General features: G+C 38.8%; 49 protein-coding genes and 1 tRNA gene (1 of these 50 running past the window's edge). 20 read left to right on the top strand and 30 right to left on the bottom strand.

Annotation, left to right across the window (positions count from 1 at the left end; genetic code table 11):
• Nucleotides 1–979, bottom strand: partial view of a CocE/NonD family hydrolase gene (locus PP182_RS18620; RefSeq protein WP_272652779.1) — the 5' portion only. 965 nt of this gene lie to the left of the window's left edge; 979 of the gene's 1944 nt are visible here — the first part of the coding sequence; it begins with the start codon at nucleotides 977–979; its stop codon lies beyond the left edge, outside the window.
• 104 nt (nucleotides 980–1083) lie between these two features.
• Nucleotides 1084–2340 (bottom strand): methionine adenosyltransferase, encoded by a 1257-nt coding sequence (gene metK / locus PP182_RS18615; RefSeq protein WP_272652778.1) that lies wholly within the window; start codon nucleotides 2338–2340, stop codon nucleotides 1084–1086.
• Nucleotides 2341–2674: 334 nt separating this feature from the next.
• Here metK and PP182_RS18610 point away from each other — a divergent pair, with 334 nt between their 5' ends.
• Nucleotides 2675–3289 carry a deoxynucleoside kinase gene (locus tag PP182_RS18610; RefSeq protein WP_272652864.1) on the top strand — a complete coding sequence of 205 codons (615 nt, stop codon included), beginning with the start codon at nucleotides 2675–2677 and terminating at the stop codon, nucleotides 3287–3289.
• 7 nt (nucleotides 3290–3296) lie between these two features.
• Here the strand turns inward: PP182_RS18610 and PP182_RS18605 are convergent, their stop codons facing one another.
• Entirely contained in the window at nucleotides 3297–4304 is a 1008-nt protein-coding gene (locus tag PP182_RS18605; RefSeq protein WP_272652777.1) for an App1 family protein, read from the bottom strand.
• A 1-nt stretch (nucleotide 4305) separates the two neighbouring features.
• Nucleotides 4306–5571, bottom strand: coding sequence for an MgtC/SapB family protein (locus PP182_RS18600; RefSeq protein ID WP_272652776.1), 1266 nt, complete (start codon nucleotides 5569–5571; stop codon nucleotides 4306–4308).
• 243 nt (nucleotides 5572–5814) lie between these two features.
• Between PP182_RS18600 and PP182_RS18595 the strand changes: the two genes are divergently transcribed.
• Nucleotides 5815–6516, top strand: a complete 702-nt coding sequence (locus PP182_RS18595; protein WP_272652775.1) for an energy transducer TonB — start codon at nucleotides 5815–5817, stop codon at nucleotides 6514–6516.
• A 54-nt stretch (nucleotides 6517–6570) separates the two neighbouring features.
• Here PP182_RS18595 and PP182_RS18590 read toward each other — a convergent pair whose 3' ends face one another.
• From PP182_RS18590 to PP182_RS18575, 4 genes are all read right to left on the bottom strand, one after another.
• Entirely contained in the window at nucleotides 6571–8997 is a 2427-nt protein-coding gene (locus tag PP182_RS18590; protein WP_272652774.1) for a sodium-translocating pyrophosphatase, read from the bottom strand.
• A 116-nt stretch (nucleotides 8998–9113) separates the two neighbouring features.
• Nucleotides 9114–9641 carry an inorganic diphosphatase gene (locus PP182_RS18585; protein ID WP_272652773.1) on the bottom strand — a complete coding sequence of 176 codons (528 nt, stop codon included), beginning with the start codon at nucleotides 9639–9641 and terminating at the stop codon, nucleotides 9114–9116.
• 72 nt (nucleotides 9642–9713) lie between these two features.
• The gene (locus PP182_RS18580) at nucleotides 9714–12215 is read right to left on the bottom strand and encodes a DUF5686 family protein (protein WP_272652772.1); all 2502 of its coding nucleotides are present in this window, start codon (nucleotides 12213–12215) and stop codon (nucleotides 9714–9716) included.
• A 105-nt stretch (nucleotides 12216–12320) separates the two neighbouring features.
• Nucleotides 12321–13298, bottom strand: coding sequence for a pyruvate dehydrogenase complex E1 component subunit beta (locus PP182_RS18575; protein ID WP_272652771.1), 978 nt, complete (start codon nucleotides 13296–13298; stop codon nucleotides 12321–12323).
• Nucleotides 13299–13476: 178 nt separating this feature from the next.
• On the opposite strand from PP182_RS18575, the gene PP182_RS18570 reads away from it, so the two are divergent.
• The 8 genes from PP182_RS18570 (at nucleotide 13477) to egtD (ending at nucleotide 23713) form a co-directional block, all read left to right on the top strand.
• Nucleotides 13477–14217 (top strand): electron transfer flavoprotein subunit beta/FixA family protein, encoded by a 741-nt coding sequence (locus PP182_RS18570; RefSeq protein ID WP_272652770.1) that lies wholly within the window; start codon nucleotides 13477–13479, stop codon nucleotides 14215–14217.
• A 34-nt stretch (nucleotides 14218–14251) separates the two neighbouring features.
• Nucleotides 14252–15217, top strand: a complete 966-nt coding sequence (locus tag PP182_RS18565; RefSeq protein ID WP_272652769.1) for an electron transfer flavoprotein subunit alpha/FixB family protein — start codon at nucleotides 14252–14254, stop codon at nucleotides 15215–15217.
• 85 nt (nucleotides 15218–15302) lie between these two features.
• On the top strand, nucleotides 15303–15932 hold the full coding sequence (locus tag PP182_RS18560) for a bifunctional nuclease family protein (protein ID WP_272652768.1): 630 nt from the start codon (nucleotides 15303–15305) through the stop codon (nucleotides 15930–15932).
• Between the two features lie 18 nt (nucleotides 15933–15950).
• Nucleotides 15951–17414 carry a NupC/NupG family nucleoside CNT transporter gene (locus PP182_RS18555; RefSeq protein WP_272652767.1) on the top strand — a complete coding sequence of 488 codons (1464 nt, stop codon included), beginning with the start codon at nucleotides 15951–15953 and terminating at the stop codon, nucleotides 17412–17414.
• 158 nt (nucleotides 17415–17572) lie between these two features.
• Complete coding sequence (locus PP182_RS18550; RefSeq protein ID WP_272652766.1) at nucleotides 17573–20545, top strand: alkaline phosphatase PhoX; 2973 nt, start codon at nucleotides 17573–17575, stop codon at nucleotides 20543–20545.
• A gap of 132 nt (nucleotides 20546–20677) precedes the next feature.
• The gene (locus PP182_RS18545) at nucleotides 20678–21502 is read left to right on the top strand and encodes a thymidylate synthase (protein WP_272652765.1); all 825 of its coding nucleotides are present in this window, start codon (nucleotides 20678–20680) and stop codon (nucleotides 21500–21502) included.
• A gap of 69 nt (nucleotides 21503–21571) precedes the next feature.
• A complete protein-coding gene (egtB, locus tag PP182_RS18540; protein ID WP_272652764.1) occupies nucleotides 21572–22732 on the top strand; it encodes an ergothioneine biosynthesis protein EgtB in 1161 nt (386 codons plus the stop codon).
• 15 nt (nucleotides 22733–22747) lie between these two features.
• A complete protein-coding gene (gene egtD, locus PP182_RS18535; RefSeq protein ID WP_272652763.1) occupies nucleotides 22748–23713 on the top strand; it encodes an L-histidine N(alpha)-methyltransferase in 966 nt (321 codons plus the stop codon).
• 50 nt (nucleotides 23714–23763) lie between these two features.
• On the opposite strand, the gene PP182_RS18530 is transcribed toward egtD, so the two are convergent.
• Complete coding sequence (locus PP182_RS18530) at nucleotides 23764–24060, bottom strand: isoamylase early set domain-containing protein (RefSeq protein WP_272652762.1); 297 nt, start codon at nucleotides 24058–24060, stop codon at nucleotides 23764–23766.
• A 150-nt stretch (nucleotides 24061–24210) separates the two neighbouring features.
• Nucleotides 24211–25296: an aminotransferase class V-fold PLP-dependent enzyme gene (locus PP182_RS18525; RefSeq protein ID WP_272652761.1), complete on the bottom strand. Its 1086-nt coding sequence runs from the start codon at nucleotides 25294–25296 to the stop codon at nucleotides 24211–24213.
• Between the two features lie 135 nt (nucleotides 25297–25431).
• Here PP182_RS18525 and PP182_RS18520 point away from each other — a divergent pair, with 135 nt between their 5' ends.
• Nucleotides 25432–25926 (top strand): dihydrofolate reductase, encoded by a 495-nt coding sequence (locus PP182_RS18520; RefSeq protein WP_272652760.1) that lies wholly within the window; start codon nucleotides 25432–25434, stop codon nucleotides 25924–25926.
• Nucleotides 25927–25949: 23 nt separating this feature from the next.
• On the opposite strand, the gene murI is transcribed toward PP182_RS18520, so the two are convergent.
• A complete protein-coding gene (murI, locus tag PP182_RS18515) occupies nucleotides 25950–26738 on the bottom strand; it encodes a glutamate racemase (protein WP_272652759.1) in 789 nt (262 codons plus the stop codon).
• A gap of 8 nt (nucleotides 26739–26746) precedes the next feature.
• Entirely contained in the window at nucleotides 26747–28417 is a 1671-nt protein-coding gene (pafA, locus tag PP182_RS18510; protein ID WP_272652758.1) for an alkaline phosphatase PafA, read from the bottom strand.
• Nucleotides 28418–28528: 111 nt separating this feature from the next.
• Between pafA and PP182_RS18505 the strand changes: the two genes are divergently transcribed.
• Together PP182_RS18505 and PP182_RS18500 are read left to right on the top strand one after the other, a co-directional pair.
• Nucleotides 28529–29266 carry an MlaE family ABC transporter permease gene (locus PP182_RS18505; protein ID WP_272652757.1) on the top strand — a complete coding sequence of 246 codons (738 nt, stop codon included), beginning with the start codon at nucleotides 28529–28531 and terminating at the stop codon, nucleotides 29264–29266.
• The gene (locus PP182_RS18500) at nucleotides 29266–30033 is read left to right on the top strand and encodes an ABC transporter ATP-binding protein (RefSeq protein ID WP_272652756.1); all 768 of its coding nucleotides are present in this window, start codon (nucleotides 29266–29268) and stop codon (nucleotides 30031–30033) included. The genes PP182_RS18505 and PP182_RS18500 overlap by 1 nt, the downstream gene beginning before the upstream one ends.
• On the opposite strand, the gene PP182_RS18495 is transcribed toward PP182_RS18500, so the two are convergent.
• The 9 genes from PP182_RS18495 to porV form a co-directional block, all read right to left on the bottom strand.
• The gene (locus tag PP182_RS18495; RefSeq protein ID WP_272652755.1) at nucleotides 30030–31499 is read right to left on the bottom strand and encodes a DUF389 domain-containing protein; all 1470 of its coding nucleotides are present in this window, start codon (nucleotides 31497–31499) and stop codon (nucleotides 30030–30032) included. The genes PP182_RS18500 and PP182_RS18495 overlap by 4 nt on opposite strands.
• Nucleotides 31500–31501: 2 nt before the next feature.
• Nucleotides 31502–32581, bottom strand: coding sequence for a mannose-1-phosphate guanylyltransferase (locus PP182_RS18490; RefSeq protein WP_272652754.1), 1080 nt, complete (start codon nucleotides 32579–32581; stop codon nucleotides 31502–31504).
• 1 nt (nucleotide 32582) lies between these two features.
• The gene (locus tag PP182_RS18485; protein ID WP_272652753.1) at nucleotides 32583–33185 is read right to left on the bottom strand and encodes a SprT-like domain-containing protein; all 603 of its coding nucleotides are present in this window, start codon (nucleotides 33183–33185) and stop codon (nucleotides 32583–32585) included.
• A gap of 130 nt (nucleotides 33186–33315) precedes the next feature.
• The gene (locus PP182_RS18480; protein WP_272652752.1) at nucleotides 33316–33996 is read right to left on the bottom strand and encodes an SDR family NAD(P)-dependent oxidoreductase; all 681 of its coding nucleotides are present in this window, start codon (nucleotides 33994–33996) and stop codon (nucleotides 33316–33318) included.
• Nucleotides 33996–35045, bottom strand: a complete 1050-nt coding sequence (locus PP182_RS18475) for a M28 family metallopeptidase (protein WP_272652751.1) — start codon at nucleotides 35043–35045, stop codon at nucleotides 33996–33998. Before PP182_RS18475 ends, PP182_RS18480 begins: the two co-directional genes overlap by 1 nt.
• Before the next feature lie 82 nt (nucleotides 35046–35127).
• Entirely contained in the window at nucleotides 35128–36771 is a 1644-nt protein-coding gene (locus PP182_RS18470; RefSeq protein ID WP_272652750.1) for a pyruvate dehydrogenase complex dihydrolipoamide acetyltransferase, read from the bottom strand.
• Nucleotides 36772–36775: 4 nt separating this feature from the next.
• Complete coding sequence (pdhA, locus tag PP182_RS18465; protein ID WP_272652749.1) at nucleotides 36776–37774, bottom strand: pyruvate dehydrogenase (acetyl-transferring) E1 component subunit alpha; 999 nt, start codon at nucleotides 37772–37774, stop codon at nucleotides 36776–36778.
• A 183-nt stretch (nucleotides 37775–37957) separates the two neighbouring features.
• Complete coding sequence (cdd, locus tag PP182_RS18460) at nucleotides 37958–38446, bottom strand: cytidine deaminase (RefSeq protein ID WP_272652748.1); 489 nt, start codon at nucleotides 38444–38446, stop codon at nucleotides 37958–37960.
• Between the two features lie 78 nt (nucleotides 38447–38524).
• Entirely contained in the window at nucleotides 38525–39673 is a 1149-nt protein-coding gene (gene porV / locus PP182_RS18455; protein WP_272652747.1) for a type IX secretion system outer membrane channel protein PorV, read from the bottom strand.
• 372 nt (nucleotides 39674–40045) lie between these two features.
• On the opposite strand from porV, the gene gldJ reads away from it, so the two are divergent.
• Nucleotides 40046–41710 carry a gliding motility lipoprotein GldJ gene (gene gldJ, locus PP182_RS18450; protein ID WP_272652746.1) on the top strand — a complete coding sequence of 555 codons (1665 nt, stop codon included), beginning with the start codon at nucleotides 40046–40048 and terminating at the stop codon, nucleotides 41708–41710.
• Between the two features lie 64 nt (nucleotides 41711–41774).
• A complete protein-coding gene (locus tag PP182_RS18445; RefSeq protein ID WP_272652745.1) occupies nucleotides 41775–43049 on the top strand; it encodes a UDP-N-acetylmuramoyl-tripeptide--D-alanyl-D-alanine ligase in 1275 nt (424 codons plus the stop codon).
• A 37-nt stretch (nucleotides 43050–43086) separates the two neighbouring features.
• Here the strand turns inward: PP182_RS18445 and PP182_RS18440 are convergent.
• Nucleotides 43087–43161 (bottom strand) — tRNA-Val (locus PP182_RS18440).
• 186 nt (nucleotides 43162–43347) lie between these two features.
• Between PP182_RS18440 and PP182_RS18435 the strand changes: the two genes are divergently transcribed.
• The 5 genes from PP182_RS18435 to PP182_RS18415 all read left to right on the top strand — a co-directional run bounded on the left by PP182_RS18435 (nucleotide 43348) and on the right by PP182_RS18415 (nucleotide 52050).
• A complete protein-coding gene (locus PP182_RS18435) occupies nucleotides 43348–46566 on the top strand; it encodes a DUF1553 domain-containing protein (protein WP_272652744.1) in 3219 nt (1072 codons plus the stop codon).
• Nucleotides 46567–46569: 3 nt separating this feature from the next.
• The gene (locus PP182_RS18430) at nucleotides 46570–48030 is read left to right on the top strand and encodes a DUF1501 domain-containing protein (RefSeq protein WP_272652743.1); all 1461 of its coding nucleotides are present in this window, start codon (nucleotides 46570–46572) and stop codon (nucleotides 48028–48030) included.
• A gap of 12 nt (nucleotides 48031–48042) precedes the next feature.
• Nucleotides 48043–49095, top strand: a complete 1053-nt coding sequence (locus PP182_RS18425) for a 6-bladed beta-propeller (protein ID WP_272652742.1) — start codon at nucleotides 48043–48045, stop codon at nucleotides 49093–49095.
• A gap of 14 nt (nucleotides 49096–49109) precedes the next feature.
• Complete coding sequence (locus tag PP182_RS18420; RefSeq protein WP_272652741.1) at nucleotides 49110–50483, top strand: c-type cytochrome domain-containing protein; 1374 nt, start codon at nucleotides 49110–49112, stop codon at nucleotides 50481–50483.
• A 355-nt stretch (nucleotides 50484–50838) separates the two neighbouring features.
• On the top strand, nucleotides 50839–52050 hold the full coding sequence (locus PP182_RS18415; RefSeq protein WP_272652740.1) for a site-specific integrase: 1212 nt from the start codon (nucleotides 50839–50841) through the stop codon (nucleotides 52048–52050).
• Between the two features lie 610 nt (nucleotides 52051–52660).
• On the opposite strand, the gene PP182_RS18410 is transcribed toward PP182_RS18415, so the two are convergent.
• The 8 genes from PP182_RS18410 to PP182_RS18375 form a co-directional block, all read right to left on the bottom strand.
• Complete coding sequence (locus PP182_RS18410; protein ID WP_272652739.1) at nucleotides 52661–53794, bottom strand: type II secretion system F family protein; 1134 nt, start codon at nucleotides 53792–53794, stop codon at nucleotides 52661–52663.
• A complete protein-coding gene (locus PP182_RS18405; RefSeq protein WP_272652738.1) occupies nucleotides 53791–54267 on the bottom strand; it encodes a PulJ/GspJ family protein in 477 nt (158 codons plus the stop codon). The genes PP182_RS18410 and PP182_RS18405 overlap by 4 nt, the downstream gene beginning before the upstream one ends.
• Complete coding sequence (locus PP182_RS18400; RefSeq protein WP_272652737.1) at nucleotides 54257–54592, bottom strand: hypothetical protein; 336 nt, start codon at nucleotides 54590–54592, stop codon at nucleotides 54257–54259. The genes PP182_RS18405 and PP182_RS18400 overlap by 11 nt, the downstream gene beginning before the upstream one ends.
• The gene (locus tag PP182_RS18395; protein ID WP_272652736.1) at nucleotides 54580–55860 is read right to left on the bottom strand and encodes a hypothetical protein; all 1281 of its coding nucleotides are present in this window, start codon (nucleotides 55858–55860) and stop codon (nucleotides 54580–54582) included. Before PP182_RS18395 ends, PP182_RS18400 begins: the two co-directional genes overlap by 13 nt.
• Nucleotides 55857–56324, bottom strand: coding sequence for a hypothetical protein (locus PP182_RS18390; RefSeq protein ID WP_272652735.1), 468 nt, complete (start codon nucleotides 56322–56324; stop codon nucleotides 55857–55859). Before PP182_RS18390 ends, PP182_RS18395 begins: the two co-directional genes overlap by 4 nt.
• Nucleotides 56325–56330: 6 nt before the next feature.
• Nucleotides 56331–56723, bottom strand: coding sequence for a hypothetical protein (locus tag PP182_RS18385; RefSeq protein ID WP_272652734.1), 393 nt, complete (start codon nucleotides 56721–56723; stop codon nucleotides 56331–56333).
• Between the two features lies 1 nt (nucleotide 56724).
• Entirely contained in the window at nucleotides 56725–57441 is a 717-nt protein-coding gene (locus PP182_RS18380) for a hypothetical protein (protein WP_272652733.1), read from the bottom strand.
• 78 nt (nucleotides 57442–57519) lie between these two features.
• Entirely contained in the window at nucleotides 57520–57660 is a 141-nt protein-coding gene (locus tag PP182_RS18375; protein ID WP_272652863.1) for a T9SS type B sorting domain-containing protein, read from the bottom strand.
• Nucleotides 57661–57671: the final 11 nt, after the last annotated feature.

Raw genomic sequence — 57671 nt, 5'->3', positions numbered from 1 at the left:
GGTCTTCAGCATCAAATTCTCCTGCAACGACCATAGTTGCCACATGGCTTTTTACATTCTTTAAGTGCTGAATTAAGCCTCTACTTTGCCAAAGCTCATCATAATTTGGATGTTCTTTTAATTCATTCCAGAAATAATCATCCGTTTTTCCATCCATGGCCATTCTTGGGGAATCGCCTGTTTCATACTCAAAGTAGGAATCTAAATTCTTTAATGGCCCGGCATCCAAAAAGAACTGGTATTGATCCTCCGTTCCTAAATCCGGTAAGTTATACCAGGCTGTATCAATAGGTTGATCTCCATCGGGTCTAGGAGTACCAAACAAGCTGGTTGCCCTAAAATAACTCAACAGATAGGCCCCATTGTGGTGAAAGTCGTCAAAAAAGAAATCACCGATACTTGCCTGTGGAGAAGCAGCCTTTAACGCCGGATGGGCATCTACAGTAGCATAGGTTGAATAGAAACCGGGATACGAAATACCCCAAATACCTACCCTACCATTATTGTTCTCGACATTATTGACTAACCACTCTATGGTATCGTACGTATCCGAACTTTCGTCAACATCCTGATCTGAACTTTTAAAAGGTATGTAGGCCCTCATGTTTTCATAATTTCCTTCACTCAACCATCTTCCCCGCACATCTTGATACACAACAATATACCCCTCTTTCATCATATGTACATTGGGTGCAATTTTCTCCTTAAATTCACCTTCACCATATGGCCGTGAACTGTAGGGCGTACGCTGCATAATAATGGGATATTGCACTGAAGTATCCTTGGGGGAATAAATCGTGGTGTGTAACGTTTTACCGTCGCGCATTGCTATATCCACTTCCTGTTTGGTATAGTTATCTTCCACATAGGTATCAGATGCGATTTCCGCTTCTCCCGTTTGGGTCGTTCTTTTACAAGAATAACTAAGGGATACAAGAATAAAAAGGGCAAAAAGGGTTTTAAAAATGGATTTTGGCATCATGGTGAATTTTAATGATAAAGCTAACAAAGAATGATTACTCTTTAAAATAAAAAAAGGGAACCACATCAGGTTCCCTTTTTTTATTCTTTATAATTCGAAGATTAAATTCCAAACGCCACTTTTACATCATTGACCATGTCCAATTTTTCCCAAGTGAACAACTCTACCTCTTTCTCTATCCTACCATTGTAGGGCGATTCAAATACCTTGACTACCATTTTCGGTTCCTTGCCCATATGTCCATATGCCGCGGTTTCCAGATAAATTGGATTTCTAAGTTTTAAACGTTCTTCTACGGCAAAAGGTCTTAAGTCAAACAACTGGCGTACCTTTCTAGCAATATCCCCATCACTCAATTGAACATTTGAAGTTCCATACGTTTCCACAAAAATAGAGGTAGGTTCAACTACACCTATGGCATAACTTACCTGTACCAAAATTTCATCTGCCACGCCTGCAGCAACCAGGTTTTTTGCAATATGCCTCGCGGCGTATGCAGCACTACGGTCTACCTTGCTGGGATCCTTCCCACTAAAGGCTCCGCCACCATGTGCTCCTTTTCCACCGTAAGTGTCCACAATAATCTTTCTACCAGTAAGCCCGGTATCTCCATGAGGTCCACCGATAACAAATTTACCTGTAGGGTTAATATGATACGTAATCTGATCATCGAACAATTTCTGGATATCTTCCGGTAACTGAGCCTTTACTTTAGGCATAAGGATGGATATAATGTCAGATTTTATTTTATCCAACATGACCTCATCGTTCCTATCAAAGGCGTCGTGCTGTGTAGAAACCACAATCGTATCTATTCGCTGAGGCACATTCTCATCGGAATATTCAATGGTGACCTGTGCCTTGGCATCCGGTCTTAGGTAATTAATTTCTTTACCATCTTTTCGTAATACCGATAGCGTATGCAAAATCTTATGGGATATGTCCAAGGCCAAGGGCATGTAGTTCTCGGTTTCCTTCGTCGCATAGCCAAACATCATTCCTTGGTCACCCGCTCCCTGTTCTTCTTTGGAACCTCTATCGACTCCTTGGTTTATGTCCTGCGATTGTTCGTGGATAAGCGATATAACTCCACAGGAATCACCACTAAATTGATATTCCCCTTTGGTATAACCTATGTTATTTATGACTTCTCGAGCAATGTTTTGCACGTCCAAATAGGTGTGGCTCTTAACCTCACCGGCTAAAACTACTTGACCGGTAGTGACCAAGGTCTCACAGGCTACTTTGCTTTCTGGATCGAAGGCCAAAAAATGATCTAATAAAGCATCACTAATTTGGTCCGCCACTTTGTCCGGATGCCCTTCACTAACAGATTCTGATGTAAATAAATACGCCATTTTTTATTCTTTTTTTGAAGGATTTACAAGTAAGTACTAAAGGTAGCGTTGCTTTCTCTTGAAGAGTTATCGAATCGAATTCGATACAAAACTGCTTTAGCATTTTTAACGAGGTTGCAATCAGTCAAATCCTTCCTCTTAATTTACTCGGCAAAAGTATGAAAATAGTTTCTTTTTAAAATGATTTAACGGCTTTTTATAAATCTAGGACTACTCCTGAAACCTTCAAAAGTTATTAAGGGTATTTCAACTACTATTTTTTCTAAAACTTAATATACTTCGTATATTGTACGCTACAACTTTTTCGAATAACCTAACCGTAAATACGACCAAAATGCACATTGCCGTTGCTGGAAACATTGGAGCTGGTAAAACCACTTTAACACGATTATTGGCCAAACATTATAAGTGGGAAGCGCACTTTGAAGACGTTGTAGACAATCCATATTTGGATGATTTTTACACCCAAATGGAACGTTGGAGTTTTAATCTGCAAATCTACTTTTTGAACAGTCGTTACCGGCAAATAGTTCAGATTCGAGAAACAGGAAAAGATGTTATCCAGGACCGAACCATTTACGAGGATGCCCATATTTTTGCCCCCAATCTACACGCTATGGGATTGATGACCAATAGGGACTTCAAAAACTACTCCAGTCTATTTGAGCTCATGGAATCCTTGGTGGAACCCCCGGAACTTCTCATATATTTAAGAAGCTCTATTCCCAACCTGGTAAAGCAAATACATAAACGTGGAAGGGAATATGAAAATAGTATTTCTATTGACTATTTAAGCAGACTTAACGAACGCTATGAGGCTTGGGTACATGGTTATCAAAAAGGCAAACTATTGGTCATAGATGTGGATGAAATGGATTTTGTAGACGACCCGGAAGACTTAGGTCGCGTAATCAACAAAATTGACGCTGAAATCAATGGTCTCTTTTAAATAGAATCTACTCAATAAATCCATGCTTCCTTGCATGTTCTATGGCCTGCTCAGTCTTTTTGACCATTAGAAAAGGTATACTTTTAAAACCGACAAAAAGATTGGAAACCCGCGTCATTCTCCTGACATGTGAGACACTTCGTAAATAAATGGCCTTGACCCTATTTGGGAACATGTTGGATATTTCGATATAAATATCGGCATCTCGTTCACCACTATCGCCAATGAGAATAAATGACAATTCTGGATAGGTATTAAAAATATTGATTATCTCCTTTTGCTTTTGCGGTTTATCGTCACTCTGATATCTTCTCCTAAAGCTCGACATACTTCTTAATAAAATAGGGCCTTTAGGGAAATCGTTGGTCGTTAAAAAAAGTTCCAAGTACCTATATAAGTTCCAGGGGCTATGGCTTACATAAAAAATAGGGTTTGCTTCATTTCCTGCCTTTCCCCGATGTAACTGATGATAAAAATCCGCAGCCCCTTCCAAGGGCTTTCTGTTCGTTGCCCTTTTAAAAATAGTATTAAGTATTACTTTCCATTTTAATGAGGAGACTACCCCAGTATGAAGAATGGTATCATCTATATCACTAATGACCCCAAAACGAGCTTTATCACCGGGAATTAACATCTCACCCGGGAACCGATTTTGGTTTAAAATTTCACGCTTCAGGTTCGTGTCCAAAAAAGAGGTTTCGAATTTCACCCATCCTTCCCCATTCATATATAGAGAAAGATTTTTGATATTTTCATTAATACGATAGTAGCCCTCATCATCAGTCTTTCCTTCCAATGCCTTGTTATCCTCAAATAGAATTTTTATAGGTGTGTTTCTGATTTCATCCGTTTCAAATCGTTTCCAAGTATTCACCAAAAGCCTAAAAGCACCTTTATTTCCAAGGTCTATATTCTCATCCTCAAGTGCTCTACCCCTTACATAAAACCTGTTTTTAGTTCCATATCCGTTAAAAGCAATGATTTGTAGCTTATCCTTTTTCCAGAATCCATTCATACTAAAAATGCCAATTTTCTGGCCATAACCACATAATTAATAACCCAATGACAATGGAAATACCGAATGCGATACCTATCCATTTCATCATTTTTTTTGTACCCAAAACGGCTGCCATTATACCCTTAAAAAACAAATTAGACAAGGAAGCCAATAATATTAAACGCCACCCCGTCGTTGTCGCCAAGCCGTCACCTTTCATTAAATTCGAAATGGATAATGTAATGGCATCCACATCCGTTAGACCACTTATAATTGCCACTATATAGAGCCCTTCATTTCCAAATTTTTCTTTGGTAAAGGCAACCGCTAATAATATAAAACCATAAAGAAGTCCAAATACCAAAGCACTTTTGAACTGTGCAGGATTATCGGGTTCGGGCATTTTATCATCATTATTTTCTTTGTTAATCAAGTAAAACAAGCCTACGCACAATAATGCCATACAGACCAACTCGAAAATAAGTGGTAGTGCGATGAAGTTCAACTTTTCTGGAATCACTACTCCCACTTCGAACATTATACGTACCAGTGCAATAGCAGAGGCCGTTGTAATGATGAATGCCGCAATTAAATCGACATTCTTGGCATTTTTGGTTTTTTTTGCGTAACTGACCGTAGTTGCCGTACTGCTGATAAGCCCACCCAAAACCCCATTGGAAATAATGCCGGCCTTTTTTCCCAAAAATTTATAGATAAAATAGCCCACTACACTTATCCCGACAATAAGGACCACCATGAGCCAAATATTGTGAGGGTTTAGAACATCATAGGGACCATAGGTTTGATTCGGTAGTATGGGTAGAATGATTAAGGATATTCCGGCAAAAGTCATTATTGCGGCCAAATCCTTTTCCATTAAATTTTCAATAAAATCGTGCAAATGCTCTTTGGCATAAAGTAAGACGGCCATTAAGCCACCGACAATAATACCAATGACCTGATTTCCCAACACCAAATATGCACCAATTGCAAACATCAGTAATGCCGCTACCTCTGTGGTTTGCCCTACATCGGCATCTTCAAACTTTTTGAGTTTTATTATGTTGGCAACAATTAAAAGTCCAGTTAAACTTAAGCCCAACACGGGAAGTATATAGGGGTTTTCAAAATCACGTGTCAAAAAAGCCGATAACACCCCTAATATGGCAATGAGTGTAAATGTACGAACCCCGGCCATTTTGTTATCGGTTCGTTGCCTTTGCAAACCGACCAAAAGCCCCAATCCAAAAGCAATTCCCAAGGTTGACAAATCACTGTAGTCCATAGCACCATGAATATACTATAATTACCAAAAAAATGATGGAGCAAAAACTTAATAATTTAACTCTTATTAAAACATGTTAACCATTTAATACCGAGACAGCCTAAATATCTCAACTTCCCTCATTGATACGTAGGTCTCCCTCATTGCCGATTGCCAATTCTCATTAAAGCGTTTAGTTTCATGGTAAGCATAAAACTAAAGTTGAACCAGGCTTTAAACTAAGAAGCCACAAATTTTAAAAAGATGGAACCGAAAAAAAATCCTAAAAAAGACCTCAACAATAGAAGCAGTCTGTATTTTGTACTTGGACTTTTACTTGTGATGTGCTTGGCCTTAATAGCCTTGGAATGGAAAACGTATGACTCAGAGAACATATACGACATAAGCATGAACATTACCCCTAGTGAAATAGAGGAAGACCCTATAGAAAAATTCAAAGTTGAAAAGCCAAAAATAAAACAAGTTTTACCACCGGAGATTAAAATAGAAGAAGATAACGTTGAAATCGAGGAGACTGAAATTTTATCTTCGGAAGTAAACAAGGATACTAAGATATTAGAACCGGAAGATATTGAAGTAGAAGAAGCTGAGGAGGAAGTACATGTAAATTGGATTACCATTGAGGAAGTTCCTGTTTTCCCGGGATGTGAAAACGCCAAAGATAAACGAGCCTGTTTCAACGAAATGATTCAAAAGCACATCCAAAAAAACTTTCGTTATCCCGAAATAGCACAAGAAATGGGCATTCAAGGAAGAGTGAGCACACAATTCGTAATCAAAAACGACGGTAGTATCGGAGCCATTCTAAAAAGAGGGCCCCATACAATTTTAGAGGAAGAAGCAACCAGAATTCTTTCGAAACTACCAAAAATGACGCCGGGAAAACAACGGGGAACCCCAGTAAAAGTATCTTTCAGTATCCCGATTAATTTTAAACTACAGTAAAAGAAAAAGGCATCAACTCGAGTTGATGCCTTCAATAATTTATAAACGTAGGAATTACTTACGGATGTCCACCTTTTCAATAGTAACTTCCGTTTTAGTTCCTTTTTTGTCTATTGTTGTATTCTCAAATGCCTTCAATTGCTCCTCAACCTCTTCCTGTGTACCTTCAAAAGTGACTTCTTCAGTTTCTGAAATTCCATCGACAGTTGTGGTATAAGTTACGGTAGCATTGGCCTCATCTGAATTATCAATATCAAGGTTTACCATAATCTCCTTAGTTTGAGTATTCAAAGCCATACCCTCATCCTCTGTATGTCCGCCTAGTATAGGAGCTATGACCAGTCCAATTAAACAAGTTAACTTAATTAGAATGTTCATGGAAGGACCGGAAGTATCCTTAAATGGGTCACCTACCGTATCACCAGTTACGGCCGCTTTATGGGCATCGGAACCTTTGTACGTCATTTGTCCGTTGATTTCCACACCAGCCTCAAACGATTTTTTAGCGTTATCCCATGCACCACCAGCATTATTCTGGAAAATGGCCCATAAAACTCCGGAAACGGTTACACCGGCCATATATCCCCCTAACATTTCTGCAATGGCCAAACTGTTCATTCCAAAGATCATCGGAACAAAAGCAATTAACAACGGAAAACCGATAGTCAATAATCCCGGCAACATCATTTCCTTTAAGGAAGCTTGTGTTGAGATAGCCACACATTTGTCATATTCCGGTTTACCAGTTCCTTCCATAATACCTGGAATTGCCTTGAATTGGCGTCTAACCTCCTGTACCATTTCCATAGCAGCTTTTCCAACAGCATTCATTGCCAAAGCGGAAAAAACAACGGGAACCATTCCCCCTACAAACAACATAGACAATACAGGTGCCTTAAAAATATTAATTCCATCGATACCGGTAAAGGTCACATAAGCCGCAAAAAGAGCTAAGGATGTCAAAGCTGCAGATGCTATTGCAAAGCCTTTTCCTGTAGCTGCCGTGGTATTCCCAACGGAATCCAAGATATCTGTCCTTTCTCTGACAATTGGCTCTTGCTCACTCATCTCGGCGATACCACCAGCATTATCGGAAATTGGGCCAAAAGCGTCTATAGCCAACTGCATAGCCGTAGTCGCCATCATTGCCGAAGCTGCCAATGCCACTCCATAGAAGCCTGCGAAGGCATATGATGCCCAAATGGCTCCTGCAAATAAAAGCACGGATGGAAAAGTAGATATCATACCTGTTGCCAAACCTGCAATGATATTGGTCCCAGCGCCTGTAGAAGACTGTTGTACAATCTTTAAAATTGGTTTTTTACCAAGTCCTGTATAGTATTCGGTTACGGAAGATATCACAGCACCTACGACCAAGCCCACCAAAGTAGCCAAGAAGACCCTAAGTGAGGAAATTTCTTGTAAACCTTCTCCAAAAAATTCCATCTTCATGGTTTCAGGAAGCATCCAAGTAACCAAAGCATAACAAGAAACCGCAACTAAAATGATAGAGGTCCAGTTACCAACATTCAGTGCACCCATTACTTGAGCCTCTTTCGCTTCATTATTTTTAATTTTCACCAACATGGTACCTATAATGGAAATAACTATTCCCGCACCTGCAATTGCCATGGGTAACAATATAGGACCTATTCCTCCGAAGGCATCGGTAATACTACCTCCCATATCCTTAATTACATAGTTGCCCAGCACCATGGCGGCCAATACCGTCGCTACATAAGAACCGAACAAATCAGCCCCCATACCGGCAACATCCCCGACATTATCACCTACATTATCCGCAATAGTTGCGGGGTTTCTTGGGTCATCCTCCGGAATACCGGCCTCAACCTTACCGACCAAATCCGCACCAACATCGGCAGCCTTTGTGTAGATTCCACCACCAACTCTTGCAAAAAGAGCGATAGATTCAGCTCCTAAAGAAAATCCAGCCAAAGTTTCCAATACAATGGTCATATCCATAGTCGAGGTCCAAACACCTCCCATGAAAAATTGAAAGAATACGATAAAAAATGTCGTAAGACCTAATACTGCCAATCCAGCTACACCAAGTCCCATAACAGTACCACCACCAAAAGATATTTTTAAGGCATTGGGCAAACTAGTTCGTGCCGCTTGGGTGGTCCTTACATTTGTCTTGGTAGCTATTTTCATTCCTATATTCCCTGCAAAAGCAGAAAAAATTGCACCAAAAATAAAAGAGACAACAATTAGCCAATGCGTTGTTGGAACTACAAATGAAACGACAGCCAACAGGACACTTACTACAATTACAAATATCGATAAGAGTTTGTACTCGGCACTTAAAAATGCAAGGGCACCCTCGTAGATGTAATCTGAAATCTCCTTCATTTTTCCATCGCCGGCATTTTGTTTCATTACCCAAGATCTTTTTACTCCCATGTAAATTAGACCCAATACTGCCATAGCTATTGGCATATAAATCATAAGTGATTCCATTTAATTTGTTGTTTGATAGTTATTACTTTAGCCGGGCAAAAGTAGTAAAATAGAACATAACAAAAAAAGCCACCTATATTATTAACAAAGGTGGCCTTATATTCTAATTATTTTGGTTAAATCATAAAAGTGCGTTTATCCTTATGGTCACTTTCCTCGTATCGCTTTACGCACTCCTTATAAATCTTTATGGCCTCCTGAGCGTTACCCCAACCTCCGGTGTCTACCTTCTTCTCTTCCAAATCCTTATACACCTGAAAAAAATGTTCAATTTCTTTTAAACGGTGTGGGTTTAAATCACTTATATCATTATTCTTACTCCAAATAGGGTCCGAAATCGGCACACAGATAATTTTTTCATCTGGGCCCTTTTCATCGGTCATATGGAAAACACCAATCGGCTTTACTTCCATAACCGTCATAGGATAGGTAGGTTCCGTACCCATAACCAATACATCCAAAGGATCCTTGTCCAATGCCAAAGTTTCAGGAATAAACCCATAATCACCAGGGTACATCATTGAAGAAAATAACATTCTATCGAATCGTATCTTATGTAATGTAAAATCATACTCGTATTTATTTCTACTCCCTTTTGGAATCTCTATTAATACATCGAAAGTCTGTCCATTTTTCGCAGCCATAATTTTTCGTTTAGATTATAATGTTGGTTTATGGAACGTGACTTCCATATATTAATTGTGAAATTTACTTAATTAAAAATTAAAACCGAAAGTACCGGTTACCCCAAAGGGTCTCGCATTTGGATTATCCAAATAATTACCTCGAAAGTTAAAGTCTATTCTAAAAATCTTAAATATGTTTCCAATTCCAAAAGAGTACTCATAGTATATTTTTTCTGATGGAGCCCGCAAAGGTGTATTTACGGTTGCTGGTGCGCTTAAGGCTATATTTTCATCAGATAGGTCGCCCCATACTCCTCTCAGGCCAACGATTTCCCTCAAATTTAATTTACGCAAAAAAGGAATTCTAGAGAAGAGTCTTCCATTAAAATTATGCTCTAAATGGACAGAAGCATATGTATCCGTGACAAATTCATAAAAATCCAAATTTGGAAATGTTCCATAGTTGGAGAAGAATGTCTGGTTACCCGGAACAACACTTAATAGCCCCAAAGGCACCTCCCCAAATGTTTTACCCAGTTCTACGGTACTTAATAGCCTACCGAACCCACCCAATTGCCACGGTTGACTATATGAAAACTGTAGTTTTTGATAATTGAAATCACTATCCAATACGCCATCCGTTCCCTTTGTATAGTTAAGAAGTAATGTACTGTAGGTATCATTGACATCTCGACGTTCCACACCGTAACCTATTGTTTTCTTCCCTGGTGTATAGATCAGTAAAGTATTAAAATCAAATTGTCTTATTTCCGAAGAAATTCCTGAAGGGGATTCTGGATCTACGTACTCCAAACTAAAATCGTTGGGTAATGCGGAACTCAAGGTTCTAAAGGTACCACCCAAAGAAATCCTAAAATTGGTAATGGGTTCAACTTCGAAGTTCAAGGCACTTAAATTAATGTTGGTCAACCGATTATTGGCACCTACCGTTAAAAGAGAGGATGAAGCCACACTTCTGCCTAATACGTCGTTCGTCGCGGTTAGGCTTACGCCCAATTGTTCAATATCGCGCCGATTACCACCGGAGACAATTAATCTCGTTTTGGGGTCTATCAAAAACTTACCACTTAATCCGTGCTTCATTTTCCGATCAGTAAAACCATAGGCGACATAGCCTTCCAATCGCCACAAATCATTCTGTCCTCGATAGGTCCGTGCCCCAATTCTAACCCTTGGACCCTCGGCCTGGTTATAACCAAAAAAGTCATAAAAAGTTCCAATATCCAAGTCCCATTTATCTATCTCTACATAACCGGAACCAAGTATACTTGCCACGTTGTAGTAGGTCTTGAATTTAGGCACTGTTTTTAAGGTATCTAATAATTTATAAATCCCGGATTCGTCCTTATTCAGAGCTTCAAGACGATTCTCTTGCCAGAAGGCTTCATCCTTCACTATTGTATTTATGTCCAGTGGGTTTATTTCCTTTCTATAGAACTCTCTGGGCCTCTTATTGTCGAAGTTATAGTTGTCGTAAACCGTGGTACGCTTACCATATACCCCTCTTGATTCTTCCTTCTTCTGAAAACTGAAATCACTCAGCATGTAATCCCTTTTTAACAGGAATAAAGAATCATTGACCACCTCAAAATCCTGCTCGATATAGATTTCTTTGACCCAGTTGATATTTGCACTTTTAGTGACCTCTAAGTTGATGTTTTTTACCGCCCACGTAGAGTCATTGACCCAGAAATCCCCCTTAAAGGTAAGCTCGTTTTTCCTCCTTGGATAGTACACGATATTATAGCACCACTTGTTATCTATAAAGGCACTATCCCTAAGCGCATAATTATAAGTATCTATCCCCGTTCTGGACAATGGACTGGTAAAACTCTTATCAAAAAACTTTAAGTAATTGTCATAGATATCATAACTCTGATACAAATCCTGCACAAACGCTATGATGGCCTGATTATTTTCAAAACCTGAGTTTTTGTTTCCTAAAACATCCACTTTCTCTTCATTTAGATTATTGTCACCGTAAACTTTAGAAAAAGTTTCATTTAAAAAGATAGGGAGATATGTTTTACCGGTAATTCTTGAAGTATCCAAATCCTGAAAAACAAACTCTAGGCCTTTGAATATCTTGCGCTTCATAAGGGCACTGTCGATAGTATTTAAATCGAATTCTACTTTTTCATACTTATCAAAGGCATACTGATCAAACTTTCGAATACCATTCTCACGCTTCTTGGACCAAATTTTCCTAAGAATATCTACAGCCGGATTATTTTTTTTGGATTGCTTTCCGGATATCAATACCACTTCGTTCAGCTGTTCTGCCGCCTCGGCAAGTACCACCTCCATATCATAATTGACCTTGGATAACAAGGGAATCTCTTTATTTTCATATCCAATAAAAGATACGACAAGGACCTCATGGTTATTGTCCGATTCCAGATAGAATCTTCCATTATCATTGGTTATGGTACCTTCGGTGGAGTTTTTAAATAGAATGTTTGCAAAAGCAACGGGTTCTCCACTTTCATCGATAACCAGACCGCCAACCTTGGTTTGACCTGCAGCACTTATGCCCAAAAAAAGTAGAAAATAGAAAAAGATTTTTTTCATTTAACAAGTTGTTCTCCTCAAGGCACGTAACAAATAACGTACCAATAAAAAAAGCTTCTTCAACATTGGTCGAAGAAGCTAAGATACCTTTACAACGTTCAACTATTACTTATATAACACTTTTTTAACGGCCTTTACAACGTCCTTATAGTTAGGTAGCCATTCTTCCAATAGAACGGGAGAATATGGCGCTGGCGTATCGGCAGTATTTATTTTTATAATCGGGGCATCCAAATAATCGAAAGCGTTCGCCTGAATGTGATAAGTAATTTCGGTCGCCACATTTCCAAATGGCCATGCCTCCTCCAGCACTACCAGTCTATTCGTCTTTTTGACGGACTTTACGATAGCCTCATAATCCATAGGTTTAACCGTACGTAAATCTATAATTTCACAACTTATTCCTTCTTTCTCAAGTTCATCGGCAGCTTTGTCCGCCTCTTTAATAATCTTTCCAAAGGATACTATAGTTACATCTTTTCCTTCCCTGCGTATATCGGCCACACCAATAGGAATGGTATATTCACCTTCCGGAACTTCCCCTTTATCACCATACATCTGTTCCGACTCCATAAAGATTACCGGATCATCATCCCGAATGGCAGATTTCAATAATCCCTTGGCATCTGCGGGATTGGAAGGAACTATCACCTTTAATCCTGGACAATTGGCATACCAACTTTCAAAGGCTTGTGAATGCGTGGCAGCTAATTGACCTGCAGAAGCTGTAGGCCCTCTGAAGACAATTGGACATGGAAATTGTCCACCGGACATCTGCCGAATCTTCGCGGCATTATTAATAATTTGATCGATACCGACCAAGGCAAAGTTAAAGGTCATAAACTCTACAATGGGCCTGTTTCCGGTCATGGTAGAACCAACTGCTACTCCCGCAAAACCAAGTTCGGAAATAGGCGTATCAATTACCCTTTTGGCCCCGAACTCGTCCAACATACCCTTAGAAGCTTTATAAGCGCCATTATATTCCGCTACCTCTTCACCCATTAGATAAATCGATTCATCCTTGCGCATCTCTTCGGACATAGCCTCCGCAATAGCTTCCCTAAACTGTAGTGTTTTCATCTTAGTAAGAAATATTAGTCTTTAACCTTTCATTTGAAAGCAAGCAAAAATAGGAAATTATATGTCAAATTAGCGGATGGTAGTTTTAAAAAAAGTTATAAAATTTACTATGCATGCATAGTAAATTTGGAAATTATTGGTTATCTTCGTTCCTGTCATCTAAAAAAGATTTTACTAAATGAAAGTATTAGTTTGTATAAGTAATGTACCCGATACTACATCAAAAATAAATTTCACCGACGGGGATACTAAATTCGACACCAACGGTGTACAATTCGTTATTAACCCCAACGATGAATTTGGACTTACGAGGGCCATGTGGTTAAAAGAAAAACAGGGCGCTACCGTTCATGTTGCCACCGTTGGCGAGGCCAATGTAGAACCTACCATGAGAAAAGCCTTGGCCATTGGTGCCGATGAGGCCATAAGAATAAACGCCGTTCCGACCGATGGCTTTTTTGTAGCACAACAATTAGCCGAAGTCGTTAAAAAAGGAGGATATGATCTTGTTATCGGAGGCAGGGAGTCCATCGATTACAACGGTGGGATGGTACCTGGCATTCTTGCCTCTTTATTAGATATGAATTTTGTAAATACCTGTATAAAGTTAGAGATCGATGGAGAAACAATTACCGCTGTTAGGGAAATTGATGGTGGAAAAGAGACTTTAAGCACGTCCTTACCTCTAGTTGTAGGTGGTCAAAAAGGACTGGTAGAAGAGAGTGACCTTCGTATCCCCAATATGCGCGGTATCATGATGGCCAGAAAAAAAGCATTAAATGTGGTAGAGCCCATAGAAGGGATTCACGCCACTGATGATAAAAAGTTTGACAAGCCTGCACCCAAGGGTGATATTAAATTAGCCGATAACGTTGATGAACTTGTCACACTTCTTCATAATGAGGCCAAAGTAATATAGTAGCTTCTTAAGCACAATTTAAAAAACAAGAACAATGTCAGTTATAGTATATACAGAATCCGAAAACGGAAAATTCAAAAAAAATGCCCATGAGGTTGCATCTTATGCGACTAAGGTAGCACAACAAATGGGAACTACGGCAACTGCCGTTTCCATCAATTGTTCGGAAAATGAGACTTTGGGCGATTATGGTATTTCTAAAGTTTTAAACGTACAGGACGATAGCTTAAAACCTTTCAATGCCAAGGCCTTTGCCGATGTATTGGCAAGTGCTATTTCCTCAGAAAACGCAACCGTACTTATCGTGAGTTCCAGTTCCGATGCTAAATATATGGCACCGCTACTAGCTGCTAAACTAAAAGCAGGTTATGTACCAAACGTAGTGACGGCACCGGAAAGCACTTCACCATTTCAAGTTAAAAGAACGGCTTTCAGTAACAAAGGATTTGCACATACCGAGATTACAACGGAAATAAAAATTATCGGAGTTTCAAACAATGCTTTTGGCACCATAGAGAACAAAACCGATATTACCGTAGAAGACTTTTCTGTTGATGTGGATAGCAATTTTAAGACCAAATCCACCAATATAGATAAAGTGGTCGGTAAAGCCACCATTGCCGATGCCGACATCGTGGTATCGGCCGGTAGAGGACTAAAAGGTCCGGAGAATTGGGGAATGATAGAAGAGTTGGCAGATGTGTTGGGAGCGGCCACAGCTTGTTCCAAACCAGTATCCGATTTAGGTTGGAGACCTCATGGTGAGCATGTTGGACAAACAGGTAAACCTGTTGCCAGTAATCTTTATATAGCTATAGGAATTTCTGGAGCGATTCAGCACCTTGCCGGTGTTAGTGCTTCTAAAACAAAAGTGGTCATTAATAACGACCCGGAGGCCCCATTTTTCAAGGCTGCCGACTACGGAATTGTGGGCGATGCATTCGAAGTAGTACCGGAGTTAATCGAAAAATTAAAGGAATTTAAAGCTCAAAACAGCTAATTTTTGTTAATTTGTGCCCCACAAAGGGCTGTTCAAATAGTTGGAGTCCCAAGTGTTTGAACAGCTTTTTTAGTTTATAATATTTATGAGTTTAGTACGACTGAAAATAAAAGGGATTTCATATAGCCAAACACAAAATGGCGCCTACGCCCTTATATTGAATGAAGTGGAAGGGGATAGAAAATTACCCATAGTTATTGGAGCATTTGAGGCGCAATCCATTGCCATAGCGCTGGAAAAGGAAATTAAACCTCCCAGGCCCTTAACGCATGACCTTTTTAAAAATTTTGCGGACCGCTTTGACATTGTTATAAAACAGGTTATCATCCACAAATTGGTAGATGGTGTATTTTATTCCAGTATTATTTGCGAAAGGGATGGCATAGAGGAGATTATCGATGCTAGGACCAGTGATGCTATTGCCTTGGCGCTACGCTTCAATGCGCCCATATTTACCTATAAGACCATTTTGGACAAGGCTGGTATTTTCTTAAAGTTTTCGGCGAAGGATACCGAAAAGAAGGAAAACGATGAAAGTATTGTAGTTGATGAAATTCTTCAGGAAGGTGAAACGGTTGAAATCGATTCAGGCGCCACCGACGGCTATACAGAATTAAGCATAGATGAGCTTGAACAAGAATTAAAAAAGGCAGTTGCTAACGAAGATTACGAAAAAGCTGCGAAATTAAGGGATGAAATATCCAAAAGGAATTGAAAGGTCAAACCCTTACGCATGAAAAAAAACACCTGCCTGTCCATTTTTCTTTTCTTTTTCACTTTAATAATTTTTTCCCAAACCCCAGACACCACAGCGGTTTTAACCAACTCGGTTGACACTACCGTTTTGAATGATGTTTCAGAAGCTGGGATATCATCTGCCCTACCCAACGAGGGCTTTTCGTTCCATAGTCTATGGAGAGGCGTCCTTGGAATGTTGGTGTTGCTCGCCTTGGCATTTTTGTTTAGTTCTAATAGAAGAGCTATCAATTGGAAAACGGTAGGCATAGGTCTTGCCATTCAACTCTCACTGGCCGTAGGAATATTAAAGGTTCCTTTTATTAGGTCCATCTTTACGGTATTAGGAAAGCTTTTCAATGAAATTTTGAATTTTACCGTTGCCGGAAGTGAATTCCTATTGGGGAATCTTATGAATCTTGACAACCCGAATATTGGCTATGTATTCGCATTTCAAATTTTACCGACCATTATATTCTTTTCTGCTTTAACCTCTGTCCTTTTTTATTTGGGCATTATTCAAAAAGTAGTGAAAGGCCTAGCCTGGTTACTCACAAAATCCTTGGGAATATCTGGGCCTGAAAGCTTATCGGTCGCGGGAAATATTTTTTTAGGTCAGACAGAGGCTCCCTTAATGATCAAAGCCTATTTGGAAAAAATGACCCGTTCGGAAATTCTCCTGGTCATGATCGGGGGTATGGCCACCGTGGCCGGAGGGGTATTGGCAGCCTACATTGGTTTTTTAGGAGGAAATGATGAAGCCTTGCGCCTGGAATTTGCACGCCATCTTATTGCCGCTTCGGTAATGGCCGCCCCAGGTGCCATTGTAATATCAAAAATATTATGTCCTCAGACCGAAGAAGTGGATACCAACATAAAGGTTTCTACAGAAAAAATAGGAACCAATTTGTTGGATGCCATCGCTAATGGGACGACCGAAGGCTTAAAATTAGCGGTTAATGTAGGGGCCATGTTATTGGTATTCGTTGCTTTCATTGCCATGCTAAACGGTATTTTTGGGTTAATTGGCGATGTAACCCATCTAAATCAGTTCGTCGCCGAGCATTCTTCGTTTGAAAAATTATCCTTGGAAGCTATATTGGGAACCATTTTTGCCCCATTAATGTGGCTTATCGGGGTTGCGAATGAAGATATAGCCTTAATGGGTCAACTATTGGGAATTAAGTTAGCCTCAAGTGAGTTTGTAGCCTATACGCAATTGGCAGAATTAAAAAATCTATCCATTGCCCCAAGTTTAGGGTACCAAAAATCCATAATCATGGCGACTTATATGCTCTGTGGATTCGCAAACTTTGCTTCTATTGGCATTCAAATTGGAGGAATTGGTTCCTTGGCTCCAGGTCAAAGAAAAACACTATCCGAGTTTGGAATGAAGGCTGTATTGGGTGGTTCACTTGCTTCTTTATTATCTGCAACTATAGCGGGCATGATTTTGGGGTAGGCATTGAGTTAATGACCATCTCTACCCTCATTATATCATTCACCGAGAAATGATACATTTTACCCCTCTTTCCCTCTTTTAGAATTTTCTATTAACTACCTTGTTCACAGATACTTAATCTTAATGATAAAGGCTATCATTCTAATCGAAACATATAAATGAGACTTTCTATATTGTTCGTTCTATTGATCACGCAAGTAGTTGTAGGTCAAAATATTGGCGATTTTCAATCCTTAGTGCCTACGGGTCAAAATACTGATTTGATTATTCCTTCTTCCCATACCTTTCAAAAAATTATCAGTAGGGACGACCCTCTTTCTCAAGGTGGAAATTTACCTGGCTACATTGATTTTACGGGCTATGTACCTATCAATAATAGCAATGAAAAAGGATATTTAAGCCTCAACTCAGAAACTGTACCGGGAGGGGTATCCATTTTGGATATTAACTTCAATACAGTTACAGGATTATGGTCAACTTCCTTTTCATCCAAAGTAGATTTCAGTGGTGTAGTAGGCACCATAGCGAATTGTTCTGGTACCGTAACACCATGGAACACCATTATTACTTGTGAGGAATATACTTCTCAAGAAATAGCCGACCAGTATCCCTTTCCAATTGATAGCAATGGCGACGGGTACGATGATTTTGGTTGGGCCGTTGAAATTGATCCTGTCACAAAAACGGTTATCGATAAAAGATGGGCACTCGGTAATTTCAAACATGAAAACTTAGTAATCCATAATAATCAAAGAACGGCATACCAAGGCGCAGATGCCACGGTAGGATACTTATTTAAATTTGTAGCGGATAACCAACAAGACTTAGGTAGTGGCAAACTTTATGTTTATCGAGGCTCTAAAAATGGGTCTGGAGAATGGGTTCTTTTAAACAATACAACCCCAGAGGAGCGAAATACCACCAATGAACAAAGTGCGACGGTTGGAGCTACCGTATTTAGCGGAATCGAAGACGTAGAAATTGGCCCTAATGGATTCATATATTTTGCGGTCAAGAATGAAAACAGGGTTTACCGATTTCAAGATTCAGACCCAGTTTCAGGTACAACGGTAATAAATATGGAAACCTTTGTAGGGAATGCCAGCTATACTATTCAACACCAAAATGGCAATACAAATGTAAATTGGGGATACGGTAATGATAATATGGCTTTTGACAATGAAGGCAACCTTTGGGTACTTCAAGATGGTGACAACAACTATATCTGGGTAGTTAAAAATGGTCATACACAAGCTAACCCACGCGTAGAAATATTTGGTACAACTCCTGCAGGTTCCGAACCCACCGGAATAACCTTTAGTCCAGACAATAGATTCCTCTTTATGTCAATTCAACATCCAAACTCAGGCAATTCGTCTTCAACACAGACAGATGCAGCTGGAGTCGAAGTTAGTTTTGATAAAGACACCGCCATAGTAATTGCATTAAAAGAGAACCTTGGTAGTTCAACCGAATATACCTGGTATTTGGATGCAGATGGCGACGGTTATGCAATTCTACCCACCGTTTCTAGTGCTATTAGTCCAGGACCGGGATATACCATAGAGGTTTTGCCAACTACCGACTGTAATGATTCCGACCCCAATGTTTTTGAAGTATCTACTTGGTACCTGGATGCCGACAGTGATGGCTATGCCGTTCTACCCACCATAGAAAGCTGTAACTCGCCCGGAGCTGGTTATACCCAAAACGTTTTACCCACGACCGATTGTGACGATACGGACCCCAATGTTTTTGAGGTTTCTACTTGGTATCTGGATGCGGATGGTGACGGTTATGCCGTTCTACCAACTGTGGAGAGCTGTGACTCCCCGGGAACGGGCTATACTCAAAACATACTACCCACAACGGATTGCGACGATAGTGACCCTAATATGTTCGAAGTAACCACTTGGTATCTGGACGAAGATGGTGACGGTTATGCCGTTCTACCAACGGTGGAGAGCTGTAACTCGCCCGGAACGGGGTATACATTAAATGAATTGCCAACGACCGATTGTGACAATACGGACCCCAATGTTTTTGAAGTTACCACTTGGTACCTCGATGCCGACGGTGATGGCTATGCCGTTCTGCCAACTGTGGAAAGCTGTAACTCGCCCGGAGCTGGTTATACCCAAAACGTTTTACCCACGACCGATTGTGACGATACCGACCCAAATGTGTTCAAGGTGACCACATGGTATCTGGATGCTGACGGTGATGGCTATGCCGTTCTACCAACTGTGGAAAGCTGTAACTCGCCTGGAACGGGGTACACATTAAATGAATTGCCAACGACCGATTGTGATGATACTGATTCTAACGTGTTCGAAGTTACCACCTGGTACCTCGACGCAGATGGCGACGGTTATGCCGTTCTACCTACTCTGGAAAGCTGTAACTCGCCCGGTTTTGGGTATACAAAAATTGTATTGCCAACGACCGATTGTGATGATACTGATCCTAACGTATTCGAAGTTACCACTTGGTACCTCGACGCGGATGGTGACGGTTATGCCGTTCTACCTACCGTGGAGAGCTGTAGCTCCCCGGGAACTAGTTATACTCAAAATATACTACCGATAACGGACTGTGACGATACCGACCCCAATGTTTTTGAAGTATCTACATGGTATCTGGACGGTGATGGTGACGGCTATGCGGTTCAACCAACGATGGAGAGCTGTAACTCGCCAGGGTTGGGTTACACAAAAAATATATTACCGACAACGGATTGCGACGATAGTAATCCATTTATAAATCCTGAAACCATTTGGTATTTGAATTTAAATGAAAGTGGAATTCCAGATTCCGAAAAAATCATAATGGCCTGTAAAAAGCCAGGAGAGGGCTATTCCAATATAGACCCTGCAACGTTGTCCTTAGAAACACAGGTTATTGTCTATCCAAATCCGACAACTGAGGCTATCGAAATTGATTTAGTCAAAGTCTACCCCTTGGTCAATTTAACAATTGTAAATTCCAACAATCAATTGGTACTGAAAAATACCTTTGACAATAAAAGAATTATTGAGATTGAGTTAATCCAAATTTCTTCTGGCATCTATTTCCTATACTTGAATGACCAACAAGGATACATCAGTTCAAAGAAAATAATAAAGCGCTAACCAAATACCTACACCATTTGGTTGATAATTTTTTATAAACTACCTCTATTTTAGTAACAAAAAATTATCCTTAAATTCTATTTTTGTCTTTATGACGGTTTCCTTTAAAAAAGGTGGCCCAATATTCAAGAAATGAAACAATATCACGATTTATTAAGGCATGTATTAAAAGAAGGAAACCAAAAGGGAGATAGAACCGGAACCGGAACCAAAAGTGTTTTCGGTTATCAAATGCGTTTTGACCTCAGCGATGGGTTTCCCATGGTTACTACAAAAAAACTTCACCTTAAATCTATAATCTATGAGTTATTATGGTTTTTGAAAGGGGATACGAATATCGATTATTTAAAAGAAAATGGTGTTCGTATTTGGAACGAGTGGGCCGATGAAAATGGAGATTTAGGACCCGTATACGGTCATCAATGGAGAAATTGGAACAATGATGAGATAGACCAAATAAAAGAAGTTATAGCCGATTTAAAAAACAATCCGAACAGTAGAAGGATGTTGGTTTCCGCTTGGAATCCGAGCGTACTTCCAGATACTTCTAAATCATTTTCCGAAAATGTGTCTAATGGAAAGGCAGCCCTACCTCCTTGCCATGCCTTTTTTCAATTTTATGTGGCAGATGGCAAACTATCCTGCCAACTCTATCAAAGAAGTGCGGACATCTTTTTAGGCGTACCCTTCAATATAGCTTCCTATGCCCTTTTTACCATGATGATGGCACAAGTATGTGATTATGAACCTGGAGATTTTGTACATACTTTTGGTGACGCCCATATTTATAACAATCATATGGAGCAAGTGGAGCTTCAACTGAGTAGGGAACCTAGGCCTTTACCCAAAATGGTTTTGAATACGGACGTGAAGGATATTTTCGATTTTAAATTTGAGGATTTTACTTTGCTCGACTATAATCCGCACCCCCATATTAAAGGTATCGTTGCTGTATAGTATCAATTTCTTTACTTCTTAAGTTAAAAATTTTAAGCTGTAATAATTATCTTTCACAAAATTGGTAAGATGATTATAACCGACTCCCTTTTAGATTTTTTTATTGAAACAAGGGAACAAACCGAAGCCATTTGTGCCCCTTTAGAAATTGAGGATTACGTGGTACAGCCTATTGAAGATGTATCCCCGCCCAAATGGCATCTAGGGCACACTACTTGGTTCTTCGAAGAATTCATTTTAAACGTTTTTCTGGACAGTTATAAGACGTATGATGAGGATTTCTCATTTATTTTCAATAGCTATTACGAAACTATAGGCGAACGCGTAATCAGGGCCAAAAGGGGAAATCTATCCAGACCTTCCGTCGGTAAAATATATGCTTACCGGGAGCATGTGGATGATCATATGAAAATTCTTTTAGAAAAGGTCAATTCTGGTGAAGTACTCGAAATTTTGGAAATAGGAATACATCATGAAAAGCAACATCAGGAACTTTTGCTAACGGACATAAAATACATTTTAGGAAACAACCCTGTTTTTCCAAAGTATTCTGATTTTTATAAAGAAAATGAAATTGAGGTCACAGAAAAAGAATGGATATCCGTTGAAGAAAACGTATACTCGATTGGCCATAAAACCAATGAATTTTGCTTTGACAACGAGTTAAGTAGACATAAAGTCTTCTTACATAATTTTCAAATCTCCAATAAACTGGTTACAAATGCTGAGTTTACAGAATTCATCGATTCAGATGGATATAAAAATTTTGAACTGTGGCACGCCGAAGGTTGGGATTGGGTGAAACAGAACAAAATAAAAGCGCCTTACTATTGGCATAAAATTCATGGTAAGTGGCATCAATATACTTTGAGCGGTCTACACCCCATCGATATGGAAGCCCCAGTTAGCCACGTCTCTTATTTTGAAGCCTTTGCCTTTGCACAATTTAAAAACTGTAGACTACCCACAGAATTCGAATGGGAAGTAGCCCAACAACACTTTTCTTGGGGTCAAAGGTGGGAATGGACGGAGAGTGCCTATCTCCCCTATCCCAATTATAAAAAAGCCAAAGGTGCCCTTGGGGAATACAATGGCAAGTTCATGGTAAATCAGAAAGTACTTCGCGGAAGCTCCATTGCAACTCCCATAAAACACTCCAGACCAACCTACCGGAATTTTTTCCATCCCCATTTAAGGTGGCAATTCACGGGAATTAGGTTGGCCAAATAACATACTCTTTTCAATATGCAACAACCTCCAAAAACAATTAAACTAACCGATTTTGAACAAGAAGTATGTGAAGGGCTAAATGACTTTCCAAAACATTTATCCTCTAAATATTTTTATGATGAGATTGGGGATGTACTTTTTCAGAAGATAATGGCAATGCCAACCTATTATCTAACGCAATCGGAATATGATATTTTAAACAATCACAAGAAAGAGATTGCCGCAATGTTCAAGAGTAACGGGGACTTTGACCTAATTGAACTCGGAGCTGGTGATGGAAAGAAAACTAAAGTGTTACTACAGGAATTATGCGAGCAAAATTGTGAGTTTACCTATATTCCTATTGATATAAGTAAAAATTCATTAAAAAAATTGACAGCTTCGGTTACCTCTGAATTACCTAAAGTGAAAATAGATGGATTCCAAGGGACCTATTTTGAAGCCTTAAAGGAACTTGATAGTCGAAACCACAAAAGAAAAGTTATCCTCTTTCTTGGCTCCAATATCGGCAATTTGAAACATGATCAAGCTATTCATTTTTTAAGTGAAATTAGGCAGCTCATGCAACCCAACGATATCCTATTTATTGGAGTTGACCAAAAAAAGAATCCTCAGTCTATATTGGATGCCTACAATGATAAAGAAGGTATTACGTCCCAATTCAATAAAAATATTTTGAATAGAATAAATAAGGAGTTACAAGCAGATTTTGATTTGAATAAATTTATGCACTGGGAAAATTACGACCCTGAAAATGGTACTGCGAAAAGTTATTTGGTCTCAAAAGTGGAACAAAAAGTGTTTTTGAGAAAATTAGATGTTTCGATCCACTTTAAGGCTTGGGAAACCATACATACAGAAATTTCCCAAAAATATGATGATGATATGGTAAACTGGTTGGGTAAGGAGGCCGGTCTCAAAATACAAGAATCCTTTCAAAACCACTCAAAGGCATTTAAAGATTACGTTTTTACAATATAAAAAAAGGCATGCTAATGGCATGCCTTTTTTATTTCCTTCAAGAACAATAGTTACAAAGCTAAAACAGCGTTCTCAGAACCTGCATAATCATTCCACTGATAACCATCAGCTTCGGTTTCGTTTATGAATTCACCATCTACCAAATACTTAAACTCATAAGTACTCTCCTTAGGTAAATCGAAAGTACCTTTAAAGGTACCGTTCTTCAATTTTTTCAAAGTGCTTCCTTTTGGGCTCCAATCGTTAAAGTCTCCAACTACAGCTACTTTTTTAGCGTCTTCAGCGGGAACGGTAAAAGTAACCTTGCACACTGGTTTTGTTTTCAAATATTGTTTTGCAATTGCCATGATTTTAGTTTTTAAATTCCTAGCAAAACTAATACATTAAAATCCTCATTGTCAATGCTTAATGTCATTTTTATCAATATGACAAAAATTTAGCTTAGTTTCACTTTGGTATTAAAATTTTATCTTGGATTTATTCGAAGTAAATAATTCCTACTTCTCTTTTTTTAAAATTCTTACCAAGGATGCCAAATCATCCTCATTATTGTAAAAGTTGAAACTGATTCTTATTCCGTGGCCTCTTTGCGAACAGAGTATATCGTTATCAGTTAGCTTCTTGTACATTTTTTCATCCGCCTTGATGTTAAAGATGGTACTATGTACTTTCCGTTCTACGATATTTTCGTCCAATACTCCCAGTGCCGCTAACTCCTTTTTAACTTTTTTGGACAAAATCTCATTGTGATCGGTAATGTTATCCATCCCTATACCATTTAAATAGTCAAGTGAGAATTTTAAACTACCAAAATTAAGACTGGACAAATGACCAGGTTCTAATTTCTTGGCTAGCGTTAAAGTATCTTTATTCTTGTAATTTCCGTTGGCGGCATTAAAACCTATAGTAGGTACCGAAAATTCCTCCGCAGCATTCTCACCTAAAAGCATAAAACCATTGCCATAACCGGACAATAACCATTTATATCCACTAGCACCTAAAACATCGATACCGGAAGTCTTAAAATCAAATGCCGAGGCACCACAAAATTGAGTGCCATCGGCAATTATCAATACATCAGGATTGGCTTTTTTTAAACGTTTAATAAATTCCAGATCAATGAAAAACCCGTCTAACCATTGCACAATGCTGAAGGCAAAAACATCTATGTTTTCGCTTTTCACGGCTTCCTCAATTTCTGCCTCGACATCGGAAGTAATCTTTAAGACCTTGGTCTTGAATTTCCTACTTTCAAAAGGCCAATTTAGTGATGGGTAATCATTCTCTAGAAGCAGTACTTTTTTTTTGGTGTCCAACCCTTCCAAGAGTAAGTTCAACCCTATTGAAAAGTTATAAACCAAGGCCACATTTTCTTTCTTGCAATTAAAAAAACTACCGATGGTTGCTCTGGTATCGGTCAAAGTTTTTAGTGTATGCTCCCACAATTCACTTCCATGCAGAAGAAAATCCAAATCATGTTCCTGTCTCCAGTCTATTAAGGAATCATATAGTGGACCATAGACGGCGGTATTTAAATAGGTACTTTTTCTAAGGACAGGAAATTCCTTTGCAATTTTTTCCATAGCTTATATTTTGAAAAAGATGTCTTTGCATCAATAGCGAATATCTCTTTCCACATTTAATTAACTTTGCTCTCTAAAGATAGCCATAGCAATTTATATGGTCCGCTTTTTGTTGATTGATTAAAAATGAAAACCGTGAAAAAAATTATTATGATAGCTGCTGCCGGTGAGGACAACTCACTTGGAAAGGACAATGACCTATTATGGCATCTACCTGATGATTTTAAACGATTTAAACGATTAACTTCTGGCCATAAAATTATTATGGGAAGAAAAACGTTTGAAAGTTTTCCAAAACCGCTACCCAACCGTACACATATCATTATTACAAGAGATGAAAACTATACTACAAACTATGACCATTGTATTGTGGTACACTCCATTGAGGATGCATTAAATCTAATATCCAACGAAGAAGCCTATATAATCGGCGGTGGTGAAATCTATAAGCAAGGAGAAGAATACTCCGACTTCATTGAGTTAACCCGAGTTCATGGGCAATTTGAAGCGGACACCTATTTTCCTGAAATTGATGAAGACATTTGGGAAGTGATTGAAAAAGAATATCACCCCAAAGATGAAAAGCACAAATTCGATTTTACATATGTCACTTATGAGAGAAGGCCATAATTTTCAAGGTTTTTGAATTAATTCTAAAAATCCAAGTAGCTTGTAGTTACCTCCGAGGCACTCGTTTTTACAAAACGTTCTAAAACTTCTGTACCTGTATTTGTATAAAACTGATGTGTACCGACCTCAACACTGCTGCTCAATAATTTTTGCTTCTTAAGAATGGCCATGGTTTGTCTGGCAACCGCTTCTCCAGAATCAATAATTAGGACATCCTCTGGCAGTAATTCTTTTAAAATCGGAATTAAATAAGGATAATGGGTACAGCCCAAGACCAAATAATCGATTCCCTTATCCAGCATGGGTTGAACAAATTCAATCAATAGTGATTTAAGAGCATCACTTTTCAAGTCTCCTTTTTCTATTAATTCCACTAAGCCCTTTCCTTGCCTTTCAATGATTTCAATACCCGCGGCATGGTTTTGACTAGTACTATGAAAAAGTGCACTTGTTAAGGTACCTCGAGTAGCCAAAACACCAACTTTCTTTGATTTTGAGTTTAAGGCCGCTGGTTTAATTGCCGGTTCAATTCCAATAAATGGAACTGGGTAATTTTGTCTTAAATAGTCTATGGCATTAGTCGTAGCCGTATTGCAAGCCACAACTATTATTTTACAGTTTTGTGCAATAAGCAATTCTGAATTCTTGATGCTCAAATCCAGTATTTCCCTAGGGGATTTTTCTCCATATGGAGCATTTTTACTATCTGCCAAATAAATACAACTTTCATAAGGCATCTGTTTGTTAATCTCCTTCCATATAGAAGTACCACCTACTCCAGAATCAAAAATACCTATGGGGCTTTTGCTCATATTAATTGTTATCGCAACACCTCTGAAATTGGTTTACCTGTAGTTCCGCTAGGGAACGAAATTCCTAATAAAGCAGATATGGTAGGAGCTATATCGGGAATTTCGGTTCGTTCCACTGTACTACCACTTTTAATTCCCTTTCCAAAAAAGAGTAAAGGGGCATGTGTATCGTATATCTGGGGAGAACCATGTGTGGAACCTGTTTTGGAATAGCTTATTGTACCCGGCTTTAGAACTAATAAAACATCTCCTGATCTTTTCTGGTTATAGCCGTTTTGTAAGATATAAGGAATTCCTGTTGTATAGTTATTCTGCCACATTTGATATCCTGTGTACACCCTATCTATATAATCGTAACTTAAAAATTCTTTAGCTATATCCTCTTGAACCTCACTAACATCCAAATCCAGATTCTTTATAATTTTATGGTCCAAGAAAAATTGGTAATTGGAAAAATTCTTGATGATATCCTCGGTCCCGTATTTATACTTTAAAAATTCCGAGAACCTATTCTTGGTCGCAGTATTATCAACATAGCCCGCAGGAATTCTTGTTGATAGCAAATACGAAGGTACATCAATAGCTCCGTGATCCGCAGTTAAAAACACGGTGTACTCCCCTTCTCCCACATTTTTGTCAAGTGCTTTGAATACACGTTCCAAATCCAAATCTAACCTTATATAAGTATCTTCTACTTCTTTGGAATTAACACCGAACATATGCCCTACATAATCCGTACTGGAAAAGCTTATGGCCAAAAAATCAGTTATGTTATCTTTTCCCAATTCTTCCTGTTTAAGCGCTTCAATTGCAAAATCGGCGGTTAAACTATTGCCATAAGGCGTATCTTTAATAACATCAAAATCTTTGGTTTTATCCAATAAGTTTTGTGGGTTGTGAGGAAAAGTTGAAGTGGTCTCGTCATCAAATAGACCTTCAAAAGTATTCTCATCCAATCCACTTTCCACATACGTATTAATATCCCGCAGCGTGTTCCAAGCTTTTTTATAGGACTGTACGGTTCCAGAACTATTAAATTCATTTACCCATTTCGGCAAAGCATCCATATAATAGGTACTCGTAATCCATTTTCCTTCATTACCCCCATAAAACCAATAAGCAGCGTTGGCCGTATGTCCGCCAGGGAGCACTGCCCCCCGATCCTTTAAGGCAATGGCAATAGTCTTACCACGCATCTGGGTATGTAATCTTAATTCGTCCGTAACCGTGGTTACATTCATGCGATGCGGTGACATTTGTCCGGCATCTGAAGTTGTACCTACCGATGCATAGGTATCATCGGAGGCACAATAAACTTCGATATCGTTTTCTTTATCGTACCAATTGTTACCTATAATTCCATGGGTAGCTGGTGTCGTTCCCGTATAAACTGATGTATGTCCGGGTCCCGTACTTGTTGGTGCATAATTAAAGTGATTGTTTTTACAATTGAAACCTTCTTTTACCATTCTTTTAAAACCCCCTTCTTCAAATTGATCATAAAAACGTGTCAGATAATCGTATCGCATTTGGTCCACAACTATACCGACCACCAATTTGGGTCGCGACCTTAATTTTGCATCATCCTCAACGTTATTTCTTCGCTGCGAATAGCAAAATGAAAAAGATAAAATACTTAATAAAAATGTGAGGGAAATTGATGGTAGACTAATTTTCATACTTAAAATATTGTAGTGTAAAAATAAAGAAAATAGCCCTTAAAAAATGAAATGGAAGTTAAATCAAATCCTTTATTGTTATTTTTACGATAAGAAATCTATTTTTAGTAAATGAACTATTTAGCGTCGATTGGCAGCTATTCCATAATGATCGTAGAGGTTTTTAGAAAGCCCACCAAATGGCGTATAATGAAATCCCTGATTTTAAAGGAAATAGATGAATTGGTTTATGGGTCACTTGGCATCATTATTTTTATCTCCTTCTTTATTGGTGCGGTTGTAGCCATACAAACTGCTTTAAACCTGACCAGTCCAATAATACCACGAAGTCTTATTGGGTTTGCTACAAGACAATCCGTAATATTAGAGTTTGCTCCAACCTTTGTATCCATAATTATGGCGGGGAAAGTAGGTTCTTACATTACCTCGAGTATTGGAACCATGAGAGTAACGGAACAAATCGATGCTTTGGAGGTTATGGGGGTCAACTCCCTTAACTATTTAGTATTTCCTAAAATAATCGCGATGTTATTCTATCCCTTTGCCATTGCAATCTCCATGTATGTAGGAATATTTGGAGGGTGGTTGGCAGGTGTATTTGGAGGATTTTTAACCAGTGCCGATTTTGTTACTGGTCTCCAGACCGATTTTGTTCCATTTCATATCGCCTATGCCTTTATAAAAACCTTAATTTTTGCCTTTATTATTGCTACCATTCCTTCTTTCCATGGATATTATATGAAAGGTGGTGCACTTGAAGTTGGTAAGGCCAGTACAACATCTTTTGTATGGACCAGTGTTGTAATTATTATCTTAAACTATTTACTAACACAATTGTTACTGGGCTAATGATAGAGGTGAACGACATACACAAATCATTCGGTAAATCCCATATTCTAAAGGGTATAACCACCGTATTTGAAAAAGGAAAAACAAATCTCATTATAGGTCAAAGTGGATCCGGAAAGACTGTTTTTCTTAAATGTCTTTTGGGATTGTTCTCGCCAGAAGAAGGTAGTATCGTTTACGATGGTAAGGCATATTCAAGTCTTACGGAAAATGAAAAAAGAGATTTACGACAAGAAATGGGCATGGTTTTTCAAGGGAGTGCCTTGTTTGATAGTATGACCGTAGAAGGCAATGTAAAGTTTCCGTTGGAAATGTTTACCAAACAATCCAACTCAGAAATGGAAGATCGGGTGAATACTGTTTTGGCCCGAGTAAATTTGGTAGACGCCCATAATAAATTTCCAGCTGAAATTTCAGGGGGTATGCAAAAAAGAGTCGCCATAGCAAGGGCCATCGTCATGAATCCCAAATATCTTTTTTGTGATGAACCTAATTCTGGTCTAGATCCTAAAACGGCCATTTTAATTGATGACCTTATAAAGGAAATCACGGAAGAATATAATATTACCACCATCATCAACACGCACGATATGAATTCCGTAATGCAAATAGGTGAAAAAATCCTCTTTCTTAAAGATGGACTCAAAGAATGGGAAGGCACCAAGAATGAAATCTTTAAAACCGATAACGAAGCCGTCACCAATTTTGTTTATTCCTCCGATCTCTTCAAAAAGGTTAGACAAATGTATATTGAAGAACGTAATTAGTCTGCAATTACTTCCTTAATTTGAATCTTGTCATTGTTCAAGCGGAGCTTAAGCCAATCCTGTAATTTTTGGGCGTCTTTTTCGGTCTGATTCCTTCTAGCCTCCTTTTTCCATGTTATTTCAAATACAGGAATTGTATCTGTTTTTTCAAAGTCCGTAGATATGAGATAGGAATATCCCAAACGCGATAAGTTTTCGTAGTTCGTTTTAGCTTCCAAGCTAATATCCTTAAATGGGATTTGACCTGATGCACTTTTATTCAACCTAGACAGTTCACCTTCCAAAAAGGCGATTTTTTCATCCTTGCTGTTCAATTGATTTTTCTGGGTCTCATACAACTCGTTTACATACTTAAGTTGATCAATTTCCTCATTCTGACCGCCTTGGATTATTTCCAATTCCGTATTTTTTAGTCTTGGGTTGTCGGTCATTTTACCACGCCAGGTAGCAATTATATTTTCTGGAATAGCTTCATTTCCCATAAAGACCAATTCGATTATTGAATTATTCCCATTATTATATTCTAAATCCGTAAAGTCCTCCAAAAATCGGCCCTGTCCCGAAAATTGATAGGGTGCAACGTTTTCGTCTATGAAAATATTCGCTTGCTTCCTAAATAAGGATTCTTGTAATGCATTCCAAAACGTGATACCAGCCGGTATCATCACTGCGATAGCAACAACGGATGCCAATCTAGCAATGAGCCTACGCCTTTTGGAATTTACATAGCGTACCATTGGAAACTTGAGCAACTTAATGACCAAAAAGGTGGCCAAAGCAATAAAAATGGTATTAATGGTAAATAAATACATGGCACCGCCCGCATAATCCCAATTACCGATGGCCAAACCGAAGCCAACCGTACATAAGGGTGGCATTAAAGCGGTGGCAATGGCCACACCAAAAATAACACTGGCTATGGTACCCTTTTTTGCTCTGGCTATGACAAGTGCCAAACCACCAAAAAAGGCAATAAGTACATCCCGTATATCTGGGGCAGTTCTTGCCAATAGCTCTGATGATTCGTCCTGTAAAGGAAAAAATTTAAAAAAGAGAAAAGCGGTCAAGACACTTAGGACCACCATAACCCCAAAGTTTTTCAAGGATCTTTTTAAGGTGTCTATATCATTGATCCCCACGGACATCCCTATCCCCAAAATGGGTCCCATTAGCGGAGAAATTAACATGGCGCCTATTACCACCGCGGTGGAGTTTGCATTCAAACCAATGGATGCAATGAAAATGGAGCAAATAAGAATCCAGGAAGTATGCCCCTTAAAGGGAATGTCGGCAATTATGGCCTCTTTGGTAGCATCTTGATCGGTATTCGTTCTTATGTCCAAAAGTTCAGATAGAAACTTTTTGACACTTCCGAGCAAACCTTGAAAATCCTTTTTTACCTCGTCACCGCTATCTTGGGAATTATCGGTTGGGGTTACATTGTCTTGACCAAATTTATCTTGCATAGTTAAGCGTAATTATCACCAAATTTTTCCTTGACCGAATTTAGCACCTTTTTTATGTCTTGTTCCTTAGCTTTAGGATAGATTAAAAGTACGTCTTCCTTATCAACTATGATATAATCTTTTAATCCGTCCACAACAACTATTTTCCCTTTTGGTGAACGTATCATATTACCGGTAGCGTTTTCTGATAACAACTTGGCGTTGACTACTGCATTCCCAGTATCATCTTTATCCAACTTATCGAATAACGAACCCCATGTACCCAAATCATTCCAATCAAAGGTAGCCCCCAAAACATAAATTGCTTCGGATTTTTCCAATATGGCGTAATCAATGGAAATATTTTCAGCTTTGGGGTAGTTTTCGGCTATAAACCCTTTTTCCCCTGCTGTGTTCAAATGAGAGGTACCGTCATTAAAGAGTTTGAATTGGCTAGGCTGATATGCTTTAAAGGCATTTACAATTGTGGAAACACTCCACATAAAAATACCCGCATTCCATAAGAAATTTCCTTGTACCAAAAAGTCTTTTGCAGTTTCGTAATCCGGTTTTTCCCGGAATTGACTTACTTTTTTAATTTGATTTTCGTCCGATTTATCAAATTCAATATAACCAAATCCGGTATTGGGAAAAGTAGGTTTAATTCCCAAAGTACAAAGAACATCTTCCTTTTCACATTTTTCAAAACAAGCGGTTACATTTGCGGCAAAAGCTTCTTCATCCTCTATCCAATGATCACTGGGTGCCACGATCATAACACCATTGGGATTCATTTTCTGAATTTTCAGTGCCGCATACAAAATACAAGGAGCCGTGTTGCGCATGGCAGGTTCTAAAACTATCCGATCTTGTTTTACCAAAGGTAATTGCTCCAAAACCAATTCATTGTACCGTTCATTGGTAAGAATCAATATATTCTCGGTGGGAATAAACTTATTTAGTCGTTGAAAGGTTTTCTGAATCAATGTTGTTCCCGTTCCCAACATATCATGGAACTGCTTTGGATACTCTGTGGTACTGATGGGCCAAAATCTTGATCCCACGCCACCGGCCATCAAAACGGCATAATAATTTTTGTTCATCTCAACTATTTATAAGTTCAACTTCGGCATTGGGTTGAAACAGGTATACCTTTCCTGTTTTAATCTCAACACATTCAAACCTTTTCACTTTCTTATTACCTTTCCTAAAAAACTTTCCGTTGTAAATTCTAAAAACACTTCCGAAAGGTAGTTGAAAAACGTAGGTTTTATCGGTTTGTTGTTTATCAAATTGTTGTAAAGCTATGGACAATCTAGCATCCGTACTACTACTTGCCTTAGGATTTTTAAAGTGTAGCGCTAATAGAGGCAAGAGTTTGGATGGAAATATTTCAGGTCTTAGCAAAGGCAGCATCAAAACTTGAAAAGTTCGCTTCCACTCTATTCCATGTGGCTTTATTCTTCGTCCATATTTTTCAAATGCTACCAAATGGGCAATCTCATGTACCAAGGTAATTAAGAAACGATATTTGTTTAAGGTGGCATTAACGGTGATCAAATGTTTACCATTGGAAAGTCTTCTGTAGTCCCCATGTCTGGTAACTCTTTCATTCACTATTTTCAAGTGGACGGCATTTACTTTAATCAGTTCCATACATGAATTTACAGCGCGTTCCGGTAAATATTTTCCAAGGACCTGTTCCATCCAAACAAAAATACCTGAAAATTTTTATTTATTTTGAAATGTTGGTTTTCGACGGATATAAAAACTTACCTCCATCAAACATCATGGGAATTTTTTACAAGAATAGGAAACGGTTAGACATTACAACAAACTATGGTGTGGAGCTGGATACTTGAATTAATTTACCGTTAAAAAGTTTGTTGGCGTTCAATGCAAAATCCTTGATGTAGCGCGCCATTTCCAATGGGGTTACCGGAGCCTGATAGCCTGGAAAAGCCTCTTCGAGCATTTCGGTCTGAACCGCACCAAGGGCGAGTACATTAAATGAAGGACCCGTTTCCTTATATTCCTCCGCCAAAAGCTCGGTTAATGTGATGACGCCCCCCTTACTGGAACTATAAGCGGAAAGCCCGGGAAACTTTGCACTACCCTGAACACCGCCCATTGAACTAACAGTAACGATATGACCTGACTTTGTCATAAAAGGAATTACCAATTTGTTCATGGCCGTTACACCAAAAACATTGACCTCATACACTTTTTTAAATTCTTCTAAAGTAGTTTCGGAAAAAGGTTTGTTCAGTAGCGCACCCGCATTATTAATTAATATATCTACTTTTTTCCAATCATCAACTAAAAATTGTTCCACACGATCAAAGTCGGACGCTTTGGAAAGGTCGAAGGAAAACGCGGTTATATTTTTATGGTCTAGATTTTCAATCGTTTGTTCATTTCTTGAAAGTGCCAAAACGGAGTGCCCTTCATCGGCAAATAATTTTGCCATTTCAAAACCAATACCCCTGCTGGTCCCTGTTATGATTATGTTCGCCATTACTTATATTTTATTTCTCTAGTGTTTGCATTGGCCATACCTTCTACGATGGGAATCATTTTGTTGACTACCCTTGCCATGTGCTCATAGTCCATTTCTGTCGATTCATCGTCCACATTGTGATAATAGGGGAAATTGGTAAAATCGAATGTACTATAGGTCTGCGAGGGTATATTGAATTCTTGGTGAAAAGCATAATTATCCGACCTTTTGAATAGATTAAATTCTTTGGCCTTTGGAAGAAAACCAACCACTTTTTCGCCCGCATACCTATTACTAACCTCAGCCAGGTTAGACAGGTCATATCCCGTTAAATAAACCAAATGATCCTTAGCGACCATTGGAACACCCATCATTTCGTAATTAAGCATTGCGTAAACATCAATACCCTGTTCCTTAAGTTTTTTTGCTAAATGTTTAGAGCCTAACAGCCCCTTTTCCTCTGCACTGAAAAAAGCAAAAATCAAACTTCTTTTATTTGATTTTTCATTTCCGAAATATCTAGCCAATTCCAATAAAGTTGAAGTTCCCGATGCATTGTCGTTGGCCCCATTGGCTATATCGTCCCCGTTCTCCGGGTTTACAATGCCCAAGTGATCATAATGAGCTCCCAAAACAACATACTCATTTTTCAACTTGGGGTCGGTTCCCTCTAAAATTCCAACGACATTAAAAGCGATATCATCAAAATTTTCTAAGGTATCCTTATAGGTCTCAAAATATGGATTGATACCATTGGAATCCAGAATATCCGCTATAAACATGGCTGCCTTGGCAATGCCCTCACTACCAGTTCCCCTACCCTGCAACGCATCCGAAGCCAAATAATCCATGAGTACTGCTATATCCGCTGCGTTTGAAAAATCCTCGTTTGTTCCTTTTCCACTTTTTGGTGGCATTTCTTCGTTGGAGGAATTATTTTCACTTGAAACAACCCTTCCTTTATGACCCTCGGGCCCATCAGGATTTAGTACAGTTTCAGTATTCACCTTTTTGGAACCGCAAGAGGATAATAAAACGACAAAAAGTAAGCTTAGGAAATATTTCATAGCATGATTTTATAAGGATAAAGATAAAAAAAGCATCCCCGAAAAGGGATGCTTTTACCTATTACTTAATTCGAAAACCTGTTTATGCAAGCATAGTAACCGGGTTTTCAACAAAATATCTTAGTGTCTGTAAAAATTGAGCCCCCACTGCGCCATCTACGGTTCTATGGTCACAGGCCAAGGTCAGTTTCATGGTATTACCAACTACAATCTCCCCATTCTTAACCACGGGTTTCTCTACAATTGCACCTACGGATAAAATTGCAGAATTGGGCTGATTTATGATCGAGGTAAACTCTTGTATACCAAACATACCCAAATTAGATACTGTAAAGGTGCTACCTTCCATTTCCGAAGGGGCAATTTTCTTGCTCCGCGCTTTCCCTGCCAAATCTTTAACAGCAGCCCCTATCTGGGTCAGTCCAAGTAAATCGGCATGTTTTACCACTGGGACTACCAAGCCTTCGTCGACCGCTACGGCCACTCCCATATGTATATGGGTATACTGTTTTGTGGTATCTCCGTTCCATGTCGTATTGACCTGCGGATGTTTTCTTAAGGCCATCGCACAGGCTTTAAGAACCATATCGTTAAAGGACACCTTAATATCCGGCAAACTGTTTATTTGCGCTCTGGAGGCTATGGCATTGTCCATATCCACTTCTATAGTCAGGTAAAAATGTGGAGCCGCGAATTTGGAATTGCCCAACGCCTTGGCAATTGCCTTTCGCATATTAGAATTCTTGGTTTCTTCCACACCTTCTTCACCGGATGGAATTGCCATGGAGACTGCAGGTGCCGTTGCAGCTGCCTTATCAGTTTGGGCTACAGCTTTTGGAGCTTCTTCCGGCTTAAAGTTTTCTATGTCCTTTTTAATGATCCTCCCATTATCACCGGTACCGGAAACTTTGGACAAATCTATACCTTTATCCTCCGCTATTTTTTTGGCCAAGGGCGATGCAAAAATTCGATTGCCATCAGATGTCACCGATTTCGAATCTGTAGAAGATTTATCTTCAGTTTCTTTTTGCTTTGGTGCTTCTTCTTTTTTTGTTTCGGAATCGGAACTTTTATTGGATTCCTTAGGTTTGGAATTTAACACGGCGTCAACGTCGGTTCCTTCCGGTCCTATTACCGCCAATACAGCATCTACTGGAGATGACTCACCTTCTTGTATCCCTATATAAAGTAACTTACCGGAATAGAAGGACTCAAATTCCATCGTGGCCTTATCCGTTTCGATTTCTGCCAAAATATCACCTTCCTCAACATCGTCCCCTACTTGCTTTAACCAGCTGGCAACCGTTCCCTCTTCCATGGTGTCACTAAGACGAGGCATCTTTACAATTTCAACTCCTTCGGGAATCTCACCACCTGCAGACTCCTCTACCTCATCACTTGAAGAATCACTTGATTCTTCTTCAGTTGTTTCTTCCTTTTTTTCTTGACTATCACCTTCACCGTTCAACATACCGGAAATATCCTCACCTTCTTCACCAATTATGGCCAGCAACGTATCAACAGGGGCACCATCTCCTTCTTTAATACCAATATGGAGCAAGGTCCCTTCATGAAAGGATTCGAACTCCATGGTAGCCTTATCCGTTTCAATCTCTGCCAAGATATCGCCTTCCTCAACTTTATCACCTACATTTTTCAACCACTTTGCAACGGTACCTTCTTCCATGGTATCGCTTAATCGCGGCATGTTTATTATTTCTGCCATTTAATTACAATTTATGTTGAACGAATGGAAAATCTTCTTGCTCATAAACCATATCGTACAATTGCTGTACGGGTGGATAATCCGATTTCTCTGCAAACTCTTCGCACTCCTTAACCGATTCCTTGACTTTTTTGTCAATTTTTTTAATTTCCTCGTCGGTAGCGTATTTTTTCTCTTTTATTATATCCAACACCTGCGTTATCGGATCTATCTTTTTATATTCCTCTACTTCATCCTTTGTCCTGTAATGTTGTGCATCTGACATGGAATGACCTCTATATCTGTAGGTCTTCATCTCCAAGAAGGTAGGTCCTCCACCCGTACGCGCCCTTTCTATAGCTTTACTCATTTCTTGGGCTACGGTAACGGGATTCATTCCATCCACGGGACCGCATGGCATCTCGTAACCTAAACCTAATTTCCAGATATCCGTAGAAAAGGAGGTTCTTGCAACTGAAGTACCCATGGCATATCCATTATTCTCACAAATGAAAACGACCGGTAGTTGCCATAGCATGGCCAAGTTGAAGGTTTCGTGAAGTGACCCTTGCCTTACCGCTCCATCTCCCATATAGCACAAAGTTACCGCATCACTACCATGATATTTATCGCCAAATGCCATACCTGCACCTAAAGGGATTTGTCCCCCTACAATACCATGTCCACCATGAAAACGATGCTCTTTGGAAAAAATATGCATGGAACCGCCCATTCCTTTAGACGTTCCCGTTACTTTTCCATATAATTCAGCCATAACTCTCTTTGGATCCACTCCCATGCCAATGGGTTGCACGTGGTTCCTATAGGCAGTAATCATTCTGTCCTTTGTAAGGTCCATCGCATGCAGGGCTCCCGCCAATACCGCTTCCTGACCATTATATAAGTGAAGAAAACCTCTTACTTTTTGTTGAATGTATACAGCTGCGAGCTTATCCTCAAACTTTCGCCAAAACAGCATGTCCTCGTACCATTTCAAATAAGTTTCCTTGGTGATTTTTTCCATCGATTTATAAAATTAAAACAAATTAATCGGACTCAAAAGTAATGTTCAAGAAGTACATCACAAGTGAACAAAAATACACATATAAATGAATGGATAAAAATAATAGAAATAAAAGCTAGAAGAAATTATAGCCTTAACAAAAATAGCCAATTCCTTGTTTTAACGAAAGACTAAATCAATTGGTTATTTTAAATAGGTATTATTGAATCCTAGGGGTAAAATATCTGCTATGGAATTACATTGAATAATCTTACCTTGGGCACCCATCATCAATATCTTAATAGGTTTTTCTTGCTTGAACTCATACTCAAAAATGGATTGTCTACAATTACCACAGGGTGCAGCAGGCTCACTTACCTGATAATCTTTAGATGAAGCCGTTATAGCTATTGCCTCTATAGTAATTCCAGGAAATTTAGCACCCGCTTGAAATACCGCAACGCGCTCAGCACAAAGTCCGGACGGGTAAGAGGCGTTCTCTTGGTTGCTACCGATTACAATTTCACCATTTCGCAATAAAACTGCAGCACCTACTTGGAAATTGGAATATGGTGCATAGGCATTTGCTCTCGCTTCCACTGACATTTCAATCAATTTCCTATCATGCTCGGCCAAATCTACCAATGCGTCATACACAACAATATCAAAACTAATTTTTTTAATCTCTGCCATGTTGCTAAGGTAATTTATTATTGACTTAAACAAAGGAACCCGCAATATGCGGGTTCCTTTGTTTTTAAAATTTTACTATTAATCGTTATAGTATTCTTCGCCCAAACTAAACGTTAAGGCAAATCTCAATGTGTTTTCCAATGGATTTCTAACTTGTGAAGTAGAGAACAGATAGGACAGATCTATTTGAGCGGCTTTAAATTTGAAGCCCGCTCCTAAAGTAAAGAACTTCCTAGAACCCTTTTCCTCACTCTCGTTAAAATATCCAGTCCTTACCATAAACGAATCTTGGTAGCTGTACTCTGCACCCAGCGCCCATGTAAACTCTTTTAACTCCTCACTGAAACCATCAGGAGCATCCCCGAAAGATCCAAAGATTCCGCTAAAACCTGTTTCATTCTGGTAAATATCATTATCCGCAGAATCAATATCACCATCACCATCAAAATCTTGAGGAGTTGGAACCAACAATTTATTGAACTCCGTGGTTATTCCTATAACATTATCTTGGTCCAAAATAAAATCAAAACCAGCTCCAAATTTTAAATTACTCGGTAGAAAATTTTCTTGACCACCCTCATCATACTGTATTTTTCCACCTATATTGGAAATATTGAAACCTGCCCTCCAACGACCATCGAAGTTATTATAGGCTATTTCTCTTGACCTATAGTAACCTGCCACGTCAACAGCAAAGGAACTGGCGGCTTGGGAATCCACAGTTCCATTTTGAGGCAACTTCAAGTTAGATCTAATAAACCTACCTGCAACGGCCATGGAAAAAGTTGGACTCAATTTTAAGGAATAAGAGCCATCCAAAGCCAATTCGTTCGGTTTGGCCAGAGTGCCTGGGTCATTTGCAAATTGCCTTAACTCTATTTCGCCTAATGTAAAATATCGTAAACTAACTGCGAAGGCACTTTGCTCATCTATTTTATTGTAAAAACTGGCGTTAAGCAGTGATATATCAGTGATTATACTTTCTAAATATGGCGTATAACTTACACCGATTCCCATTTTACGTTCAGCAAAGGCGAACTTTGCAGGGTTCCATTGCTGGGAAAAAGCATCTGTAGAGGTGGCTACACCCATATCACCCATGCCAGCAGAACGGGCATCAGCGGCTATTGTTAAAAATGGAACTGCCGTTGTTATCACCCTTTGATCTTCCTGGGCACTTGTTTTCACTAAAAACAATAACAATAAAATAATTGGAAGTTTTTTCATTTCGAATTATATAAAGTAGGTCAAATTAATTTTCAATTTTATAGGTAAACGTTATTTTCCATATAATCTTGCTCCAAATACATTTATTTTTCTTAGTACTTCTCTTTTAGGTTATGATTTATCACTTTCTACACTTTAATTAAATCTAGTTTACCCATTAATATACTATTACAGCGTTTGGTACGTTATTCCTGTTAGATAGAACCATTTAAAAATGCAACTTACCATGTTGAAGTTAAAAATGTTTTGCTCGATGAAATATTATAACCAAAACATCGTTTTAACCAGCGAAAGCGACATAAATTAATTAAAATCCAAATCAATTAGACTAACAAACCATTAGTTTAAACAGATTGAACTCAAGTCCTAATTATGAAAAAACAGTTTATTAAAGTTTTACTCTCATGCACCGTAATTGCGGGAGGTTTTACAGTAACCAGCTGTTCCAAATCTTCATCCTCCAAAAATGTGTCAAGAGCTACAGGTTGGAAGATAAATGAAAAGGAAGGTGGTTTTCAATACAATACAGATTTCAAAGAACAGGAAACAGCTCCTGGTTTGGTGTTTGTGGAAGGTGGAACCTTTACAAAAGGAAAAGTACAGGATGATGTAATGCATGACTGGAACAACACGCCTACATCCCAACATGTTCAATCCTTTTATATGGATGAAACTGAGGTGACCAATCTGATGTACTTGGAGTATTTGGATTACCTAAAAAGTGTTTACCCACCGGAAAATCCAAAATATGCCAATATATATAAGGGTGCATTACCGGATACACTGGTTTGGAGAAACAGGTTAGGTTTTAACGAAACCATGACCAATAACTATTTGAGACACCCAGCTTATGCGGAGTATCCTGTGGTAGGTGTAAATTGGATTCAGGCAACGCAATTTGCAGAATGGAGAACGGATCGTGTAAACGAAGTAATGTTGGAAAGAGAAGGATATCTATCCGAAGATGCAAAATATCAGGCCATAAATGGTGAGGTCGCTGGAACCTTTAGTACAGAAGCCTATCTCAATAGACCAGAATCTGTTTATAACGGACAGATTGACTCCCTTCAAGGTAAAATGAAAAAGGACAGTGTTTCCACATTCGCCAAAAGGAGTAGTGGTATAATTATGCCAGAATACAGACTACCAACGGAAACGGAGTGGGAATATGCTGCACAGGCTCAAGTAGGACAACGAGAGTATAACAACTACAGAGGTCGGAAAAAATATCCTTGGGAGGGAGATTACACAAGAAATGGCCAAAGAGTTGGCCGAGGTGATCAACTTGCCAACTTTAAACAAGGAAAAGGTGATTACGGCGGAATTGCAGGTTGGTCGGACGACGGTGCAGACATTACCGCAGAAGTTATGTCCTACAAACCAAATGACCTAGGTCTTTATGATATGGCCGGTAACGTAGCCGAATGGGTTGCCGACGTATATAGACCAATAGTTGATGATGAAGTAAGTGATTTTAACTATTATAGAGGTAACATTTACATGAAAACAGCAATAGGAGAAGATGGGAAAGTAAATATTCTTAGAGACTCCATTGTTTATGACACTTTACCAAACGGAAAAGTTGTTGCGGTAAATTTACCTGGCGAAATAAAAATGGTTCCTGTTGATGAGGAGGAAACCTATCTTAGAACCAATTTCTCCTCAAGTGACAACAGAGGATATAGGGATGGGGACCCGGGTTCTTCTAGATTCTTTGACCGTTTTAGCGACGAAGAAGAAGATGAAAAACAGTCTATGTATAATTCACCTAAGCATAAAGTCGAGAGAGACTCTACTGGAAAGTTGATTAGACAATACGATCAGTCTAACAATAGAACTTCGTTGATCAATGATGAGGTCCGTGTTTACAAAGGTGGTTCTTGGAGAGATAGAGCCTACTGGTTAGACCCAGCACAAAGAAGATATTTGCCACAATATATGGCCACCGACTATATCGGTTTCAGATGTGCCATGTCCAGAGTTGGTTCTAAATCTAAAACTAAAAACAAAACCGTTAGAGGGAAAAAAGCTAAATAACTTTTCTTCAAGAGATAACTACAAAAGCCCTTTTAATAAAGGGCTTTTTTTTATCTTCGATTTTATGAAAATAATTGAACTCCACAAGATTTTTCTTGATTACCCCAACATATGTACGGACACAAGAAAAATTAAAAAAAATGATATTTTTTTTGCCCTGAAAGGAGATAACTTCAATGGCAACAAATATGCTGATGAAGCTTTGAATAAAGGTGCCTCTTTTGCTATAATTGATGAAAAGAAGTTCTACGGTGACCAAAAAATATTGGTAAAAGATGTCTTAAGTACACTACAAGAACTAGCAAAATTCCATAGAAAATTCAGCAAAGCTAAAGTCATTGGATTAACGGGGAGCAATGGTAAAACAACAACAAAAGAATTAATCAATGCAGTGTTATCTCAAAAATATAAGACCATAGCAACTTCCGGGAATCTAAACAATCATATTGGAGTTCCACTGACATTGTTATCCATTAAAAAAGATACCGAAATTGCAATAGTAGAGATGGGAGCCAACCATCAAAAAGAAATTGATTTTTTAAGTAAACTTACGGAACCAGATTTTGGGTACATTACAAATTTTGGCAAAGCCCACTTAGAGGGCTTCGGCGGAGTAGATGGCGTTATTAAAGGTAAAAGTGAATTATATGATTATCTAATCTCCGAGGATAAAGGAGTTTTCATGAATGCGGATGACTCCATTCAGCAAAAAAAATTAAAAGGATATATAAAAAAATATGGGTTTAGTACTTCGAATCCCAAATTCTATCAAATAAAACTGGTTAGCGCAAATCCCTTTGTAGTTGCGGAGGCAGAACAAACCAAAATATATTCCAACTTAATTGGAGATTATAATTTTACAAATTGCTGCGCTGCTATCCTTATAGGTAAATATTTCAATGTAACCTTGCAAAAAATAAAATCAGGTATTGAAGGCTATACACCCTCGAACAACAGATCCCAGATTATTAAGAAAAACGGGAATCATATTATCTTGGATGCTTATAATGCAAACCCCACGAGCATGAGCGCAGCAATTCTGAATTTTGCCAAAATGAAATCTGAAAATAAAGTGCTTTTTTTGGGCGATATGTTTGAACTCGGTGATTCTGCAAAAGACGAGCATCAAGAAATCGCTTTATTGGCAAGAAAACTAGACTTTGAAAAAGTATATCTAATTGGCAAAAACTTTAATGAAATTGAAAGTAACTACTTGATATTCGAATCTTTCGATGATTTGAAAACCCATCTACTCAAAAACAAAACAATTACAAATTCTTCCATTTTCATAAAGGGGTCCAGGGGAATGGCACTAGAAAGAATACTGGAATTGCTATAAATAATTACTTTAAGGTAGTCTTTCATTTAAAAGGTTGTGGGATATACTGGATTCGAACCAGTGACCTCTGCCCTGTCAAGGCAGCGCTCTAAACCAACTGAGCTAATATCCCAAAACAGGGCTAAGGTAAAATTTATTTACTATTCTGAAAACTTATTTTAGCCGATATAGTGCTTACCAAGATTTTTAATGGCTTTGCTCCCAAGATTTGAACCATTTTTTATAATTCAACTGAAATTTCTGTATTTCCAAAACTACTGTTATAAAACTGACTTAAATATTGTATTTTTAAGACGGTATGCTGAAAAATAATGAATTACTGAATATTGGATTTACTTGTCTGATACTATTCCTTGTGTCTTGTGGTACCGACATGCCGGAGCCTGTGGAAATTGCCTACCAAGAATTACCTGACAAGGTAGATTTTAATTTTCATGTAAAACCCATTCTCTCCGATCGTTGCTATAGCTGTCATGGACCTGACCCCAATACCCGTAAAGCTGGACTTCGCTTGGACATTGAACAAGAAGCTTTTAAAAAATTATCTAGCGGAAATAATGCCTTTGTTCCTGGTAATCCTGGGAATAGTGAGAGTATAGTAAGAATCTTAAGTACTGAACCAGAAATACAAATGCCTCCGCCCGAATCTAATTTATCTCTTACACCAAGGGAGAAGGCTATGCTTATAAAATGGATTGAACAGGGTTCCGAATGGAAGTCACATTGGGCTTTTGCAAAACCAGAAAAAAGCAAACCTAAACCTGTTGAGAATAAAATTTGGCCATCTAATAATAAAATTGACCAATTCGTTCAACAGCAACTTCAACAAAACGGATTCGAGCCCTCACCAGAGGCCGACAAGGAAAGATTAATTAGAAGGGTTACCATGGATTTAACGGGATTGCCCCCTACCCTTTCAGAAATTGATGCATTTGTAAAGAATGAAAGCCCCAACGCCTATGAAAAAGTAGTTGATAGACTATTACAAACCGATGCCAACGCAGAACGTCTTGCTTTGGATTGGCTAGATATTTCCCGTTATGCCGATTCACATGGTTTACATGCCGATGGTTGGCGTCTTATGTGGCCATGGCGAGACTGGGTCATCAATGCCTTTAAGGATAATATGCCATATGATCGGTTCGTAACTTGGCAATTGGCCGGGGATTTATTACCCAATGCCACAAAAGAGCAAAAGTTAGCTACAGCCTTTAATAGAAACCACCCAATGACAGCAGAAGGTGGGGCCATAGAAGAAGAATTTCGTCTAAATTATGTTTGGGACAGGGCAGAAACAGTTGGAACCGCCTTATTGGGCCTGACTGTAGCCTGTGCACGCTGCCATGACCATAAATTTGATCCCATTTCACAAAAAGATTATTATCAACTGACCGCCTTTTTCAATAACGTTAAAGAACTGGGTATGACAGGTGATGACGGTAATTACGGACCCATGCTGTCCCTACCGGATAAGCAAACTGAAAAGAAACTACAAACCCTTGAAGATTCAATCCAGAAGAAAGAAAAACAATTACAACTTACCAGAAAAGAAATTGCTGACTTAGATACGTTTATAGAACGGTTACCTAATAGTCTAAAAGACGATGGTTTAATTGATCATTACCCTTTGGATATATTAATGAAAAGTGGCAACACATTTTTGATTGACAATAATAAAAAAGCTACCGCTAATAAAGCTCCAAAAATTGTAGCAGGAAAGCATGGAAATGCGATGGAATTCACTGGAGAATATGACGAAATATATCTTCGAAATATTCCAAATTTCGAATGGACAGATACTTTCTCAGGGGCACTCTGGATAAACACAACTAAACGTGAGAATTCCAAAACACAACAACTTTTAGGCACATCTGGAGATAAGAACAATTTCTGGCGGGGGTGGGATTTTTATCTGGATAGCCTTAATTATTTAAATGTTCGTTTAATACATTCACTTCCCCACAATTATATTCACATAAAATCCAAACAATCAATACCGTTAAATGAGTGGAAACATGTAGGCTTTAGTTATGATGGATCAGGAAAAGCCAAAGGATTATCCCTGTTTATAGATGGAAGCAAAGTAGCTATTGAAATAGGATATGACAAATTATATAAATCAATTAAAACTATTAAATCAGCTATCCATACGATTTATAATCAACCCGTAAAAGTTGCTAAAAGTTACCGAGGTTTTACGGGGGAGAACGGGATTTTCAAAGGTGCACTGGATGACATTCGAATATATGAAAGAGAAGTATCCCAAGCAGAAATGTTGGCGTTAGCCTCTTCGGAAAATACCTCGCAACCATTACCTCAAAAACTCGCAAAGGAATTCTTAGTAATGAATTCACCAAAAGGAAACACGATAAAAAAAGAACTAAAAAACCTCAGAAATCAATGGTTACAGTTAATGATGCCCGTAATGGAAGTTATGGTCATGGAGGAAATGCCTGAAAATAGGCAAGCCTTTGCCTATGACCGTGGAGATTATTCCAAGCCCATATATAAAGTCAAAGCCTTGACTCCAGAAGTACTACCAGCCTTCCCGGATGAATATCCAAAAAATAGACTTGGGTTATCCAAATGGCTTTTTTCCAAAGAAAACCCTCTTACAGCAAGAGTCACCGTGAATAGGTATTGGCAGATGTTGTTTGGTAACGGTCTGGTAAGAACACCTCAAGATTTTGGCGTTCAAGGGGATTTACCTTCTCATCCACAACTTTTAGACTGGTTGGCAGTTTCATTTATGGAAAGTAGTTGGGATGTAAAAGCCTTGCTAAAAACTATGGTGATGTCACATACCTATCGCCAATCGTCTAAAGTCCCTATTGAAATGCGAGAAAAAGACCCTAAAAACGTTTTTTTGGCTAGAAGTAATAGTTATCGTCTTCCTGCGGAAATGATACGCGATAATGCCCTAGCTGCGAGTGGATTGTTGGTTCAAAAGCTAGGAGGTGAAAGTGTTAAACCATACCAACCGGGCAATCTTTGGATGGAAAAAAATACGTTTTCCCACATGTTATTGAAGTACGAAGAATCGAAAGGTGACAATCTATACAGAAGAGCCATGTATACTTTTGTTCGGCGAAATTCCCCTCACCCGGCCATGACTGCCTTTGATGCTCCCAATAGGGAAATTTGTACTGTAAAGCGTGAAAACACAAACACACCTTTGCAAGCATTGGTTTTACTCAATGACACAGAGTTCGTTGAAGCATCAAAAGTATTGGCAGAGCGCATGCAAAAGGAAGGTGGCGAATCCTTGGATGCACAAATTTCATACGGGTTCCGACTAGCTGTTAGTCGTTTTCCTAAATCAGAAGAAAAGAGAATACTGAAAGAACTTTATCAGGAACAAGCCAATCGATTTAGAAAGGAGCCAAGAGAAGCACTGGAATTATTATCTGTTGGGCAGAAAGAGATAGACGTGGCTCTAGAAAAAACTAAAACCGCAGCTTTGACCATGGTTGCGAACACTATGCTAAATCATGACGAAGCTTATATGAAACGATAATTTATGTGTACCCATAACGAAAATAAAAATTATACAAGACGTGATTTTCTTACAAAAACCAGTTTAGGAATGGGAGCCCTTTCATTGGCTTCTATTATTGACCCAACGGGTTTATTTGCCAAGGAAAAACCATTGTTGATCAATCCAATTAATGGAGGAGTTTTAGGTAAACCTCATTTTCCGCCCAAAGTTAAACGGGTAATATATTTATTTCAAAGTGGTGCACCGTCCCAGTTGGATTTATTCGACCACAAACCGTTATTGAATAAACTTAATGGCCAGAATTTACCAGAAAGTGTACAACAAGGGCAACGCCTTACTGGAATGTCATCAGGGCAAGCCACTTTACCTATTGCAGGGTCTCCTTTTTCTTTCAAGCAGCACGGGGAAAGTGGTGCTTTAGTCAGTGAGCTGATGCCATATACCTCAAAAATTGCCGATGAACTTTGTTTTATAAAATCAATGTATACGGAGGCCATTAACCATGATCCAGCGGTAACATTCTTTCAAACAGGATCACAACTTCCAGGAAGACCTTCCATTGGTTCCTGGGTAAGCTACGGATTGGGTACGGATAATAAAAACCTACCTGAGTTTGTTGTGTTGGTAACTAAGGATAAATATGGTCAGCCTTTATATTCCCGAACTTGGGGAAATGGTTTTTTGCCCTCTCAACATCAGGGTGTGCAGTTTAGATCAGGCAAAGACCCCGTACTCTATTTAACCAATCCTCCCGGTATTGATGGTAAAAGTAGAAGGGCACAACTTGACCATCTTCAAAAGCTCGAAAAACTAAATCACCAAGATGTTGGTGATCCCGAAATTTTAGCCCGAATGGCCCAATATGAAATGGCATTTCGTATGCAAACGTCCGTACCTGAAATTATGGATACCTCCGACGAGTCCGAAGCCACCTATGAATTATATGGGGAAGATAGCCGAAAGCCTGGAACCTTTGCTGCCAATTGTCTACTTGCCAGAAGACTTGCCGAACGTGATGTCAAATTTATTCAATTATACCATCAAGGCTGGGATCAACATGGAAATTTACCGAATGCCATTAAGGTTCAATGTAAAGAAACCGACCAGGCGACTGCCGCCCTGATTACCGATTTAAAGCAACGGGGTTTATTAGAAGATACTTTGGTGATTTGGGGAGGTGAATTTGGTAGAACAAACTATTCCCAAGGGCAGCTTACGGATACAAACTTTGGCCGTGATCATCATCCAAAATGTTTTACAATTTTTATGGCCGGTGCCGGAATCAAAAAAGGATTTTCTTTGGGAGCTACAGATGATTTTGGATATAATGTGGTGCAAAGACCTGTTCATGTTCACGATTTTCAAGCCACACTTATGCATTTATTGGGGGTTGACCACGAACGTCTCACTTTTAAGTCCCAAGGCAGAAGATATAGACTTACCGATGTACATGGTGATGTCGTAAAGGAAATACTCGCTTAAAAAAGAAAGAACATGTACAGTAAAAAAAGAAGAAATTTTATTAAAAAAACGGCTATTGCCGCAACGGCAGGAGCTGTTTTACCCAATTATACATTTGGGATTATAAATCGAAGAAACATGAAAGAAGTGGTTGGCCATGGAGACTTTAAATATTACGTGGATAAAGAGTGGGGCGTTCAAGACCCTTCTAAAGTTCCAGTAAATGACTGCCATGAAATGGTACTAGACACCCAAGGCCGTATTTTTATGACCACCACAGGAACTGATAACAATAATGTTATAATCTATAACAAGTCAGGAAAGGTACTTTCTTCTTGGGGCACCCAATTTCCAGGAGCCCATGGATTATCAATAGCAGGTGAGGGTAGTGACCAGTTTTTATTTATTACCGATCCAGAAACACACCAAGTACATAAAACCACATTGGACGGCAAAATTATTATGACGCTTAATCGACCAAAAGAGATTAATGGGTATGCTAAAAATGAGGAGTTCAAACCAACTGAGACGGCAATAATGTCCAATGGTGATTTCTTTGTTGCTGATGGTTATGGTAAAAACTTCATTATTCACTACAATGCCAATGGAAAATATCTAGGACATTTTGGAGGAAGTGGGAACAAGAATGATCAATTTAATTGCTGTCACGGTATAACTTTAGATACGAGAGATAGTGCCAAACCTACTCTGTTAATTACATCTCGTGCGAGTCAGGAATTTAAACGTTTTTCGCTAGATGGAAAACACATAGAAACAATTTCTCTCCCAGGATGTTCTATTTGTAGACCCGTAATCCATGGAGATAATATCTATTTCGCAGTTATCGTAACCAAAACTTGGGATTCGTGGGATGGTATGCTTGCTGTTCTAGATAGGGACAATAAAGTAATTTCATTACCAGGTGGAAGCACTCCAGAATATACAGATGGAAAATTAATACCTCCAGTTTTCGATGGTAACACATTTAGAAATCCTCATGATGTTCTCGTAGATAAAGATGAGAATCTTTATGTTCCACAATGGGCATCCGGAAAAACCTATCCTATTAAATTAAACCGTATTTAAGAACACCATTGAGGATGAATCTATTCCTAGTATTTGATTTCACCAATTTTGTTGGTCGGTTTCATCCACTTTTTGTACATCTCCCTATAGGATTTTTGCTTTTAGGCATTCTAATGGAATGGTACCAGAGATTCCGTAAAAACGAGAAATTGAGCAACTTAATTAGCTACACCTGGCTTTTGGGAGGATTAGGTGGTGCTTTGGCAGCTTTCTGTGGGTGGTGGTTAGGTGAGTCCGGTTTGTATTTTGAGGACGATCTATTTCTACATCGTTGGATCGGTATAGCAATAGTAGTATTAGCTTTCATAGGGTGGTGGATAAAGAAAACTCCTAAAAAATATCCTAATATTATCCATCATTGCGTAAATATTCTTCTAATTGCAATCCTTACTTTCGAAGGACATTTGGGTGGAAATCTGACACACGGCGAAGCATATTTATTTGAGTATGCACCTGAAGGAATAAGAAATATGGTGTTGGGTGAAAAAGAAAGAGCCGTAGATCTCTCCACGGCAGATTCAGTTATTGTATACAATGATTTAGTAAAGCCTATTTTTCAAGAAAAGTGTTTTGCATGCCATAATAATAAAGTGAAACGTGGAGGTTTAAATATGGCTTTCAAAGATTCTTTGTTAGCAGGGGGTGATGGCGAATCGGTATTATTGGCAAATAACGCTCAAGAAAGTGAGTTATTTAGACGTATAACCCTTCCGAATAATAATTTAAAGTTTATGCCACCAGTTGGTAACCCTTTGACCTATGATGAAATCAAAATAATAGAATGGTGGATAGAACAAGGGGCATCTTTTGATAAATTAGTAGTAGACGTAAATGTAGCGGAAGATATCAAACCAGCTTTAATACGAAAATATAATCTAGATACCAGTCCAAGACCATATTATGAAATGGTCAGTATAGCACCAATGGATAGTATACAGTTAGAAGCTTTGGAAGAAAAGGGTTTTACCGTTAACGTCTTAGGGGGTAAAAACCCACTATTGGATGTAAAATATTCGGGAAAGGAATTGACCAATGAACTCCTAAAAAGTCTAGAACCTGCTGCGAAACATATAACGTGGCTATCGTTGGGAAAAACTAATATATCTGACGAAGGACTTTTAATAATTGCTAAGTTTGAGAACTTGACAAGATTACAACTAGAAAACACTAAAATATCTGACAAAGGAGTTAAAGCCATATCGAATCTAAAACATCTAGAAGCCCTAAATCTATACGGCACGGAAGTTACGAATGATTGTCTATCAGATATAGGCAAGATGGAAGGACTTAAAAGAGTTTATTTATGGGCAACTAAAGTCAATGCTTCCGATGCCAAATCATTGGAAGAAAGCAAAGAAGGTCTTCAAGTAATTATAGGCCAAGGCTAAAGGACTAAACAATGAAATTGGGGTAACTTTGAAATTTAAGAACAGTAAGCCATGGGCTAAGCATGGGTTGTTTCTTTATATTTTCAAAGAACTATTTATTAAGTTCCATATTATTGGAAAATAAAAAAATCCACATCTAACGATATGGATTTTTTACTTAATGTGGGCCCTACTGGATTCGAACCAGTGACCCCCTGCTTGTAAGCGCGAATATTTGTGTTTTCATTTACTTTCATTTTTCTTCAATTTCTGGAAACCCTTGTATTTATTGGGTTTTTATTTTTACTTGCTTTCATGCGTTTTCAAAAAAAGGTGGAATTTGTTTCACCTATGTTTCACCCCTAAAGAGAAAAGCATGGTAAGTATTAAATTAAAATTGAAAAACAAATCAAACGCTGAGGACAAACATTCTATTGTTTTACAAATACTGAAAGATAGACAGAAAAAAGTTATTGCAACTGGACTTTTGGTCAAAAAAATATTTTGGGATGAAAAGGAACATTGTTTTAAAACCAGACATCCTAATTCGATGCAGAACAATCGTTTGTTGGACACCATTAAAATCAAAGCGAGGAATATCATTTCTGAATTTGAAATAGACGATATTGATTTTACCCTGAATGAATTTGAAAACCGTTTTCGATTTGGTTCAAAAAGAAGTAAAATCAATTTGTTCGAATTTTGGAATTCGGTCGTTAGGGATTTAGAATTATCCGGCAGAATGGGTTACGCCCGAACAAATAGAGATACTATAAACTCTTTAAAAATCTTTCATAACAGACCCGTATTATATATGCGTGAAATCAATACTACGTTCTTGGATAAGTATGAAGTCTTTCTAAGGAGCAGAGGCGGTTCAAATGGAGGTATCTCTGTGCGCATGAGAAGTATACGGACGATTTTTAACTTGGCGATTCGTAGAGACTTAATTAAGCAAAACCTATATCCTTTCCATAAATACAAAATATCCAAGCTTCGCGGCAAACGGATCAAGCACGCCTTAACTATATCGGAAGTCGAATCTTTCAAAAATGTGGATTGCAAGGAAGACATCCAGCTGATCCATGCCAAGAACTATTTTTTATTTAGTTTTTATACCAGAGGAATGAACTTTGCCGACATGATGCGACTAAAATGGTCCGATATTTCAAAAAAACGAATCACTTACGCACGGGCTAAAACTCAAGGTAATTTTTCCATAAAGATTTTGCCTCCAGTTAAAGAAATCTTGAATTTCTACAATCAGAACAGGACAGATACAAACTATGTCTTCCCTATTCTGTTATATGAAGGCATGACACCAATACAAATCGAGAACCGGAAACACAAAACACTCGGGCATTATAATAAAAGTTTAAAAATACTCGCTAAGAAAGCAGGTATAGCCAAAAATGTCACTAGCTATGTTGCACGTCATAGTTTTGCTATGTGCCTACGTGAGAAGGGTATCGGCATTGATGTAATCGGGGAGACACTTGGCCATAAAAGTGTGCTGACCACAAAAGCGTATGTTCGCGAGTTTGGCATTGAAGTATTGGATGAGGCTGTAGAAGTATTGTTATGGTGAAATATTCAATATGATGTTTATTTCAGTTAAAAGGCGGACTTTTGAAAGATAATTTCCGGTATAGCAATCTGGATTATGGCCATGTTATGGACGGTGTAGCCTTCCCTAATAATAGACCAATTAAAATTTGTTGAGCTGTTCGTTTTTTAGGGGTTTGCATTCAAGGATAAAAGAGGTCCTTGTAGAAAGTCCCGTCAAGAAAACGAATTTATCGCTTTACTATCGGTAAGGCGGACTCAATCCTCCTTTTAGCTTTGGAATGAAGCTCTTCTAGAACGCTCAAGACAGGTCCTCCTTTCTTGTCCCAATCGCAATCGGGGCGGGAAGGGTTAGCGGAATGAAAAGCTAAAAGCGGGGTATGTGTCCAAGATTATTTAGTGAAGCTCATTTTCTGAAATGGAGGGAAACGGAATGAAGGGAAATGTGCTGAACGGTTAAAAAACAATACTATTTTAAAAAAGTACAATTCCCAGTACTTTTGCTGTTAATTTGAGATTAAAAGGCAAACTATCAATGAAATGAACTGTTGGACACATCATTAAGACTATCGTTTTCAAAAATTTAATGGTGTTCACTACTGACCCAAATATTTATTTGGAGGGAATGAAAATCACCCCACCACACTACTCAACTTGAACATAGGTAGGTACATAGAAACTAAGATCACCCCCACAAAAATTCCAATGACCACAATTATTAAGGGTTCCATCAAGGTGGAGAGGAGTTTTGACTTTTGCTGTACCTCTAAAGCATACTGATCACTCAGTCTTTTGAAAATATATTCGGTTTGGTTGGTTTCCTCGGCCACCTTGACCAAAGAGACCATTTTGGGGCCGAAAATTGGGTTTTTGGCCATGCTCTCATGGAGGCTCTTTCCCTTTAGGATATTTTCCTCCACCTGGGTCAATGCCTGATTCAAAGGTTGAAAACTAATCATTTTATTGACCAGTTGCATGCTATTTAGCATAGGAACTTTGGAGGATGTCAATAGCTCCACAGCCTGGGTGAACTGGGCCAAGTGCACCGTTGTAATGAAGGACCCTAAATAGGGTATTCGCTTCATGATACGGTCTTTACCTGTCCTATACCAATCCTTTTTTGAATTTACTTTTCCCAATACGAAAAGAAGGAGTATCGTTACGGGTAAGGTCCAACCATAATCCCTAATGAAATTGGAAGCACTAATGATCATTTTGGTAATCCCGGGCAATTCCACGCCATTCTGCTTAAAAATATCCTCGAACATGGGTACCACCATGCGCAACATAAAGACCACAACCAAAATAGCGGTGCATAATATGATGAGTGGATACGTCAATGCATTTAGCAAATTCCTTCGCTGTTCGTTCTTACGCTGATAGAACTGTCCCAATTCCTCCACAATACGGGGAAGGGTGCCTGTCTCCTCCCCTATTCTTATGGAATGATATTCATACTCTGTGAACTCGTTCATATGCTCGAGAACTTCATGGAAGCTATTTCCGGCTATCAAGGAATTCGACATTCCTTCAAAAAAGCCGATGTACTTTTCTTTTTTTTGACTCCCTTGAATCAGGGTAATGGCATCTTTCAACTGGATTCCCGCTTTGAGCAATACCGCCAATTCCGAGTAAAAGTCTTCCTTTCGTTTGTTGCCAAACAGCTTTCCAAAGGACACTTCCTTTTGGAGCAGCTCCTGAAGCCAATCCTTTTGTTCGGTTTCCTTAGGGGTCGTAATAGTATGTTCTAGTTTAAATCCGCTCATGGTACAAGGTTCATGTAGGTTTCCGGGGTGTTTTCCTTAAAAACGAATATATTCGCTCCTCCAGTTTCTTTACTACTTTCAATCGATATGGCATCTATTTCACCATTGGAAACTTCTCGGTTCTCAAAATAAAAGGTGACGGAATCATATTCCAACACAAGAATGTCTCCATTGGAAATGGTTTGGTTCTCCAAGAAATAGGTGCGTTCCCCGTTCGCATTGCTGAAATATAGGGCTCCCTTTTTTTGATCAAGATAGATAGAGGTATACTTGGTGAAGTCCATCCATAGGGTTTGTCGTAATCCGTTTACATCGTTCTTTACACGATATATCTGTTCTATCCCGTTCATTTGTTTTTGCACAAGGTTCAGCACTGCAAAGGCCATTCCAACGATTACCGTTGTTATAATCAGAACGACCATCATCTCCTGAAGGGAAAATGCCTTTATTTTTAAGTCCGACTTATTCCGCATGGATGATGGTTTTAGTCAAACGTTTTCCCGTAGATTCCTGAACAGCCTCTATTTCCAATAATGATTTCCGACCTTCCGATTTATTGGCCATGGATATGTCCCAATCCATAAAGCGCTCTTCATGGGGAACGGAAATAGCTCCATTGCTCCATTCATAGTGCAAATGGCCCAAGTAGTTTTCTATCCTCTGGGTGTTGGACCTCCTATTTTCATGTACGATATTGTTCAATACCATACTTGAAACCATGAAAATGATAACAATCAAAACCGTGGCTACCAAGGTTTCCATCAACGAGGATGCCTTTATTTTCTTTAATAAAGCCATTGCATCAGTTTTTTATTACCGATCCTCGATTCCAAGGGAATACCCACGTAATGTGGAGAGAGTTGCGTACTGTTTATAATGCCCCCGTAAATATGGTTCTGATAAATATTTCCATTTTCCAAGGCCATGAAACCATCGGTGGTTACCATCCCATTTACAGTTCCCTTCAATTCCAAGTTTTGTGAGCAAAAGATTTCCCCTTCGATAATGGCATTTGTTTCCACCTTTACCTGTGGGAAATATTGCTTTTCTTCGATTTCTTCCATAAACATCAGAAATCCCTTAATAAATGTGTACTTGTCTACAAACAGCGATCTATTTTTTGAAGGGTCCGATGTGTTTTGGTTTGACCGTTTATTGGATTTGTCCACCACCAATACCGTAGGATAAAATAATTGACAACCCTGTCCCACTTCAATTTTTTCTGTGGCAATCGCCTGAAAATTTCCGGTAACCCTATCCTCTATGATGATTTCAGGTGCCAATAGCACAACATCCCTCAACTGGACGGTATTTCTCACGGTGATTTTTTTATCGGCGACGATAATCAAGTTACCCGTCAGGGCGATATTTTCCAGTGTAATACTTCCGCTCTTAAAAACTTTTGTCTCCTCCTGAAACGAGTTTTTTATTCCCTCTCTTGGCAAGGCCTGTAAAAGGATACCATTAGGACGGTAATTCGGGTTACTGAATTCCCGTAAGCGAGCTTTAAATTCCCCCGAAAGCTCCGGTAATTTTTCCTTGCTGGGAATACTGTTCCCATACAACAACCGTGGGTACGGATATGAGTTTCCACCTATATTGCCCATTTTCAAGCCTTGTTTGGGCAAATAGGCCGTACCTGTAATTTTTGTGTTTCCCGCCAGTACCACCGGTCTTTGATGGTCGCTGACATACAGCGCAGGTATCTCTTCGGTATCCTTACCTCCTACCAATCCATATTTGGTATAGGTTGTATTTTTATGGGAGGAGGTAACCGTTCTTTTTTCCAAAAGCCCCCAAAATCCTTTTTCCACCCGGATTTCAATGGGCAAATCTCCTAGTTTTTGAATGGATAATTCCTTGCCTGATTGCTCGGTATTGGTCAAGGAAGCTTTAATTCCGTAATCCGTTCCTTGCAGTACTTCGACCAGGATACCGGATTTCTTTTCAAAATGTTTTTGGGTATAGGTGAGCAGTAAAAAGGATAATAATAGGAGGGCTACTATCGCACCAATGAACAGTACGAACTGCAAAGCCCCTGCCTGTATTTTCCTAAAAACCATCATTCGCTCAAGAGTACCTTTTCCGTAATACCATTGTAACGAACCCGTATATAATCCTTGGAACCTTGAAGCAATTTTACCTCTTGCGCGGTCCCGTTTATCTCCATCATGTGTTGGGTGCCGTCTATGATGACAAAGAAAATGCTGTTTTTAGCGTCAGCACCTGAAATAAAACCTTTATAGCCAATATTCTTCTTTGGTTTTTGAGGGGTCTCCTTTTTAATGGCTTTTACCTTGGGTTTTGACTTTGGAGTTTCAAAGGTTCCTAAAAAAGGGTCTCTATAATTGGCGACAATATCAAATTTCTTGCGCTCTTTAATTTGAGTAGGAACGAACTTTTGAACATCCATAGCGGTGTTTTCCAAATCATTGGAAGGGTTTATGGCCTTGACCAAACGAAACCCGATAATGCCCCATATGCCTATGACGAGAATCAATAGCAAGTATGTCCGATGTTGTTTCTTCACCCTGATTTAGTTTTTAGTGCTTTCCACCCAAAAGGCATGCGTCTTATATTCAGTTTCAAAATCACTATTCATCGCCTTTACACGCCACTCGTAACTACTATCGGATAAGGGTTTTACAAAGCTTGAACCCAAATAAGTACTGTCTACCACCACTAGGGTATCGATTACTACTTGCACAGCATTCTCAAAATTGGGTTGGGCCACTTGCACATGATAGCTATTAGCCTCAAAAACCTCGTTCCAACTGAAACGTACTTCATTCTGTGTTACCACAACGCTATCGGAAGGGGCCAATAAATTTAATTCTTGGTCGGAAATATCCGTTACCTCCAAAAGCTCTTCGCAACTACTTAAGAAAATGATTCCTATAAGAAGTATTAGGGACAAAAATGGTCTCATATTATAATTTTAAATAGTCAAAGGAAACATCCAGTTTTTTGGCCTTTTTCTCTGTCCCTTTCGGACAGGATTGTCCATTTACCAAGATGGTGGAAATTTCAGGTCGACTTCGCTGATTCAATTGCCAACAGAACCCTGCCGTTTCATAGTCGAAAATTTCCATGATACTGGTTTCCAACTGAATGAACGTACCATTATTCCTTACTTCAAGGTATACCCTATCCCCTTTTTGAATTAGCTGTGCTTGGGTAGCTTTGGTCAGAATAGATTCCTGGGGTGTATCTGAAACCAAGGAGATTTCCGTCAACAATTCCAAACCTGGATCGTCCTCAAGATAATCGAGCATGACCTGGTTCATTTCCCGGTTCAAATCCTGTTTGAGCCGTACAATATCCGTGATGCGTAATTGAAAGAAGCGTGGGGCAGATTCCAAACTATCATTAAATTGGACATTTACTTCCTCTCCCAAATGTTCTTTATACTTTTTATATTTTGAATAAGAGGATTTGGTAAAGGGAACCGAATGTATATGCACAGAAATAGGTGTGCTGAGTTTGGGTTCTCCCACTTTCCGGAATCCTTTGGTGAATAGGTCATCTGTGGCTTCGCCAATGGCTCCTAAACCCGCAGTTTTACTCTCTACATTCTGCCATTTTTTTAAGGGCGAACAGGACATAAAACATAACGTTGTCACTAGCAAAAATAGTTTTAGTTTCATAGGTTAGGTCGATTTGGATATCTATAACGAAAAATCGTACAATGTGTTGTACGTATTTCGACGAATAACGCGTAAGCTTTAGCGTTTTAAGGTGAAGTGCCCAGTATAAACCTGATCTTGGTCGTAAACAAAGCGAAACCAGTAATCCGAAGCGGGCATGGGTTGCCCTTGATAGGTACCATCCCACCCTTCTGAATTATAGGCCAATTGTTTTAACAGCTTGCCATATC

Origin of the sequence: Maribacter sp. PR1 (genome assembly GCF_028464145.1) — a bacterium.
Taxonomy (GTDB): Bacteria; Bacteroidota; Bacteroidia; order Flavobacteriales; family Flavobacteriaceae; genus Maribacter.
This window is presented reverse-complemented; position numbering and strand designations above follow the sequence as displayed.

Excerpts from the sequence above, each read along its gene's own strand:
- PP182_RS18580 (WP_272652772.1), bottom strand. The coding sequence starts at position 12,215 with ATGAAAAAAATCTTTTTCTATTTTCTACTTTTTTTGGGCATAAGTGCT.
- PP182_RS18530 (WP_272652762.1), bottom strand. The coding sequence starts at position 24,060 with ATGGCAATTGCAAAACAATATTTGAAAACAAAACCAGTGTGCAAGGTT.
- PP182_RS18490 (WP_272652754.1), bottom strand. The coding sequence starts at position 32,581 with ATGAACAAAAATTATTATGCCGTTTTGATGGCCGGTGGCGTGGGATCA.
- PP182_RS18505 (WP_272652757.1), top strand. The coding sequence starts at position 28,529 with ATGAACTATTTAGCGTCGATTGGCAGCTATTCCATAATGATCGTAGAG.
- PP182_RS18425 (WP_272652742.1), top strand. The coding sequence starts at position 48,043 with ATGTACAGTAAAAAAAGAAGAAATTTTATTAAAAAAACGGCTATTGCC.
- PP182_RS18500 (WP_272652756.1), top strand. The coding sequence starts at position 29,266 with ATGATAGAGGTGAACGACATACACAAATCATTCGGTAAATCCCATATT.
- PP182_RS18555 (WP_272652767.1), top strand. The coding sequence starts at position 15,951 with ATGAAAAAAAACACCTGCCTGTCCATTTTTCTTTTCTTTTTCACTTTA.
- PP182_RS18400 (WP_272652737.1), bottom strand. The coding sequence starts at position 54,592 with ATGGCTTTATTAAAGAAAATAAAGGCATCCTCGTTGATGGAAACCTTG.
- PP182_RS18550 (WP_272652766.1), top strand. The coding sequence starts at position 17,573 with ATGAGACTTTCTATATTGTTCGTTCTATTGATCACGCAAGTAGTTGTA.
- PP182_RS18475 (WP_272652751.1), bottom strand. The coding sequence starts at position 35,045 with ATGAAATATTTCCTAAGCTTACTTTTTGTCGTTTTATTATCCTCTTGC.
- PP182_RS18525 (WP_272652761.1), bottom strand. The coding sequence starts at position 25,296 with ATGGAAAAAATTGCAAAGGAATTTCCTGTCCTTAGAAAAAGTACCTAT.
- PP182_RS18495 (WP_272652755.1), bottom strand. The coding sequence starts at position 31,499 with ATGCAAGATAAATTTGGTCAAGACAATGTAACCCCAACCGATAATTCC.
- PP182_RS18430 (WP_272652743.1), top strand. The coding sequence starts at position 46,570 with ATGTGTACCCATAACGAAAATAAAAATTATACAAGACGTGATTTTCTT.
- PP182_RS18420 (WP_272652741.1), top strand. The coding sequence starts at position 49,110 with ATGAATCTATTCCTAGTATTTGATTTCACCAATTTTGTTGGTCGGTTT.
- PP182_RS18470 (WP_272652750.1), bottom strand. The coding sequence starts at position 36,771 with ATGGCAGAAATAATAAACATGCCGCGATTAAGCGATACCATGGAAGAA.
- PP182_RS18595 (WP_272652775.1), top strand. The coding sequence starts at position 5,815 with ATGGAACCGAAAAAAAATCCTAAAAAAGACCTCAACAATAGAAGCAGT.
- PP182_RS18410 (WP_272652739.1), bottom strand. The coding sequence starts at position 53,794 with ATGAGCGGATTTAAACTAGAACATACTATTACGACCCCTAAGGAAACC.
- cdd (WP_272652748.1), bottom strand. The coding sequence starts at position 38,446 with ATGGCAGAGATTAAAAAAATTAGTTTTGATATTGTTGTGTATGACGCA.
- PP182_RS18405 (WP_272652738.1), bottom strand. The coding sequence starts at position 54,267 with ATGCGGAATAAGTCGGACTTAAAAATAAAGGCATTTTCCCTTCAGGAG.
- PP182_RS18590 (WP_272652774.1), bottom strand. The coding sequence starts at position 8,997 with ATGGAATCACTTATGATTTATATGCCAATAGCTATGGCAGTATTGGGT.
- PP182_RS18585 (WP_272652773.1), bottom strand. The coding sequence starts at position 9,641 with ATGGCTGCGAAAAATGGACAGACTTTCGATGTATTAATAGAGATTCCA.
- PP182_RS18545 (WP_272652765.1), top strand. The coding sequence starts at position 20,678 with ATGAAACAATATCACGATTTATTAAGGCATGTATTAAAAGAAGGAAAC.
- PP182_RS18565 (WP_272652769.1), top strand. The coding sequence starts at position 14,252 with ATGTCAGTTATAGTATATACAGAATCCGAAAACGGAAAATTCAAAAAA.
- porV (WP_272652747.1), bottom strand. The coding sequence starts at position 39,673 with ATGAAAAAACTTCCAATTATTTTATTGTTATTGTTTTTAGTGAAAACA.
- PP182_RS18485 (WP_272652753.1), bottom strand. The coding sequence starts at position 33,185 with ATGGAACAGGTCCTTGGAAAATATTTACCGGAACGCGCTGTAAATTCA.
- PP182_RS18415 (WP_272652740.1), top strand. The coding sequence starts at position 50,839 with ATGGTAAGTATTAAATTAAAATTGAAAAACAAATCAAACGCTGAGGAC.
- metK (WP_272652778.1), bottom strand. The coding sequence starts at position 2,340 with ATGGCGTATTTATTTACATCAGAATCTGTTAGTGAAGGGCATCCGGAC.
- PP182_RS18610 (WP_272652864.1), top strand. The coding sequence starts at position 2,675 with ATGCACATTGCCGTTGCTGGAAACATTGGAGCTGGTAAAACCACTTTA.
- PP182_RS18435 (WP_272652744.1), top strand. The coding sequence starts at position 43,348 with ATGCTGAAAAATAATGAATTACTGAATATTGGATTTACTTGTCTGATA.
- PP182_RS18445 (WP_272652745.1), top strand. The coding sequence starts at position 41,775 with ATGAAAATAATTGAACTCCACAAGATTTTTCTTGATTACCCCAACATA.
- PP182_RS18380 (WP_272652733.1), bottom strand. The coding sequence starts at position 57,441 with ATGAAACTAAAACTATTTTTGCTAGTGACAACGTTATGTTTTATGTCC.
- murI (WP_272652759.1), bottom strand. The coding sequence starts at position 26,738 with ATGAGCAAAAGCCCCATAGGTATTTTTGATTCTGGAGTAGGTGGTACT.
- pdhA (WP_272652749.1), bottom strand. The coding sequence starts at position 37,774 with ATGGAAAAAATCACCAAGGAAACTTATTTGAAATGGTACGAGGACATG.
- PP182_RS18480 (WP_272652752.1), bottom strand. The coding sequence starts at position 33,996 with ATGGCGAACATAATCATAACAGGGACCAGCAGGGGTATTGGTTTTGAA.
- PP182_RS18575 (WP_272652771.1), bottom strand. The coding sequence starts at position 13,298 with ATGAAAACACTACAGTTTAGGGAAGCTATTGCGGAGGCTATGTCCGAA.
- pafA (WP_272652758.1), bottom strand. The coding sequence starts at position 28,417 with ATGAAAATTAGTCTACCATCAATTTCCCTCACATTTTTATTAAGTATT.
- PP182_RS18395 (WP_272652736.1), bottom strand. The coding sequence starts at position 55,860 with ATGATGGTTTTTAGGAAAATACAGGCAGGGGCTTTGCAGTTCGTACTG.
- PP182_RS18385 (WP_272652734.1), bottom strand. The coding sequence starts at position 56,723 with ATGAGACCATTTTTGTCCCTAATACTTCTTATAGGAATCATTTTCTTA.
- PP182_RS18570 (WP_272652770.1), top strand. The coding sequence starts at position 13,477 with ATGAAAGTATTAGTTTGTATAAGTAATGTACCCGATACTACATCAAAA.
- egtB (WP_272652764.1), top strand. The coding sequence starts at position 21,572 with ATGATTATAACCGACTCCCTTTTAGATTTTTTTATTGAAACAAGGGAA.
- gldJ (WP_272652746.1), top strand. The coding sequence starts at position 40,046 with ATGAAAAAACAGTTTATTAAAGTTTTACTCTCATGCACCGTAATTGCG.
- PP182_RS18600 (WP_272652776.1), bottom strand. The coding sequence starts at position 5,571 with ATGGACTACAGTGATTTGTCAACCTTGGGAATTGCTTTTGGATTGGGG.
- PP182_RS18560 (WP_272652768.1), top strand. The coding sequence starts at position 15,303 with ATGAGTTTAGTACGACTGAAAATAAAAGGGATTTCATATAGCCAAACA.
- PP182_RS18605 (WP_272652777.1), bottom strand. The coding sequence starts at position 4,304 with ATGAATGGATTCTGGAAAAAGGATAAGCTACAAATCATTGCTTTTAAC.
- egtD (WP_272652763.1), top strand. The coding sequence starts at position 22,748 with ATGCAACAACCTCCAAAAACAATTAAACTAACCGATTTTGAACAAGAA.